Raw genomic sequence first — 40,442 nt, forward strand, 5'->3', positions numbered from 1 at the left:
GCGGCTTTTTCTTCAGGAGATTGCCGGCGAGGAAATCGAGCGGGATTTCGTTGCGGCGGGTCTTGTCGAACAGATAGCGGCTGCCGCGCACCCAGGTCCACATGGCCAGCACGATGGTGAAGGCCACGGCCAGCGAGGCCCAGCCGCCCTCGAAGACCTTGACGATGTTGGAGGCAAAAAAGCCGACATCGATGAAGCCGAACAACGCCGTCATGGCGACCGCGACCCACAGCCGCCATTTCCAGATCCGCGTCATGACCACAAACAAGAGCACTGTGGTCACCAGCATGTTGCCGGTCACCGAGATGCCGTATGCCGACGCCAGCCTGCTGGATTCGCCGAAGCCGACGACCAGCATCATCACCACCAGCGCCAGCAGCAGGTTGACGCGCGGCATGTAGATCTGGCCGGACTGTTTCTCCGAGGTGTGCAGGATTTCAAGGCGCGGCAGCATGTTGAGCTGCACCGCCTGCCTGGTCAGCGAGAAGGCGCCCGAGATCACCGCCTGGCTGGCGATGACCGTCGCGGCGGTCGCCAGCACGACCATCGGGATCAGCGTCCAGCCTTCATTCATTTCGAAGAACGGATGGCCGACGACGCCGTTCTTGGCCAGCACGAAAGCGCCCTGCCCGGCATAATTGAGCAGCAGGCACGGAAACACGACCCACAGCCAGGCGAGCACGATCGGCTTGCGGCCGAAATGACCGAGATCGGCATAGAGTGCTTCCGCGCCGGTGACGGCGAGGAAGATGGCGCCGATGGTCACGAAAGCGACGTCGGGCGAATTGATCAGGAAGGCGACGATGTAGTGCGGGCTCACCGCCCACAGGATTTCCGGATCGGCGATGATGTGGTTGAGGCCGGAAAGGCCGATCGCCAGGAACCACACCGCCGTCACGGGACCGAAGACCAGCCCCACACCCCCCGTGCCGAAACGTTGCACCGCAAACACCATGGCAAGGATGACCAATGTCAGCGGCACGACATAGGGCTGGAAGGTCGGCGTGACGACATTCATGCCCTCAACCGCCGACAGCACCGATATCGCCGGCGTGATGACGGCATCACCGAAGAAAAGCGATGCCCCGACAATGCCGATGCCGAGCATCAGCGCCGAGCGCTTGGGGAAACTGCCGCGCGCCAGCGCCATCAGCGACAGCACGCCGCCCTCGCCGCGGTTGTTCGCCCGCAGCACGAACATGATGTATTTGATGGTGACGATGATCGTCAGCGACCAGATGATCAGCGACAAAACGCCAAGAATATCGCCGCGCTGGGCGACTTGTCCGCCCGACGACGCCACCAGCGCCTCGCGAAAGGCGTAGATCGGGCTGGTGCCGATATCCCCATAGACGACACCGAGCGCGCCCAGCATCAGAACCTTGGTGCTGTGCTGCTCGACTTCCGAATGGCTCGATTGTTCGACGGGTTCTGCCTCACTACCAGTATTGGTAAGGGCCATGGACGACACTCCGATAAGCGCGCGGTGCTCTACGCTTGCTGCAATGCAATATCAAGTGCCGTCGCGTAATGGCTGCCATGCCTGCCACGCGAGGCTGCCATCGCTACCATCCGCAGGCCTTGAGGAACCGACCCACCGTGCCGGCCATGCCATACTCCAACGCGTCGGCTGTCAACCCATGTCCGATCGACACTTCGGCCAATGCCGGAATGCGCTTGGCAAGTGCGGGCAGATTGCTGACCACCAGATCGTGCCCGGCATTGACCTGAAGCCCGGCAGCAAGCGCGGCGTCGGCGGTTTTTCCCAGTCTTTCCAGCTCCTTAGCCGCTTTGGCGAAATCTGTGTGATAGCTGCCATATGGACCCGTATAAAGTTCGATACGGTCGGCGCCGATGTCGCGCGCAGCCGCCACGCCATCGGGGTCCGGATCGGAAAACAGCGACACGCGAAAGCCCCCCTTTTTCAGACGCTTGACGATCGGTGTGAGGAACGCGGTCTGGGTCGCGAAGTTCCAGCCATGGTCCGATGTCGCCTGGGCCGGATCGTCCGGCACCAGCGTCACCTGTTCAGGCTGGTGCTTTTCCACAAGCAACAGGAAATCCTCGGTGGGATAGCCCTCGATGTTGAATTCCGCGCGCGGAAACTCGTCGTCGATCAGCGACCGGATTTCTGGCAGATCGGAGTGTCTTGTGTGCCGCTCGTCGGGGCGTGGATGCACCGTCAGCCCATGCGCGCCGGCCGCCAGCGCAATGCGGCCGAGGCCGGTCACGCTTGGCCACGGCAGGTCGCGCCGGTTGCGCAGCATGGCGATGGCATTGAGGTTGACGGAGAGCTTTGCAGGCATACGGGTGGCCTCGGAAATCATTCAACGCGCCCACCTATAATGCCTTTGACGGGAACAGTAATGCCTTTGGTGGGAACAGACTGGGGGTTTCGCGTGTTCCAAGCCTGATGAGCGAACCCGGGAAAGGACGCACCGATGAATTTTCTCGATGAGGTTCCGGCAATCCGCCGTATCGAGACCAGCCGCGACGACCTTTTCGCCATCGATGTCGTCGGGCACGTTTCCGCGGCCGACGGTGAAAATCTTTTCGGGCTGCTGGAGGCAGCCTATGCCCTGCACCCGCGCATCGATGTGCTGGTGCGCCTCGTCGACCACGATGGCGTCGACTGGGCCGACATCGCGGACGAGACCCTGAAGCAGGGCGCCATTCATGCATTGGAACATGTCGGCCGTTGCGCAACCATCGGCGAACCGGACTGGATAGCGGACGCACAACGCTTTCTGCCGTCCTCACCGCCCATCGAAATCAGGCATTTCAGGGCGGAGGACGAGGCTGCCGCCTGGCAATGGCTTGCCGCACAGCCTATCGGAGCAACAGCATCCGGCGCCCCTACCTGACGATCGTCAGCCGCTCGGCCGCCCGCGTGATGGCGGTGTAGAGCCAGCGCTGGCGGGTTTCCTTGAAGGCCCAGCTTTCATCGAACAGCACAATCTCGTTCCACTGCGAGCCCTGCGCCTTGTGCACGGTCAGCGCGTAGCCATAGTCGAAATCGTCGAAGCGCTTCTTCTGCTGCCAGGGGATATCGGCATCGGGATCCTCGAACGCCGCCTTGAGCAGCTTGATCTTGGCGACGCCACGATCCGGATCGTCCTCTTCCGGCGACACCAGAAGATTGATGCCGGGCTTCACCGTCTCGCGCGACGAGGTCATCACCTTCCACAGCGAGCCGTTGAGCAGGCCCTTGGCCGGATCGTTGCGCAGGCAGACGAGCTTGTCGCCGGCCTGCGGATAATCGGCGTTGAAGCCCTTGAGCTCGCGCAGCCGCTGATTGTAGCGGCGACGCGTGCGGTTGGTGCCGACCAGCACCTGGTCCGCCTTCAGCACCAACTCCTGGGTGACGTCTTCCTTGCCGATCACCTGCGCCGTGCCATAGTCGCCACGCATGAATTCGCGGCCCTCGCGCACGTCGAGCGCCAGCCGCAGGATCGGGTTGTCGCGCGCCTGCCGGTGGATTTCGGTCAGCAAAAAATCCGGCTCGTGGTCGGTGAAGAAGCCGCCGCCCGAGATCGGCGGCAGCTGGCCGGGGTCGCCCAACACCAGGATCGGCGTGCCGAAACTCATCAGGTCGCGCCCGAGCTGCTCGTCGACCATCGAGCATTCGTCGATGACGACCAGTTTCGCCCGCGTAATCGGGCTCTGGCGGTTGAGCGAGAAGGTCGGCGACATCGACGTCTTGCCGGTGACCTCGTCCGATACCGATTCCTCGCCCTTCGGCCGATAGATCAGCGAATGGATGGTGCGCGCATTGACCGCGCCCTTGGAGCGCAGCACCTGCGCCGCCTTGCCGGTAAAGGCGGCGAACTGCACCTGGCCGTCGACATGTTCGGCGAAATACCGCGCCAAGGTCGTCTTGCCGGTGCCGGCATAGCCGAACAGCCGGAACAGCTGCGGCTGGCCGGTCTTCAGCCATTGGGCGACCGCCTTCAGCGCGTCGTCCTGTTGGGGAGAGAATTCCATCAGCGCGAGAGACCGGATTCGCAAGGGAAAGACAAGACAGCCGCCACCATCATCGATGCGCCGGGACGCTTCAATGCCGCCGACGGGTCAGGCTATCAGGCGCAGACAAGAACGTAAAGGGAACATACAAGCTCGCCCCACCCCTTATCGAATCGGCTGGGGATCGTTTTCCAGCAGGATCGGCTTGCCGTGCGGCGTGGCATGCGCGGCACGCTCCCAGGCTTCAGCCATAGCGTCGACATCCGACTTCGCGGCCAGCCCTTTGATGGCAAGCAGGCTTTCCAGCGCCGCCAGCCAATGTTCGTAATAATCATGGCCGTCCGCTGCGGCGCCCGGTCTCTTCACTTTTTCCGACAGTGCTTGCGCCCACTCGCTCCACGAAAACAGGCCCTTGTCGTGCAACGCCACCGTCATGGCGAAAGCCTCGGCCTGCCATGGCTCGGCAAACACCCGCGCATCGACGCCCGGCGGCAGCTCGGGCAGATCCGTATCACGCCGGCTCAAGATAGCTCTCCCAGGCGTCTATCGACACGCTTAGCGTCGGGTCGGCGCCCTCGCCCCAGATTTCCGGCCCTTCGAAAACCACGGTGTAGACCCATTGCGGATTTTCGCCGTGTCCATGCGCGTTGCTGTCGGGGAACACGAAACCGTCGTGCACCGTCTCAATCACCCCCTGCTTGCCGCGTGCGTAGCGCGGCAGCCGCGTGTGGCCGGTCGGGTTGAAGTTCTTGGTCCGTACAGGATCGCCGGCCTTGAACCGCGCCGGCTGTGCCACCGGCCGGTCGCAAGGCCCGCCCTTGGCCAGCACGGCAGGCACGTTTTCCGCCTTCAGCACCCTTTTCGGTGTCGCAGCCGGATCAATCGCTCGGCCCTCAGCCAAGTCGCGCTCGCTGACAAACCCATGGCGCTTGAGCAGCACCTCCAGCGCCTTGATCCAGATCTGGTAGTAGCTGGAGGCATAATAGTCGGCCGGATGCAGTGATTCCCGCGCATGCCGGCTCTCGTCGATGTTCCAGGCTCCCATGGCGCCGGCAGTCAGCGTCACGCCGAGCGCCCGCCTCTCCCATGCGGCATGAAAATACGGCTCGTCCTGTTCGGGCGCGACGGGACCGAACCCCATCTGCCCGCCGAGATCCTGCGGCCCGTTCATGCCGGCTGCCCCTCTATTTCAGGTCTTTGGGCCAAGCCGGTCCCGATCATCGCATCACGGCTGACCAGCTCCGCCAGCCGCTCCTCGCTCCAGCCTTCGGTATTTTCGGGCCGCATCGGCACGACGAGGTAGCGCAGCTCGGCAGTCGAATCCCAGACGCGGATTTTCTTGTCCGCCGGCAGCGTCAGCCCGAACTCCTCCAGCACGCCGCGCGGATCGATCACCGCGCGCGAACGATAGGGCGGCGCCTTGTACCAGACCGGCGGCAGGCCGAGCACCGACCACGGATAGCAGGAGCACAGCGTGCAGACGACGAGATTGTGCGTCTCCTCGGTGTTGAACACCGCCTGCATGTGCTCGCCCTGACGGCCGGTATAGCTCAGCGATTCAATCGCCGCCGTCGCATCGCGTTTCAGCCATTCGGCATAGGCGGGATCGCTCCAGGCTTTGGCCACCACCCTGGCGCCGTTGCGCGGGCCGATTTTCGTCTCGTAGGTATCGACGATGACGTCGATCGCCGCCGGATCGATCAGCCCCTTTTGGGTGAGGATGGTTTCCAGCGCGCGGACGCGGGCGGTAAACGGATCGAGTTCGTTGTCGTGGCCATGATCGTGTGACATGGCCGCAAACTACGTTTCCAGCGATGCCGCCGCAAGCGCAACGGCTTGGGCCAACGGCACATGGCGCTGGCCCTGTCACATCATTCGGCCGCCGCCCGCTGCGGTTCGGGCAGCATGTCTTCCCTGGCCTCGAATAGCGACGGCTGATCCCCCGCTTCGACCGGGCCTGGCTCGCCCTTGCGCTTCGACCAAAGCCCGACCAGCCAGCCAGAGAAATTCTCCATGTAGACATAGATCACCGGCGTCACGAACAGGGTCAGCGCCTGCGAGGCAAGCAGACCACCGACAACGGCAACGCCCAGCGGCTGGCGCAATTCGGCGCTGGCCCCGGTGCCGAGCGCAATCGGGAACGTGCCCATCAGTGCCGCCAGCGTCGTCATCATGATCGGCCTGAACCGCATCAGGCAGGCCTTGTGGATCGACTCGGTCGCCGACATGCCGTCTCGTCGCAGTTCAAGCGCGACGTCGACCATCATGATGCCGTTCTTCTTGACGATGCCGATCAGCATCAGGATGCCGATCACCGCGATGACAGACAGATCCATGCCGGCGAAGCGCAGCGCAACGACCGCTCCTAACACGGCCGACGGCAGGCCGGTGAGGATCGTCAGCGGGTGGATGAAGCTCTCGTAGAGGATGCCGAGCACGATGTAGATGGTCAGGATTGCGCCGCCGACCAGAAAACCCTGGTTGGCAAGAGAATCCTGGAAGGTCTTGGCCGTGCCGGCGAAGGTGGTCGAGATTACCGTCGGCATGCCGATCTGCTCCTTCAGCGCATTGATGCGCGTCACGCTGTCGCCCAGCGCCACGCCCTGCGGCAGATTGTAGGAGATGGTCACGGCTGGAAGCTGGCCGAGCCGGTTGACAGTCAGGGCGCCGGCCGTGCGATCGACCCGGGCGAAGGCGCCGAGCGGAACAAGACTGCCGCTCGCCGTTCTCATCTGGATGGCCAGCATCCGCTCGGGCGACCACTCGATCTTGGGATCGAGCTCGGTGATAACTTCGTAGCTGTCGGCCGAACCGAAGATTGTCGAAACCTGGTCGGTGCCGAACCCGCCATAGAGGGCGGAGCGCAACGTGTCGGTGTCGATACCGAGCTGGGCGGCCTTGTCGCGATCCACCACCAGCGTCGCCTGCAACGCATTGTTCTGCAGGTCGCTGGTGACGTCGGTGAAGTTCGCATGGTCGGCAGCCATCGCGTCGTTCAGTTTCTGCGCCCAAATATCGGTCAGGCCGGTATCAAGGCCCTGAACCACGAGCTGGTAGGCGCTTGCCGACGACCGCGAGCCCAGCCTCAAATTCTGCACCGGCTGCATGTAGGTCTCGATGCCCGCCACGCCGGCCAGTTGCTTGCGCAGATCCGAAAGCACCTTCTCGATATCGGGGCGCTGGTCCTTGCCCTTGAGCTGGACGAAAAGCTGCCCCTGATTGAGCGCATTGTTGCCGCTGCCCGCCGACCACGCCACATGGTCGACATAGGGCGAATGCGAGAAGACACTGGCGACCTGTCCTTGCAGCCTGGACATGGCATCGAAAGAGATGTCCTGACGTGCGATGGTGGTCACCGATATCTGGCCGATGTCCTCCTGCGGGAAGAAACCCTTCGGCGAAGTCTGGATCAGCCACACCGACGCTGCCGCGGTGCCGACGAAGACGAGGAACACCAGGAAGGTGTGGCGCAGGCAGAAGCTCAAGACCCTGTCGTAGCCGCGGGTGACGAGGTCCTGCTTATGACCGGGGCCATGCTTGTCACGGTCGGCTTTGGTCACCGACAGCAGCCGCGAGCACAGCATCGGCGTCAGCGTCAGCGACACGAACATCGACGCCAGGATGGCGACCGTCACCACGACGGCGAACTCGTTGAAGATGCGCCCGATGACGCCACCCATCAGCAGCACGGGGATGAACACCGCCACCAGCGAGATCGAGATCGAGATGATGGTGAAGCCGATTTCGCGCGCGCCCTTCAGCGAGGCGTCGAAGGCCGACAGCCCGTCCTCCTCCATATGGCGGAAGATGTTTTCAAGCATCACGATGGCGTCGTCGACGACGAGGCCGACCGCCAGCGTCAGGCCCATCAGCGATATGTTGTCGATGGAAAAGCCGAACAGGAACATCGCGCCGAGCGTGGCAATCAGCGAGATCGGCACAGCCACGGCCGGAATGATCGTCGCCGTTACCCGGCGCAGGAACACGAAGATCACCATGATCACCAGGGCAATGGTGAGCAACAGCGTGAACTGCACGTCGCTGACCGCCTGCCGGATCGAACTGGAGCGGTCGTTAAGCAGCTTGATGTCGGCGGCGGCCGGCATCTGGTCCTTGAAGGACGGCAGCATCGCCTTGACCTTGTCGACGACGTCGACAGTGTTGGCGTCGGGCTGGCGTTGCACCGCCATGATTATCGCGCGGGTGCCATCGTACCAACTTGCGGTGGTGGTGGTCTGCACCGAATCGACCACGCGGGTCACCTCGCCCAGCCGTACCGGATGGCCGTCCTTGGTGGCGATGATGATGTTGGAGAAACCGGCGGCGTCGGTCAGCTGCGTGTTGGCGGTGATGGTGAGCTGCTGCTTGTCGTTCTGCAGCACGCCCAGCGGCGTGTTGCTGTTGGCCGAGGCGACCGCCGCCTGCAGCTGATCGATCGAGATGCCGCGCGCGGCAAGCGCGGTCGGGTCGATCTGGATGCGCACCGCGTATTTCTGTTGGCCGAAGATCGAGACCTGCGCCACGCCGTCGATGGTCGACAGCGACGGCGAGATGACATTTTCCGCGAAAGCATCGAGATCGGTCAGCGGAACCGTGTCGCTGACCAGCGACATCAAAAGGATCGGCGCGTCGGCCGGATTGACCTTGCGATAGCTCGGCGGCGCCGTCATCTGCGGCGGCAATGATTTCTGCGTGCGCGCGATCGCCGCCTGCACATCGGCCGCCGCCGCATCGATGTCGCGGTTGAGCACGAACTGGATGGCGATCGAGGTCTGGCCAAGCGAGTTCGTGGTCGAGATCGAATCGATGCCGGCGATGGTGGCAAACTGCTTGATCAGCGGCGTCGCCACCGATGTCGCCATGGTTTCCGGCGAGGCGCCGGGCAGCGAAGCCGAGACATTGACCACCGGGAATTCGGCGCTGGGCAGTGCGGCCACCGGGAGGAACTTGTAGGCGAACAGCCCGCCCAGCACGAGGGCGAACGACATCAGAAGGGTGGCGACGGGTCGGCGTATGCAGAATTCGGAGATCATTGGGCCGCCTCGCCGGCGTTGGTCGCCTCGGCCACCTTGGGCGCGGCTGCACTCGCCGTGGCCTTGCCTTCATGCACGGCGGCGCCGTCCTTCAGCCTTGTCTGACCTTCGGTGACAACCTTCTCACCGCTTTTCAGCCCCTGGCTGATGGCGCTGTTGTCGCCTTCGGTCAGCGCCACCTGCACCGGGCGCATCTCGACCGTGTTGTCCGGCTTGACCACATAGACGAACGGCCCCTTCTGGCTTGGCTGCACCGCGACCGTGGGAACCGATGTCATCTGCGGCATGATGCCGGCGTCGAGCACGACATTCACATACTGGCCGGGCCATAGCGAAAGATCGGCATTGGGAATGCTTGCCCGCGTGGCAATCGTGCCCGACGCGGTGTCGACGCTGGAGTCGACGAAATCGAGCGTACCCTTGCCGATCGGCGTCGGGTCGCCATCCTTGGTCAGCGTCACCGCGCCCTGCTGCGGGTTGGCGAGCGCCTTGTGCAGCAGGGCCAGATTGCTCTCGGGAAGATTGAAGTTGACCTGCAGCGGGTCCATCTGGGTGATGGTCACCAGCGGAGTGGCCGTGCTGCTGTTGCCATTGCTGACGGTGACGAGATCGCCGACGGCGACGCTGACAGCGCCCAGCCTGCCGGAAATCGGCGCCGTGATCGTGGCGAAGCCAAGCTGGACATTGTCGGCGTCGATTGTCGCCTTGTCGGCATCGACAGTCGCTGCGGCAGCCTTCTGCGCGGCGACGGCCTGGTCGTAGGTCTGCTGCGTGCCGGCCTGCTTGGCGACCAGATCCTTCGCGCGCTGAAGATCCGACTGCGAGCTGGCGAGCATCGCCTGATCCTTGGCGAGCGCCGCCTGATCCTTGGCAAGCTGCGCCTTCAGCGCCCGGTCATCGAGCGAAAACAGAACGTCGCCGACCCTGACCATCTGCCCGTCCTTGACATCGATGGAGACGATCTGGCTGGACACGCGCGCATTGATGTTGACGACGGCTGGAGAGGAGACGAAGCCGATCGCGTAGCGCCGGATCGGGAAATCGGCTGTCGAGGCGACGGCCGAGAGGATCGAGGCCGAGCGCCCGGCATTGTCGGCCTTCTTGTCCGAAGCCGTGGCCTGTTTGTCCGGCGCGGCAACCTGCTTTGCGCCGATAACCTGCTGGACCCTGCCCAGCGCATCAGGCGAGAGATAAAGCCACCCGGCCGCACCCAGGCAGGCGACGGCCAGCAACGAAAGAACGACTTTTCCACGCATGGTCAAAGGCCCTCTCCACCCGACACGTCGTGGTCCGATGGTTCTATTCCAACGCGGCCCGTTGCCGCGATTTCGCCGAATAGATAGGACACGCCTTTGTCGGAAAAGGGCCAAAAGGCGGCATTACGAAGATTTAATGTGCACTGCACAACGGATGTGCAACACGGGCTCAATCCCGATCTGGGCGGTACGCCCGAGACTCCGGATCCTGTCCCTTAAAGATCAGATGATGCGCCCCGGGCCTACCTCAGCATCGGCCAAAGCGTCGCCGCCAGCAGCACGCCCATGGCGATGTTGAACCATTTCAGCCGCACCGGGTCCGACAGGAAACCGCGCAGTGCGGTGCCGAACCCAGCCCACACCGAGACGCTCGGCAAATTGACGATGGTGAAAGCCACGGCGATCAACACCACCGACAGGAACGGGTGCTCGGCATTGGCATAGACGGCCATGGCGGTGATCGCCATCACCCACGCCTTGGGATTGACCCACTGGAATGCGGCTGCCTCGATGAAGCGCATGGGCCGCGCTTTCGTCTCGCCCTTGCCGGTCAGCGTGCGCGACATGGCGATCTTCCAGGCGAGGTACAAAAGATAGGCGCCGCCGGCGATCTTGAGCGCGGTATGCAGCGCCGGAAACGCCGTCAACACAGCGCCGAGGCCAAGACCGACGGCAAGCAGCAGCACGAGGAAACCCATGCTGATGCCCAGCATGTGCGGAACGGTTCTGACGAGGCCGAAATTCACGCCCGATGCCAGAAGCATGAGATTGTTTGGCCCCGGCGTGATCGACGTCACGAAGGCGTAGACAAGCAGGGCAAGGAATGCGTCGAGCGACATGGATATCTTCCCTGACAAGTCAGCATCTTGTCTCTTCTCGGCGACCCCGCAAAGGTACGGACGGCCTCACCATGGAAACTGGCTGACGCGTTCGACGCCAGCCCCGCCGAAGTCCTACATCGCCTGCGGGCCGCGGTTCAACGCTGCCACGCCGGTGCGGCAGATTTCGACCAGGCCGAGCGGTTTCATGATGGCGATGAACTGGTCGATCTTGGAGCCTTTGCCGGTGATCTCGAAGATGAAATGCTCGGTGTTGGCGTCGATGACGCTGGCGCGGAACGCATCGGCCAGCCGCAACGCCTCGACGCGGGCCTCGCCGGTGCCCGCGACTTTGACCAGCGCCAGTTCGCGCTCCAGCGGCCGCTCCTGGCCGGATTCATGCGAACGCACGGTCAGGTCGACGACGCGGTGAACCGGCACGATGCGCTCGAGCTGGTGCTTGATCTGCTCCAGCACATGCGGCGTGCCGCGCGTCACGATGGTGATGCGCGACAGGTGTTTTTCATGCTCGGTCTCGGAGACGGTCAGGCTCTCGATGTTGTAGCCACGCCCGGAAAACAGGCCGATGACCCTGGCAAGCACGCCCGGCTCGTTGTCGACCAGCACGGAAAGCGTGTGGTTTTCCGGCTTTTCCGTCTCCTTGGCGATGAAATAGGCGGAGCCGGTCGGTTGTAGCTGTGCGTTCATGACATGAATCTCGTTTTTCAAGCTCTTGAGCTAATTCTCTGTTTGCGCGGGGCTTTCTCGCGACAGCCCTGCCTTGGTTCTGCCGGCTACACCAGTTCCCTGCCCTTGGCGTCGATGGCATTGGCCACCGCCTCGTCGGTCGCCTCGTCGGGCAACAGCATCTCATTGTGCGCCTTGCCCGACGGAATCATCGGGAAGCAGTTGGCGAGCGTCGCCACGCGGCAGTCGAACAGCACCGGCTTCCTGACCGAGATCATCTCCTTGATCGCGTCGTCCAGCTCGTCCGGCTTCTCGCAGCGAATGCCGTGGCCGCCATAGGCCTCGGCCAGCTTGACGAAGTCCGGCATCGCCTCGGTGTAGGAATGCGACAGCCGGTTGCCGTGCAGCAACTGCTGCCACTGCCGCACCATGCCCATATACTGGTTGTTCAAGATAAAGATCTTGATCGGCGCGTCGTGCTGCACGGCCGCGCTCATCTCCTGCATCGTCATCTGCACGGAGGCGTCGCCGGCAATGTCGATTACCAGCGCGCCTGGATGCGCGATCTGCACGCCGAGTGCCGCCGGCAGGCCGTAACCCATCGTGCCCAGCCCTCCCGACGTCATCCAGCGGTTCGGCTTCTCGAAATGATAGTGCTGCGCCGCCCACATCTGGTGCTGGCCGACCTCGGTGGTGATGTAGGTGTCCAGACCCTTGGTCAGTTCGTAGAGCCGCTCGATGGCGTATTGCGGCATGATCACGTCGTTGTTCATCTTGTAGGCGAGCGAGTCGCGCGCACGCCATTTGGCGATCTGCTCCCACCAGGGGTAGAGCGCCTTCTTGTCGGCCTTGGCGCTCGCACGCCACAAACGCACCATATCCTCCAGCACCCGGCCGACATCGCCGATGATCGGGACCTCGGTGTGGACGTTCTTGTTGATCGACGACGGATCGATGTCGATGTGGATCTTCTTCGAGTTCGGCGAGAAGGCGGTCAGCCGCCCGGTGATGCGGTCATCGAAACGCGCGCCGATGCAGATCATCACGTCGCAGTCATGCATGGCCATGTTGGCTTCATAGGTGCCGTGCATGCCGAGCATGCCCATCCAGTTCTTGCCCGATGCTGGATAGGCGCCGAGGCCCATCAGCGTCGAGGTGATCGGGAAACCGGTGAGATCGACCAGTTCGCGCAGCAGATGGCTCGCTTCCGGGCCGGAATTGATGACGCCGCCGCCGCTGTAGATGATCGGCTTCTTGGCACCGGCCATCAGCTCGACCGCCGCCTTGATCTTTTCCAGGTCGCCCTGGACCTTTGGCTGGTAGCTGGTGCGCGGCGCGATCTGCGGCGGGACGTAGAATCCCCTGGCGAACTGCACGTCCTTCGGGATATCGACGACGACCGGACCGGGGCGGCCGGTGGTCGCGACATGGAAAGCCTCGTGGATGGTCGCAGCGAGCTCGTTCACGTCCTTCACCAGCCAGTTGTGCTTGGTGCAGGGGCGGGTAATGCCAACCGTATCGCATTCCTGAAAAGCGTCGGAGCCGATCAGCGAGGTCGGCACCTGCCCCGTCAGGCAGACCAGCGGGATCGAATCCATCAGCGCGTCCTGCAGCGGCGTCACGGCATTGGTGGCGCCGGGACCGGAGGTCACCAGCATGACGCCGGCCTTGCCGGTCGAGCGCGCATAGCCTTCGGCTGCATGGCCGGCGCCCTGCTCGTGGCGCACCAGTATGTGCTCGACATCGTCCTGCTGGAAGATCTCGTCATAGATCGGAAGGACAGCGCCGCCGGGATAGCCGAAGACATGCTTGACGCCATTGTCCTTCAGCGCCTGCACCACCATTTCGGCACCTGTCATCTCGCGCCGCTCGTTCTGTCCGTTGCTCATCGGTCTGGTCCCGTACTGTCGCCATTGGGCGTTTGCTGGTCGTTTAGTCGTGTTTCAGGCAATAAAAAAGGCCCCCGAGGGAGCCTGTGTCTTGCGCATGGGGGGTTTTTGCCCGGCGGTTACACCGCCTTGCCCACGCGCTTTCCTACGAGAATGAGTGCCGTTTTCATGGTGGCGGACACTAAGGGCGGGCAAGGCAGCCTGTCAACGGGAAAAATCGCGCCGGCGCGCACAGCGTACAGGCGCGACTGCGGTGTCAGCCCGGCGCCTTGCAGCGGGAAACGCGTGGATCGCATTTGGACGCCTTCCTGGCCTCCATCTTCTCTGGCGGATGGTGGGGTGCCACCCTTGCCGGGCCATGGTGCTGGGGCATGTGCATTGCCAACGCTTGCTGATGCGGCTTTTGTTGCCCGCCACCGAGTGCAAGACGCTGCCCCGAAACCGGCTTGGGCGAAACCGGTTTGGGCGACGATTTGACAACGATGCGTCCGTCGCCCGCGGTCCTGTCGACATGCAGCTTGAGCGCATCGGCCTTCGCGCCGTTGCCGGCGACCATCCGCTTGCTCACGGCGTCGCCAGGGTTCACGACGGCCGGATTGCTGGCAGCCACCGCGCCGGGGGAAATGGCCTTGCCGCCGATCGCAGTCTTGGAGCCCGCCACGATTTGCCCGTTCCCCTTTGTATTGCCGGCAAGTCTCTTGATCTCGGCGCCCCTGGAAGCATCGAGCCGTGCACTGGCAAACACGCCTTTGCGCGGAGGAACCAATTTTGCCGCCTTGATCGACTCGATGACGGGCTTCGGGAGTTGCTGCAGCCGGGGTCCGGCATTGATTGCAACCACCTGATTGCCAAGCCGCACGTGCGGCGCCTTGTTGACCAGGACCGTCTGGTTGATGATCGTCGTGTTGCGCACGATGCCGACGTTCTCAGTGGCAGGCCGTACCACTCTGACCAGATCGACCGCGCCGATCGCCGCCACCGGCACGAAACACCACCAGGAATCGGCGAAGGCGACATCTACGTCGGGTGGTGCCGGCGCCCAGCCGACATCATTGCCGCCCTGGCGCCAGACCACCCAGGCTGGCGCCCATTGATCGCCGGCGATCCACACCCAGCCAAAATCGGGATCATAGGCCCAGCGGCCATAGTGATAGACGACATCGCCAAATGGCTCGGTGGACTGCCAGTACCAGCCATCGTCGGTCCAGACCCACCTGCCTTCGGTGTAGGGTCGCCATTCGGTACGGACCGAGGGAACCCAGACATCGCCGAAGCGGCTGGAGGTTCGCCATCCGCCATAGTTCGAAAGCCTTTCGCGGACGGTAACGGCAATTTCCGCCGCATGCGCCTGCGTTCCGGGCAGCACCAGCGGGCCGGTCAGGGTCGCGCTCAAGGCCATGACCGCGGCCATTGCCGCTGCGCGTCCACGCCGGCCAAGGGAGCGACATGAAGACGCTTGGATAAAAGGTACGATGATCATAACGGGCTCCAGAGTTCCGCATCCAGAAAATCCCGGGAACCGTCCTGTTGCCCGCCACCGCTTCCCGGCTTCTCACCGATCGGTTGTCATCGGCCTCGGTGACCGCATTGCGGCATTTGACCATCAATTTTGCGCGACCGGCGCGGCATTCACAAATGGAACGTTCGTTTCCGGCGCCCGAGCGATTCCGAAACTGTCCGGCGATCTCACTTATAGGATAGACCATTGAAATCGCTGGAAACTATGGTGGGGCGTGACGAGGGCCGCCATCTCTGACGATACTTGATCGTCCGGCGGCGAGCCCGGCGGAGCCACCACCATGACGATCTGGATTTCACGGGAGGAAACCTGATGCTCGACAAGCCCTCTAGCAAGAACACGGCCCCTAGCAAGAAACTGTCCGACCTGCTCGATCGATTCGGCGCCGCGCTTGCCGCCAATGACATCGAGAAAGCGGTCGATTGCTTTCAAGAGGATTGCTACTGGCGCGACCTCGTCACCTTCACCTGGAACATCAAGACCATGGAAGGCCGCGACCAGGTCCGCGACATGCTGAAAAGCCAATTGTCGAAGACCAGGCCGTCACACTTCGCCATCGCCAAGGGCGAGGACGCGACGGAGAGCGACGGGTTGATCGAAGGCTGGATCAGCTTCGAGACGGAGGTGGCACGCGGCTTCGGCCATGTCAGGCTGAAGGACGGCAAGATCTGGACGCTGCTGACCACCATGGCCGAACTGAAAGGCCACGAGGAGCCGGCAGGCTTTGCGCGGCCGATGGGCGCCAGGCACGGCTCGGGCAAGAACCGTCCGACATGGAAAGAAGAACGCGAGAGGGAAACCGCCGAGCTCGGCTTCAAGACGCAGCCCTATACGGTGATCATCGGTGGTGGCCAGGGCGGTATCGCGCTCGGCGCGCGGCTGCGGCAGCTTGGCGTGCCGACCATCATCATCGAGAAGAACGAGCGGGCCGGCGACAGCTGGCGCAAGCGCTACAAGTCGCTCTGCCTGCATGACCCGGTCTGGTACGACCATCTGCCCTATATCGATTTCCCGAAGAACTGGCCGGTTTTCTCGCCCAAGGACAAGATCGGCGACTGGCTGGAAATGTATACCAAGGTGATGGAGCTGAATTACTGGTCCTCGACCGAGGCCAAAAGCGCTTCCTATGACGACAAGAAAAAGGAATGGACCGTTGTCGTCCACCGCGACGGCAAGGACATCACGCTGAAGCCCAAGCAGTTGGTGCTGGCAACCGGACAGTCCGGCAAGGCCAATCTGCCGAAATTCAAGGGCATGGAGACCTTCAAGGGCGACCAGCACCACTCGTCGAAGCATCCGGGTCCCGACGCCTATGCCGGCAAAAAGGCCGTTGTCATCGGATCCAACAATTCCGCCCATGACATCGCAGCGGCACTTTGGGAAGCCGGCGCGGACGTCACCATGGTGCAGCGCTCGAGTACCCATATCTCCAGGTCCGACACGTTGATGGAAATCGGACTGGGTTCGCTCTATTCGGAGCAGGCGCTGCAGAATGGCATCACCACCGCCAAGGCCGATCTCATCTTCGCTTCGCTGCCCTACAAAATCCTGCACGAGTTCCAGATCCCGGCCTATGCCGAAATGAAGAAACGCGACGCGACATTCTACAAGGGGCTGGAGAAGGCCGGTTTCATGCTCGACTGGGGCGACGACGAATCCGGCCTGTTCATGAAGTACCTCAGGCGCGGCTCCGGCTATTACATCGATGTTGGCGCCTCGCAGCTGATCATCAATGGTTCGATCAAGCTGAAGAGCGGCGTCGACGTCGAAGAGATCAAGCAGCACTCGGTTCTGCTCAGCGACGGGTCGGAATTGCCTGCGGACCTCATCGTCTACGCCACCGGCTACGGCTCGATGAACGGCTGGGCCGCCGATCTGATATCCCGTGAAACCGCCGACAACGTTGGCAAATGCTGGGGCCTCGGCTCGAACACCACCAAGGACCCCGGCCCGTGGGAAGGCGAGTTGCGCAACATGTGGAAGCCGACGCAACAGGAGGCGCTATGGTTCCACGGCGGCAATCTGCACCAGTCACGCCACTATTCGCAGTTCCTGTCGCTGCAATTGAAGGCGCGGCATGAAGGCATCGCGACGCCGGTCTACGGCCTGCAGCAGGTGCACCACAAGGGGTAGGCGAGCGCCATTCCGGTGAAGCCGGAAGAAAGGAGGCACGGCTTGCACCCTGCCTCCTTCCCTGGGGAATTTACGCCGGCTTGCCCGCCGCGAACTGCGTCACCACCCGCTGCAGCAGCGGCACGTAATCGCGAAATGTCCGTGTCTTCATGTTGGCGATCTTGCCGCTCTCGTCCCAGATGCGGACCCGGACCGCTTCCTCATGGAAGGGGTTCTTGCGGAACTCGGCGACCTCCTCGGCATTCATCGGCCCGCCCTGCAGCGACAGCGTGTGCACCGAGGCCTGCGAAAGCCTGCCGAAATAGGTCGGGTCGGTGGCGCAGAGATAGCGCTTGGCGGCGACATGCAGCCTGACGCATTCGACGATGACAGGTGGAAAGAACGGCGCCAGCACCTCGCCGCCGGCCTCGTCATGATGCTTGTCCTCGACATCCTCGGGCGAATAGGTGCCGAACTCGCTGGTGTAATGGCCGATGTCGTGCAGCAGCGCCGCCGCCACCAGTTCGTCCGGCGCGCCGTCCTTTTCAGCGAACCAGGCACCCTGCAGCATGTGCTCCGACATGGTGACGGGTTCGCCGAGATAGGATTCGGCGCCCCGGCGCTCGAAGATGTCGGCGATGAACTCGACGATGGTGTCCGCGTTCAAATCCTGGCCGCTCATTCCGCGGCCTCCTTGAACCCGTGCTCGATTGCCGCGAGCGTCGACAGCAGACCGTCCTTGTCTGCGTAGCAACCCTGCAGCCAGCGCTTACCGGTACCGGAAAACGCCTTGCGGGCATGCATGACGCGGGTGTTGTCGACGATGAACGCTTGCCCCGCTTCGAGCTTGAACGTCACCTCGAAGGATGGATCCTCGATCAGTTCCGCAAACCGGCGATAGGCGGCGTAGTACGCTTCCATATCGCTGAACGGCACGTCGACCGTCGGCGCCAGCGAGCGGTTGTTGAAGCGGATGCAAATCAGCTCGCCATCGGGCCCGAGCTCGATCATCGGCCGCTTCGCCTGCAGCCGCACGCCGGAAGAGCCGGCATACTCGAAGCGCGCCGGGCATGAGCTCAGCAGCCGGAAGCCTTCCGGGTTCTCAGCCTGCAGCGCAGCCGCGACTGCAAACCCATCGACGACACTGGACTCGCCGCCCTCAACCGTATTCTCGATGCAGGACAGGATCTGCAGCGTCGGCACAGGGTCGCGATAGGGATTGTCGGTGTGCGCCTGGAGGCCGAGATTCGTGTAGGCGAGATTGTTCGGATTGACCTCGGCGCGCACTTCGAACCAGCGCCCGTAATTGGTTTCCCTGATGTAGCCGAAAAGATCGGACACTTTGCACAGTGCCCCGGATTCGGTCGGCAGATCGTCCATCACCGCGAAGCCACAGGTTTTCACCGCCGACAGCCATTGCCCCAGCACAGCGCGATCGCGGCTGGCCGCAACATAGCCGGCGCGCGGCACCGAATTCTGCATCGAGGCCTTGGTCCATCGCACGGTGGCCTCGCCTGTCCAGCCGGGCTGGCGGCCTGCGTCACGATCATAGGCATTGGCGCTCAGCCATGCCGCGGGAAAGCTGACCGTCTTCTGCTCGGGCACGAAGCTGACTTCCAGGGCGCCGCCTTTGATCGACGCGGCGCCGATCCTGGTGTCGGCGGGAATGTCGAGAATGGTGATGAGCCGTTGACCATTGCCGGCGCTGCGCGTCTTGTCGTCCAGCGCATTGTCGCGCAGCCACATGGCGTGAAAACGGCTGCGCGACCCGTCCTGCCAGCCAAGGTCGATTGTTCTGCCTTCGTCGCCGATCCGCGCCTGGGTGAGCATGGAGATCCGTTCCTGTCCATTGCGTCCCCCGCAGCCTGATCCGCAGGGTTTCGATTGCATGTTGATCGCGCGACAGACATAACTCAAATTATCATTTTTTAGCCAATGACCGCAGAATACTAATGGCTCGTACAAATACACCGGTGCCGCCTCTGGACTGGCTGCGCAGTTTCGAGGCGGCGGCGCGGCTGTCGAATTTCACCGCGGCGGCAGCCGAGCTCGGCCTTACCCAGGCCGCCGTCAGCCAGCACATCCGGCTTCTCGAGGAATGGCTGAAGACGCGCCTGTTTTCGCGGCTGGCGCGCGGCGTCGCGCTGTCGCCAGAGGGTGCGGCTTACCTGCCCCACATCCAGTCGGCCTTCGCCACCATCGGCAACAGCACCGCGGAACTGTTCGAGCCGCGCGCCATCCAGACCGTCTCGATCCGCGCGCCAATCTCCTTTGCCTTGCTGATGCTCGCCCCGGCGCTGCCCGATCTGGCGAAGGCGCTGCCGCGCATCCAGCTCGATCTGGTGACGATCCATCGCCCTGCTGACTACGACCTGCCGGGCTCGGTGCTCGACATCCGTTTTGGCAACGGATCCTTTCCCGGCCGTGAAGCCGACAGGCTGACCGCAGAGCGGCTCGTGCCGGTGGCGGCGCCAGTGCTCGCCGGCAACCCCGACTGGACCTCCCTGCCGCTGCTTCTGGTCGCCGGCGCGCGCGAAATGTGGGCGGAATGGTTCGCCGCCGCTGGACTGGCTGGCCATCCCAGACGATCGCACCGCTTCGACAGTTTCGTCACCGCCATGGAGGCGGCGAGCGCCGGCGCCGGCGTGCTTTTGGGCTCGCGGCCGCTGGTCGATGCGGCGCTCGACAGCAAGACGCTGGTCAGGCTTTCCGACTATGAACTTTCCAGCACATCGGGGCATTTCCTGACCAAGGCGTCGACAGCACGCCTGACCGGTGCCGAACAGGATTTTCGCCAGTGGCTGCTGTCACGCCTCTCCGCGCCGGCATGACCGGTTACGAGATTGGCCCGATCCGCTTCCAGTAAATCAGCGTGCCGGTCAGCCCGCCATGCGGCTTCAGGGCATAGTCCGGTATCTCACCGGCCAGCGTGAAGCCCAGCCGCTCATAGAGGCCTGAGGCGCCCTCCTCGGTCGCCGTGTCCAGAACCAGCAGCGTGCGGCCCCTCTCGATGGCAAGGCTCTCGGCGGCCCGCATCAGGCGCGTTCCCACACCCCTGCCCCGGTAATCGACTGATGTCATCAGCTTGGCGATCTCGGCCCGGTGCGGCTGGTTGGGCGGGCAGTCGAGCAGCAAGGTCACGGTGCCGACCAGGTTTTTGCCATCCCAGGCGCCAAGCACCGATCTTTCGCCCCTTGCCGCCGCGGCCAGCGATTTTTCCCAGAACGCCCTTGCCGCCTGCGGCGCCAACGGATGCATGAAGCTGACCGAACCGCCGGCCGCCACCGTTGCGACCAGCAATTCGGCCAGCATGTCCTGCGTCTCGGCAGCCGGGTTCAGGGTTGCGATCTCGATCGAGTTCATGTGCAGGATATCCTGTGATTGCGATAGAAGCGGGCGCATTGCTGTCACTCCAGATGGCGCGCGCGGCGTCGCTTACGCGCCGCCTTGATGGCGCTGATGCGGTCGGCGTCTTCGTGCCCGAGATGCCGCCCGCGCTCGAGGATCTCGAGCGTGTACTCCTCATAGGTCAGGCCAAGCCGCTCGGCTCTGTCCATGCGCAGCAGCATCACCTCGTGGCTCGGCGCCTTCCACGCCTTGGCGTACGCTGCCTGCCAGGCAAGAAAGATGTAGGGATCGCCCTTGCCCCATGGCGGGCCGTTGTACTCATCGAGAGGCGGCCCCCCATTATGGGAGCGCTTTGGTCTTCTTGCCATTGTGTCAGCCCCTGACCAGCGCGACGAGATAGTCGGCGCCGGGCTCCAGGGCATGGAAGGTGCAGTCCGACGGCGCCCCAAGCGCCAGGCAGTCGCCTGATACAAGCTTGTGCACTGTCTCACCTTCGATGAATTCGAGCCGCCCGGAGATCAGCCATATCTGCTGCTTGATGAAGGCGTATGAAGCGGCCGGAAAACTGACCTTGGCGCCCGCCGGCAGATGCACCTTGATCAGTTCCAGCGGCATATCGCCAGCCGGCGAAAGATGCCGCCTGACATAGCCGGTGTCGGGATCGCGCCACACCGGCTGGTCGGCTTCGCGCAACAGCCCGCCGCCCTGCAATTCCGCGCGCGCGATCAAGGTCGACAGCGTCATGCCGAAGGCCGACGCGATGCGCACCAGAAGCGCCGCCGTCGGGCTGGTCTTGCCCCGCTCGATCGTGCTGAGCATCGCCTTCGAGACGCCGGAACGCTCCGCGAGTTCGGCCAGGGACCAGTCGCGCACGATCCTTTCGGCGTGTATCCTGCGGCCGATCGTCGAGGAAATGTCGTTCGCTATATCATCCATATGTCTATTATAGCGAAAAATAGACGCCGGAGAAGAGCCGCCTTGCGACAATTTCCACGAGCCCCTTAATGCTCTCTACACCATCCGACCTCATCGGGCCTTAACCCCATTCGGGTAGCATCGATGCTCCAGGGGAAATGGGGATTGGCCTGTCCATGTATGTCGAACGCGAAGCCTCCGTTGGAGAACCGACATCGCAGGAGCGCCGCGACGCAGAGCAGAACGACAAGCGCATCCTCGGCAATGTCGTGCAATGCGATGGCGCGCGCGCCACCATCAGCGCCTACGCGAACGACGCCGACGGCGCGGTGACCGGCCTGTGGACGGTCGGCAAGATGATTTCCATCAATCTCGGATCGACGCGAACCGTCGGCCTGGTCTACGCAATCGGCAAGTCGGACCGCGCGTGGAGCAATGAGGGCCAGAACGCCATCGAGGTCAGCATCGAGCTGATCGGCGAAGTCCGTGACGGAGCAGAGCCCGGCGCCAAACCGGTCTTCGACCGCGGCATCACCACCTATCCGCATATCGGCGCCGTTGCGCATCGCATCCGCACCCGCGACCTGCAGGCGGTCTATGACCTCGCGGGGCGTCATTCGATCACGATCGGCACGCTCGCGCAGGACGAGACGATCGCCGCCAACATCGCCATCGACGATACGCTGGCGCGTCACTTCGCCATTGTCGGCACCACCGGCGTCGGCAAATCCACCGCCGTCTCGCTGCTGCTGCGCAAGTCGATCGCGGCACGGCCGGATCTGCGCATCCTGATCCTCGACCCGCACAACGAGTTCGCTGCATCGCTGCCCGAATACTGCGTCAGGGTCGATTCCAAAACCCTGGATCTTCCGTTCTGGATGTTCACGCTGGAGGAATTCGCCGAGGTGCTGTTCCGGGGCCGCGAGACCGAGCCGGAAGAAATCGACGCCTTGCGCGACCTCATTCCGGCCGCCAAGAATCTCTACCGCAACCCGAATTCGGGCTCCTATATCAGGCGCGGCAGCGATGCGCTGACCGCCGATACTCCGGTGCCTTACCGCATCGCCGACCTGCTCAAGCAGATCGATGAGCGCATGGGCATGCTCGAAAGCAAGACCGATCGCCCGACGCTCAAATCGCTGAAGACGCGCATCGAATCGGCGGCGGCCGATCCACGCTACCGCTTCATGTTCAACTCGCGCCTGATCGAGGACACCATCCACGAGACGATCGGCAACATCTTCCGCGTGCCGCATCATGGCCGCCCGGTAACCTGCTTCGAGATGGCCGGCATGCCGTCGGAAGTGGTCAATTCCGTCTGCTCGGTGCTGGCGCGCCTGGCCTTCGATCTCGCTCTGTGGAGCGAGGGCAAGCTGCAGCTTCTGTTTTTGTGCGAAGAGGCGCACCGCTATATGCCGGCCGACCCGCGTCTCGGCTTCGCGCCGACCAGGCACGCGCTGTCGCGCATCGCCAAGGAAGGCCGCAAATATGGCTGCTATCTCGGCGTCGTCACCCAGCGCCCTGGCGAGCTCGACCCGACCATCCTGTCGCAATGCTCGACTTTTTTCGCCATGCGGCTTGCCAATGAGCAGGACCAGGCGATCATCCGCTCGGCGATTGCCGATTCTTCCGCCTCGACGCTTGCCTTCCTGTCCTCCATGGGCCAGCGCGAAGCCATCGCCTTCGGCGAAGGCGTGGCGACGACCATGCGGCTGAAGTTCGAAAAACTGCCGAGCCACCTGCTTCCTGGCACCGCCAAGCGCGAAGAAGCCGCCTCGTCGAAAGCCGGCGACGATGTCGATCTGGTGGCGATCGTGGAACGACTGCGCAACGTGCCGAAATCAACGCAGCAGGCGATGGCCTTCGCCGAGGTCGTCGATTCAGGCCGCCAGGCCGGCGATCCCGACTACCGCAAGCCACCCGCCGCACGCGCGCCATCGGACGACGATTTCGACATGCGCTACGGCCTAAAGCCCGCAACCTTCGGCCTGCGCCCGCAAAACGATTGAGTTTGGGCGTCACGCACATCGGCGGATGGGTCTGAGCACCCAAGTCAGGGCTTCCGATATCCATTGGAAAAGCCTGGGTAAATCCCGTCAGGGAATTCGTCAGGCTGAGTCGGGTGGTGCTGTTTTCGAGAACCGAAGCGGAGCGGACATTTGAGTCCGTGAGCATCGGAAGCGCAGAAAACGGCGCCAGACGGTCAGCCTCACGAATTCAGTGATGGGATTTAGGCGCAGACGCGGTTGCGGCCTTGCCTCTTCGCTTCGTAAAGCTGGCGGTCGGCGCGGCGATAGAACTCTTCCGCTGTTTCCTTGCGGTCCCAGACGGCGAGCCCGACGCTGGTGGTGATCTTGAGGCGGACATTGCCCGACAGCACCGACATGTTGGCGATCGCCTTGCGGATGCGCTCGGCAAACTTGCCCAGAAGCTCGGCGTCCATGTTGGGCGTGACCACGGCGAACTCCTCGCCGCCCAATCGCGCCACCACATCGTGGTAGCGCGTCATGTCCTTGAGACAGTTCGCGACGGCCTTGAGCACTTCGTCGCCGATGTCATGGCCGTGGGTGTCGTTGACCTGCTTGAAATGGTCGAGATCGAGGATCATCAGCCCGACGGGCTTTTCGATGCGCCGGAACTCCTCAAGATACTCCTTCAGCGCATCATCGAAATAGCGCCGGTTCTGCATGCCGGTCAGGCCGTCGGTCAACGCCGCATGCTCGAGTGTTTCCGAGCGCGCGCTGAGCGAGACCGTCATGGCGCGCAGCTTGCCTTCCTCCGTCGCCTGTTTGCGGATCAGCGGATAGATGAAGAAAATGCCGAAGAACAGCGCGGTGGCCAGGAGCACGCCGGTCGCGAACAAGAGCTTGTTGAGATAGATGACCTTGTCCAGACCCGAAGCCGTATGCAACTCGTCGGCGAAGGACTGCAGAAGTCCGTAAGCATGCAGCGTCACCAGGCCGGCGGCCAGGATCACGAATATAAAGACGAAAAATGCTGATTCCGCCTTGTGGAAACGCATCTGCTCCCCGTTGGAAAAGTGCCCACTGATCTTATGGCATGGGCGGGCTTACGGAGGGTTAATTCAGACAACCACAACGGGAACCTTTCCTTGCAGGTAAACTTTTCAGGTTGCATCGGAAGCAAGCGCTGAGATCGTGGTTTCCAGATCATCACCGGGGCGCAACCTCAGCCATTCCGGCCCCAATTGATGCCTGAACCAGGTGGTTTGCCGCTTGGAATATTGCCTGGTCGCGATCTTGGCGCGTTCGATTGCCTCGGGAAAGCCAATCTCTCCGGCCATCGCTGCCTGCAGTTCGCGAACGCCGATCGCTTTCATCGCCGGCAATTCGGGATCGAGGCCAAGTGCCGCAAGCCGCTTGACCTCGTCCAGCGCGCCCTTGTCCAGCATCTGGTCGAAGCGTTTGTCGATGCGAGCGACCAACGCCGCCCGATCCGGATCGATCACCAGGAAACGCGCGCTTTCCCGGTCGATGAGCGGCTGGCCGCGTTCCGCCTGCCATTCCAGGATCGAACGGCCAGACGCATCGAGAACCTCCAATGCCCGCACGACGCGCTGGCTGTCGGTTGGCTTGAACATCATGGCGGCCGCCGAATCCTCGCGCAGCAGCAGGCTGTGCAGCTTGACGGCGCCCTGCTCCTTCAACTCATAGCGCCAACGGTCGCGGACCCGCTGCGGAATGTCGGGCATTTCCGAAATGCCCTCGGCCAGCGCGCGGAAGTAGAGCCCGGTGCCGCCGACGAAAATCACTGGCCGTTCGAAGAATGTGCCGTCGTCGATCAGCTTCATCACGTCGCGCAGCCAGGCGCCGGTGGAATAGGCGGTGGCCGGTTGGACATGGCCATAAAGATAATGCGGTGCGCGGGCGAGGTCGGCCGCCTCCGGCCGGGCGGTCAGCACGTCGAGCACCGAATAGCCCTGCATGGAATCGGTGTTGACGATCACGCCACCCCTGTGCTCCGCCAGATCGAGCGCAAGCGCCGACTTGCCGCTGGCGGTCGGCCCGGCTATCAGGATCGCGTTCTTCACGCGGCCCTTGCCCGCCTGCCCGCCGGAATGTTCCATGCCGCTCGTCGCCACGCTTGTTTCCCGTCCCACTGAGCGCGCTTTGTCGCTGTCGCTTGCGAATATGGCCTCACGGTCGGTCGGCGCAAGCGCTGTTGTCTGGCTGGCTGAAGCTATTGCCTGCGATCTCGTCCTGCCTGAGGCAGCCGACGCCGCCGTTACGAGTGCCGTCTTGCGCAAGGCACTCGCCGGCGAGGCGGTCGACGTGATCGTCCAAGAGGCAGAAACCCGCCGCAAGAAAATCCTGATCGCCGACATGGATTCGACCATGATCGACCAGGAATGCATCGACGAGCTGGCCGACGAGATCGGCGTCAAGGATCATGTCGCGGCCATCACCGCGCGATCCATGAATGGTGAGATCGCCTTCGAACCGGCTTTGCGCGAGCGGGTGGCGTTGCTCAAGGGCCTCGACGCCGCCGTGGTCGATCGCATCGTCGCCAATCGCCTGACGCTGGCCGCGGGCGGCCGTGTTCTGGTCCGGACCATGCGCGCCAACGGCGCCTGGACGGCACTCGTGTCTGGCGGGTTCGAGGTCTTCACGACGCGCATCGCCGCCATGCTCGGCTTCCAGGAGAACCGTGCCAATCGCCTGCTCGAGCAGGATGGCCGCTTCACCGGCCTTGTCGGCGAGCCGATCCTCGGCCGCGCCGCCAAGGCGGACGCGCTGATCGAAATTTCAGCGCGCCTCGGCCTGACGCCCGCCGACGCCATCGCCGTCGGCGACGGCGCCAATGATCTCGACATGATCCGCCTGGCCGGTACCGGTGTCGCGCTCCACGCCAAGCCGACGGTGGCGGCACAGGCCAAGGTCCGCATCAATCATGGCGACCTGACCGCGCTGCTTTATGTGCAAGGCTACAGGCAGGAGGAGTTTGTGCAATGAAACCAATGCGTACCGAGCGCCTGATCCTGCGCAACTGGGAAGATCGCGACCGCGACCTGTTCCACCGCATCAACTCCGACGAACAGGTGATGGAGTTCTTTCCGTTCCGCCGCGACCGCGCCCAGGCGGATGCCAAGATGGACGAGTTGCGAGGCGTGACCGACCGCGACGGCTATGGCTTTGCCGCCGCCGAGATCATCGCCACCGGTGAATGCATCGGCTTTGTCGGCATCACCGGAACCGAGCATATGCCGTTCCTGCCGGCCGGCACCGTCGAGATCGGCTGGCGGCTGGCGCCTGAATTCTGGGGCAAAGGCTATGTCACTGAAGCCTCGGAAGCCTGGCTGGCCCACGACTTCGAAACCCTCGGCCTTGGCGAGATCGTGTCTTTCGCGGTCTATGACAACCACCGCTCTACGCCGTCATGCAACGCCTCGCCATGACCGCCGATCCGTCCGCCGACTTCGACCACCCCGGCATTCCCGACAGCCATCCCGCGCTCAAGCGACATGTGTTCTACCGGCTGACTGCCAAGAATTGGCGAAAGAAATGTCGCTGATCAATGTCGATCAGGCGGAAGCTCATCGCCAGGTTGCGGAGGTCCGGCAGCAACCCGCTCAAGCAGCTTTCCAAAATCGTCAGCGGACGCATCGCCTGTCCGACGACGCAGGAACTCGGCCGCTGTTTCCATTGCCCCAACTTTCTGCGCCACGGCCGAAGCGATCCACTGATTGAGCGACACGCCATCGGCCTTTGCCAAGCGCATGGCCGCCTCCTTGACCGAAAGCGGGAGTTTCAACGGATAAGTCGCTTTGCTCATGTTCGAAATCCTTCCAGGAACTCAGCCGGGCTTACGACTTGGACATCGAAACGGCCTGCCCCAGCCACAAAATCCCGGCGATTGTGAGTCACCAACGCATCCGCCCGACCGTTGATCGCCGCTTCCAGCACCATCTCATCCTTCGGATCGCTCAATTGCGGACGCCAGAGAAAGTGCAGTTCGACCGGCTCGGCCAAGGCCGCAAAGCCGGCCAACAGTCCATCTAAATCCGTAGTGGACAACCCGTGAATCGCCATTTGCTCGGGTCGGGACAGAACGGTTTCGTATTCAAGAAACAGCGCTGTCGTCACCAATGGGCAAACCCGCCGGTCCGCAACCAGTTGCAAGATAGCGAACGATGCACCATTCCTGCTTCGCAAACCTGCCGTCAGAACGTTTGTGTCCAGTACGATCCGCTTCACAAGGCAAAATAGTACATCCCATAGGATGTTACAATATGCCTGCGGGCTGCTGACTTCAGTCCATCCGGATCGTCACGAACCTGAGCTCACCGGTCTTCGAGGCCAGCATCAAGAGTGCATTCTTGCGCCCCTGTTCCTTCAAGGCGCCGATGCGATCCATGACGTCCTTGGGGGTGGCGACCGATTCCTGTGCGATCTCGGTGATCACCTCGCCGGGCTGGATGCCGCGTTCGGCGGCTGCCGAGTCCTTGGTGACGTCGGTGATGACGACGCCCGAAACATCGGCCGCAATGCTGAACCTCTTGCGTGTCTCGTCGTTCAGTTCGCCGACCGTCATGCCGAGCACCGAAGCAGTGGAAACGGCTGGAGCCTTGTCACCCTTGTCCTGGTCGGTGTTGCTGCCCTCCTCGCCGCTGGCGAGTTTTTCGCCATCCTCGAGCCGGCCGAGCGTTACTTTCACGGTCTGCTCGACACCCTTGCGCACGATGAGCACATCGACCGCCTTGCCAACCGGGCTTTCGGCGACGACGCGCGGCAGATCGCGCATCTCATGGATGTCCTTGCCGTCGAACTTGATGACGACATCGCCCGCCTGGATGGTGCCATTGTCGACCGGGCCGCCCTTGATCACGCCGGCGACCAGCGCGCCCTTGGCGGTCGCCATGCCGAGGCTTTCGGCGATGTCGTCGGTCACCGGCTGGATGCGCACGCCCAGCCAGCCGCGCCGCGTCTCGCCGAACTGGCGCAACTGGTCGACGACGCCGGACGCGAGCTGCGAGGGGATGGAGAAGCCGATGCCGATCGAACCGCCGGAAGGCGAAATGATCGCCGTGTTGATGCCGATGACTTCGCCGGCGCTGTTGAACAGCGGTCCGCCGGAATTGCCACGGTTGATCGCGGCATCGGTCTGGATGAAGTCGTCATAGGGGCCGGAATTGATGTCGCGGTTGCGGGCAGAGACGATGCCGACCGTCACCGTGCCGCCGAGGCCGAACGGATTGCCGATCGCCATTACCCAGTCGCCGACGCGCATCTTGGTGGAATCGCCGAACTTCACCGCCGTCAGCTTGTGGCCTTTCGGATCGACCTTGAGCACGGCGACATCGGTCTTGGTGTCGGTGCCGACCAGCGTCGCCTTCAAGGTGACACCATCGGAGAAATTGACCTCGATGTCATCGGCATCGGCAATGACATGGTTGTTGGTGACGACGATGCCTTGCTCGGCATCGATGACGAAGCCGGAGCCCAGCGACTGCACCTTCTGCGAGCCGTTGTCCTTGTCGCCGCCGCGGTTCTTGAAGAAATCGTCGAAGAAATCCTGGAAGGGCGACCCCTCGGGCAATTGCGGCATCGGCACGGCGCCCGGGCCTTCGGTGCCCTTGACCGTCTGCGAGGTCGATATGTTGACCACCGCGCCGAGCAGGCCTTGCGCCAGATCGGCGACCGAAGCGGGTCCATCGGCGGCAAATGTCGGCGTCACGAAGGACGGGACAGCGACGGCGCTGACAAGAAGTGCCGCCGCGCCGGCGATGAATGTCCGCCGAGCCGCGCACAGAATTGTATTGGATGTCATCGAGAAGCCTCCCGGTATCCTTGAAAAGAAAAGCGCTTCGACGAAAACGCCGCGTCACGCCATGTTGGCAAAAAATACGGCACGTTTGCGGCTATGACTATCGGCAGAGGATAAATCATCGCCGCCGTCATGCGCCCCGCACCAGCCAGACGATGCCGACGCCGATCACGATCGCCGCCAGCCCGGCGATCCGCAGCGCGTTCTCGGGCAGCGACAGCACTTCGGTGGCAAGTTTCCTGGCCAGGCCGGGAAAACCGCCATAGACCAGACCCTCTATGACAAGGACCAGGCCCATGGCGGCAAGAAAATCCTGCACCGGCCGCTACTGGCCGGTGCTGGGCTGTGCCGCCGGCGCGGCGGGTGCCGTCGCCGGAGCGTTTGGCGCAGGCGAAGCCGGCTTTGCCGGCCCCTCGCTGCCGTCGGGATTGCGGAAGAAACGGAAGAACTCCGAGTTCGGCGACAGCACCATCGTCGTTCCGGTGTTGTCCAGCGCCGTGCCATAGGCATTCATCGACCGGTAGAAGTCGAAGAAGGCCGGATCGCGCTGATAGGCTCCCGCGAAGGTGGCGCTGCGCTGGGCTTCGCCCTCGCCGCGCAGGATTTCCGACTCTTTTTGCGCTTCGGCGACAATCTCGACCACTTCGCGATCGGCGCGGGCCGTGATGCGCTGCGCCGCTTCGTTGCCGCGTGCCCTCAGCCGCGCAGCTTCCGCCAGGCGTTCCGCCTTCATGCGGTCGAAGGTCTGCTGCGAGACTTCGGCCGTGAGATCGGTGCGGCGGATACGGACATCCTCGATCTGCAGGCCGAGCGAGGTGGCGTCGGGCCTGAGCTGGTCGCGGACTTCGCGCATCATCACGCCGCGCTCTTCGGAGAGTGCTGCCTCGAAATCACGCAGACCATAGACACGGCGCAAGGCAGCGTCGAGACGCGTCCTGAGCCGGGCCTCGGCCAATTCGATCTGACCGGACACGGCGGAGCGGAAGACCCGCGGATCCGAGATGCGGTAGGCGATGAAGGCATCGACCTCATAGAACTTGCCGCCCGAGACCTGGACGCGGATGTTGTCGAGGTCGAAGCGCAGCACCCGGTTCTCGATCAGCTGCACCGTATCGGCGTCGAAGAACGAGAACGGCGCCTTGAAGTAGATGCCGGGTTCGCTCTTGACGTCGACGATCTCGCCGAACCTGAGCACCAGCGCCTGCTGACGCGCATTGACCACGAAGACCGACGAATAGAGCAGGAACAGGATAACCGCTGCTGCGACGACGATGATGGGAAGACGGTTGGCCATCACTGGTTACCTCCCGTAACGCCACTGGGCGCAGCGGGTGCCGGCGCTTTCGGCTGCAATGCCGGCAGCGGCAGATAGGGAACGACCCCTTGCCCGTTGCCCTGCTCGACGATGACCTTGCTCGAATCCTTCAGAACCTTCTCCATGGTTTCCAGGTAGAGGCGCTTGCGCGTTACATCGGGCGCCTTGGCATATTCGTCATAGACCGAGATGAAGCGCTGCGCCTCACCCTCGGCTTCCTGCACGACCCGGTTCTTGTAGGCGGCCGCGTCTTCGCGGATCTGTGCGGCCTCGCCGCGCGCCTGCCCGAGCTTCTGGTTGGAGTACTGGTTGGCCTGCTCGACGAACTTGTCCTCGTCCTGCTCGGCGCGCTGCACTTCGTCGAACGCATCGGCCACTTCACGTGGCGGTGCCGCATCCTCGATCGAGACGGCGTTGACGTTGAGACCGGCCTTGTAGCCGTCCAGCGTCGTCTGGATGATTTCACGCACCGAGGCGGCAATGCCCTGGCGGTCGTCGCGGAAGATGTCCTGCGCCGGCCGGCGGCCGACGGCTTCACGCATGGCGCTTTCGGCAACCTGCCGCAGCATGCCGTCGGGATCGGACACATCGAAGAGATACGCGCTCGGGTCGGAGACCTGATAGGCGACCGAGAACTGGACGTTGACGATGTTCTGGTCGCCGGTAAGCATCAGCCCGGACGTGTTGCCACTCGTCGCGCCGCCGCCGCCGATATCGACGAGCTGCTCGGAAATCTTGGCCGTCTCGACGGTTTCGAGCGGCCACCAATGGAAATGCAGGCCAGGCTGCGACAGTTCGGTCTTCGGCTTGCCGAAGCGCAATTCGACCGCGACCTCGTCGGGCTGCACGGTATAAACCGCCTTGAACGCCCACAGCACCACAAGTGCAGCCGCGATCAGGGCGAAGATAGCCGGGCTTGCGCCGCCGCCACCCGGCAGAGCGCGCCGCAGCCGGTCCTGGCCGCGGCGGATGATGTCTTCGAGATCGGGAGGCGAGCCCTGTGGGCCGCTGGGTCCCTTTGGACCCTGCCCCCAGGGTCCCTGATTGTTGCCGCCGCCACCCCATGGGCCGCCGCCACCGCCGCTTTTGTCGTTCCAGGGCATGAATGTCCTTTCGCTTGGAATTCCCTCAAGCGCCGGTATTACGGCGCAAAATCCAGTATTGTTCTTCTATAGGGACGCCACGAGGCGCTTTCAACGCGATGCGCTGCCGACTTCGTCCGATTTGTCCGGTCGCGACCCTTTGTCTTCCTTCAATGCCCCCTTCAATGCCCCTTTTTTCAGTCAATGTCTCTCTCGACGCCGCTCGTAAACCGAATAGCGCGTCGGGTGGCTGTCCTTTTCCCCGGCCGGGACGTCGTGCGAGCTGACAATACGCCAGGAATCAGGATCGATCGGCGGGAAATGTGCGTCGCCGTCGACCGCTGCCAGCACATGGGTGACATACAGCCGATCGGCCAGAAGCATGGCCTGGGCATAGATTTCGCCGCCGCCGATGACGCACACCTCGTCCACACCGACCATGCGGCGCCCGCGCACCGTCGCCAGTTGGACCGCGGCTTCGAGCGAATGTGCCACCTCCACGCCCTCGGCGCGCCAGGTCTTGTCGCGGGTGACGACGATGTTCAACCTGCCCGGCAGCGGCCGGCCGATGCCCTCATAGGTCTTGCGGCCCATGATGATGGGCTTGCCCATCGTATCGGCCTTGAAGCGCTTGAGATCGGTGGAGAGCCGCCACGGGAGCCCGCCGTCCCGCCCGATCACGCCGTTCTCGGCGATGGCAACGTAGATTGCGACATGCATCAATTGTCGTCCGTTGGCTCGAGGATCAGGATGTCGATGTCGCGCTCGGGGTAGAAATTATCCGCCGTCATCTCGAATGTCGTCGGTCCGGTCTTTCTGACATTGTCGCCGCAGAACGAGACCAGGGCTTTCGGATTGCCCTTGTCGATCGTCAGCTTGAACTTTCCGATTGTGCCGGTGGCCCAGTTGCCGCCGGTGGTCAGGATATAGGCGATGCGGTTCTCGACATATTTGGGGTAGCCGTCAGGGTCGTTCTTCGCCGCCTTGCGCACCGCACTCTCGAATGTATCGTCCATGCAATAGCGGGCCTTGTAGGCCGCATACTGACCCTGGAATTTGCCGTCGTAAAAGAAGCTGACTGAAGACGTGCCGCCGACGCTCGGCTTGTAATGGTGGGAAACATGAACGTCCTTGTTGGCTGGAAAGGTCGAGCGCCACCAGTAGGTCGAACGCAATTGCCAGAACGGCGTGTAGACCTTGGTCGTCTCGGTGCCGTCGCTGCCGGTGTCCTCGATGATGATGCCGCGGTTGACCCAGTCATCGACAACCGCTTGCGGCAACTTGGCCAGCGCCGCCTTCGCCGCATCGCCGAATGGATAGAACGGCACGTTTTGCGCCTTCATCTCTGCGCTGATGTCGATGCCTAGCGCCAACACCTTCTGCTCGAGCTGCGGCTTGACGGCGGCACCGTCGATCGTCACCTCGAAGCCGAGGAAATTGTCGCTCTGGTTTTCGGGAATCGCCGGGATTTCTTCGGGATTGCCCGATATTTCGGGCATCGGGAAGGCGACGATGGCCTCGACATCGCGATCGGTGTTGTTGTGGAAGACATAGTCGACAGTGACCTTTTCCGGCGAGATGAAAAGATCCTCGCTTTGCATCGCCACGGCATCGCTGCGCGACAGGATCAGGCCGCCAGTGCCAAGTTCGGCAACCGAATCGTTGGCGAAGGCGGGCGCGGGCGACAGGGCCAGCACGGCGGTCAGAACATATCGCAACATGGAAGCCCCCTCGGCTAGAATGCCTGCAGGACCCTAGCCGTTTCAATGTGGCGTTTCAAAGCCCTTCCGCATCCGCGGACGCGCCAAAAAGGGTCTGGAGCAAGCGGTCTGGACACCCAGCAGCGGTCTGGACACGCGCCAGCGCGGTCTGGACACGCGCCAGCGCGGTCTGGACTAACGGGTTCCGATCGGGCAGGAGTTCGCCCATGCGCAAGCTTCTCGTCATCGGCATCGGCGCCGGCAATCCCGACCACATGACCGTTCAGGCCATATCAGGCCTGAACCAGGCGGATGTGCTGTTCATTCCCGACAAGGGCGCGAAAAAAAATGAACTGGCCGAACTGCGCCGCCGGATATGCGACCGCTTCGTCACCAACCCGAAATCACGCCGTGTCGAATTCGACGTGCCGTTGCGCGACCTGCCAATGGAAGATGGGCCAGTAGAAGATGGGCCGGCCCCCTCCTACCGCTCGACCGTCGATGACTGGCATGAAGCCATCGCCACCATTTACGAAAGCCTGATCCGCGACGAGATCGCAGGGGATGGCTGCGGCGCCTTCCTGATCTGGGGCGACCCTTCGCTCTACGACAGCGCGTTGCGCATCCTCGAGCGCGTGCGCCTGCGGGGCAATGTCGCGTTCGAGCTTGAGGTGATACCCGGCATCACCGCTGTCCAGGCGCTGGCCGCCAGCCACAAGATGGCACTGAACCGCATCGGCGATTCCGTCCTCATCACCACCGGCCGCCGCCTGACTGAGGAAGGCATGCCGGACAATGCCGGAAGCGCGGTCGTCCTGCTCGACGGCAAATGCGCCTTCAACACGCTGGCCGACAAGGATGTCGTCATCCATTGGGGCGCCTATCTCGGAACGGAAGACGAGATCACTCTCTCCGGCAGGATCGGTGACATCGGCGCAAAGATCGAAAAGGTTCGAGAGGAAGCTCGTCGGCAGAAGGGCTGGATCATGGACAGCTATTTGCTGCGCAAGCCCGGTGAAGAGCAATAAGTCCTACTCCCCTACTCCCCTACTCCCTTCCCCCTCACCCAGCATCAATCTCCGCCTGCAATGCCTCCATATGCGTCGCCGCCGCCGCAGCCGCCGCACGCTCGATGGCGCGAAAACGGCTGACCACCGCCAGCCCCACAGCCGTCAGTTGCGCGCCGCCGCCCTTGCGGCCACCGGTCTGTGCCGCCACCAGCGGCTTGCCGAACACCCGGTTCATGTCCTCGACCAGGTCCCAGGCGTGCTTGTAGGACATCTCCATGCCGCGCGCGGCGGCCGAAATGGAGCCGAAGGCGGCGATCTGTTCCAGGAGTTCGATCTTGCCCGGCCCGACGCGCCCGTCGGGGTCGAGATTTATCCGCAAGCTCAGCGACGGCATCATTACTCTCCGCGGTCCAACCTCATACTAGAAGCTCCCTGGCGAAACCGCTATTCCAAAAAGACATAGCGGGATCACCCATCCACCTCGGCGGGCAGGCCGGCGCCGGTGTTCGCCCGATCGAAGCTCACCGTCTTGATCACCGCGAAAACCTTGCCGCCAAGATGGAGCTTCAGCGCCTGCCGCGACTGTTCGGTGATGCGGGCAAGCACGGTTGCACCATTGCAGTCGATACCGACCTCGACCGCAGGCCCTTCGCCGGGGCTCATCGCGGTAATGGTTCCCGGCAGAATGTTGAGCGCGCTGAGACCCCTCGGCTTTTCGGTGGCGATCATCACATCGCGGGCGCGGATACGGATGCGCACCGGCGTACCTGTTTTCATCGCCAGCTGTGGCACCCGGAGCTCGCCCGCGGCCGAGCCGAGCACGGTCATACCGAAAGTCTCGTCGTGACGCAGCACCTTGGTGTCCAGCACGGCGCCCCCCTCGCCGCGCTCCTCCGCCGGCAACAGGTCGAGCCTTTGCATCACCGCCTCGGTCGGCCCGCTGGCAACGACATTGCCCTGCGCCAGCATCACCACGTCGCTGGCCAGCCTCGCCACTTCGGCGACCGAATGACTGACATAGACGATCGGGATTTTCGTCTCGTCGCGCAGCCTTTCGACATAGGGCAGGATTTCGGCCTTGCGCGCTTCGTCGAGCGAGGCCAGCGGTTCGTCCATGAGCAGCAGTCTGGGGCTGGCAAGCAATGCCCGGCCGATCGCCACGCGCTGTTTCTCGCCGCCCGAGAGCTTTGCCGGCCGCCTGTTCATGAGCGGCCCGATGCCGAGCAGGTCGACGACGGCATCGATATCGGCGTAGCGCTCCGCCGGCGGCGTGAACCAGCGGCCGTAGCGCAGATTGCCGGCAACGCTCATATGCGGAAACAGCCGTGCGTCCTGGAACACCATGCCGATGCGGCGCTTGTGCTTCGGCACGAAAATGCCGGCACCGGTATCGACCAGCACACGGCCGTCGACCTCGATGCGTCCCTTGTCGGGCCGGATCAGCCCGGCAATCATGTCGATCAGCGTCGTCTTGCCCGACCCCGACGCTCCGAACAGCGCCGTCAGCCGCCCGGCGCTTTCGAAGCGGGCGTCGATGGCGAAACCGCCGAGCCGATGACTGATGTCGACGAGAACGCTCATTCGATGTCCAGTCGCCGGCCGACACGCCGCGCCAGCACCTCCGAAGCCACCAGCGCGGCCATGGAGATGACGATGGAGATCAGCGTCAGGCGGAGCGCCCCTTCATCGCCCCCCGGCACCTGCGTGAATGTGTAGATCGCCGACGGCAATGTCTGCGTCTCATTGGGAATGTTGGAGACGAAGGTGATGGTGGCGCCGAACTCGCCCATCGCCTTGGCGAAGGCGAGGATGGCGCCGGCGATCAGCCCGGGCAGGATCAGAGGCAGCGTGATGGTGGCAAAAACCCAGAGCGAATTGGCGCCGAGCGTTCCCGCCGCCGCTTCCATCTTGCGGTCCACCGCCTCGATCGACAACCGGATCGCCCGCACCATCAGCGGAAAGCCCATGACGCCGCAGGCCAGCGCCGCGCCTGTCCAGCGGAAGGAGAAGACAATGCCGAAATGCTCTGCCAGGAAGGCGCCGGCCGGGCCGCGCCGGCCGAAGGTGAGCAGCAGCAGGTAGCCGGTCACCACGGGCGGCAGGATCAGCGGCAGATGCACCAGCCCGTTGAGAACGGTCTTGCCCCAGAACTGTCCCCGGGCAAGCAGCAGCGCAATCAAGATGCCTGGCGGCAGGCTGGCGAGCATCGCCACCGTTGCCACCTTGATGGACAGCCGAACCGCATTCCATTCGTCGGGAGTGAGGTCCAGCAGCCAGTTCATAGTGCCCCTTGGAACTCAGTTGCTCGGCGCGAGCACGGTAAATCCCTGATCCTTGAACAGCGCGGCCGCCTTGGCCGACTGCAGGCATTTCAGGAAAGCCGGCGTATCCTTGTCCTTCGAATCGGCGGTCTGGGCAACCGGATAAATGATCGGCGGATGCGAATCCTCCGGGAAGGTGCCGACCACCTTGACGCCCTTTTCGGCATGCGCATCAGTGGCGTAGACGATGCCAAGGGCTGCTTCACCCGTCGAAACCAGCTTCAGCGCCGCGCGCACGTTTTCGGCCTGCGCCACCTTGCCTTCGACCGAAGACCAGACGCCGAGCGATTCAAGTGCGGCCTTGCCGTATTTGCCGGCCGGCACCGCCTTGAAATCGCCCATGGCGAGCTTGCCGTCGCCGATCAGCTTGGCGAGGTCAAAGCCCTTCTCGATCCTGGTGTCGACCGCCGAGTCCTTCGGCGCCACCAGCACGATCTCATTGCCGAGCAGCTTCACTTCGGTGTCCGGCTTGGTCAGCTTCTTGTCGGAGAGATATCTCATCCAGTCGAGATCGGCCGAGATAAAGACGTCGGCAGGCGCCCCGCCCTCGATCTGTTTGGCCAGCGCCGAACTCGCGGCATAGGAGACAGTCGCCGCCTCGCCGACATCGGCCTCGCAGGCTTTGTTCACGGCGTCGAGCGCGTCCTTGAGGCTGGCCGCGGCAAACACCACCACCTTGTCTTCCGCATGTGCTGCCGGCACGACTGCCATCAGCGCCGCAGCGAAGCCACCAATGGCGATCGCCCTCGATCCAAAACCTTTGCGCAGCATGGGAACTCTCCTCGGTTTGAAAGCTAGTCAGCCCTAAGTCTCCGACCGATATATCCGCATGAATATAACAAGGGAAGGCCCGGCGCCCCATGAAAGCGTCCGTACGACACCAATTGTCCTGGAAAGACCGGCAAAGAAACCCTGGAAAGATCAGTGCCCGCAACATCCCCTCCGGGGAACGATCGCCGAGATCGTCAAGGAGCCACCACCTCGCATGTCACGATCGACATCGGTGGCGGCGCCATCGTCACCGCCTCGATCACCAACAAGGCCGTCGCCGATCTCAAGCTCAAAAGGGCAAGCAGGCCTATGCCGTGGTCAAGGCCTCGGACGTGATGGTCGGCATCGACTGAAATTTGCGGCCTTAGACCGCGATCGGCGCTTTGATCGACGCGTCTGCGACGTAGTTTTCCAGCCGGAAATCCTCGAAGCGGAAGGCGAACAGGTCCTTCACCTCGGGGTTGATCCACATCGTCGGCAGCGCCCTCGGCGTGCGCCGCAGCTGTTCGCGCGCCTGCTCGAAATGGTTCGAGTAGAGATGCGCATCGCCAAGTGTGTGGACGAAATCGCCGGGTTTCAGCCCGGTGACCTGCGCCACCATCACGGTCAGCAGGGCATAGGACGCAATGTTGAACGGCACGCCGAGAAAGATATCGGCCGACCGCTGGTAAAGCTGACAGGAGAGCCGCCCTTCCGAAACATAGAACTGGAAAAGGCAGTGGCAGGGTGGCAGCGCCATCGCTTCCACCTCGGCTGGATTCCATGCCGAAACGATCAGCCGCCGCGATTGAGGGTTTTTGCGTATCTCCTTGAGGAGATTCGCGATCTGATCGATCGAGCCGCCATGGCCATCCGGCCAGGAACGCCACTGCTTGCCGTAGACCGGGCCGAGATCGCCATTCTCGTCGGCCCATTCGTCCCAGATCGAAACGCCATGGTCGGTGAGGTATTTGATGTTGGTATCGCCGGCCAGGAACCACAGAAGCTCATGGATGATCGACTTGAGATGCAACTTCTTGGTCGTGGTGACGGGAAAGCCGCGCGCCAGGTCGAAACGCATCTGGTAGCCGAAGACGGAGCGGGTTCCGGTGCCGGTGCGGTCGCCGCGATCGGCGCCGTTGTCCAGCACGTGCTGCAGGAGGTCGAGATACTGGCGCATCGGTTCCGGCTCGATTCGGTTGTCCAGCCATCATAGCTTACGGACAGGCAATCGAACACCACAAAGCAGCGCAAGCCCTGCCCGAAGCCCGCCAGTCCCCAACAACATCAGGGCTGGCGCATGGACCGCGCCAGCCCTGCGAATTGAAGCGCGGTCGTCAGAGGGAGCCGAGCTTGCCCAGGTCCTTCGCGACGAGGTAGTAGAAAGTCACCCGGCTCTTGGTGTTGTCGGCAGCCATTGCCTTGCAAGTCTTCTCGATGGATGCATCGGCCTTCGCTGCATCGCTGATGCCGAGCTTCTTGGCGACCCAGTTGTCCCTGACACGCCCGAGTTCCTTCGGGTCGGTGCAGGATACCAGCGAGGAATCGCGGTTCCTGAGCGCGATGCCTAGGTGCTTGACGATCTTTTCAACCGCATCAGCACTGGCGCCGGCATCGTATTTCTTCACGTCTGCAAGATAGTCGGCCATCAAAATTCCCCTCGTCGGCGCCACGGATCCGATCGATGAGGGCTGTGGCGCGCTGCTGCAACATGTGCGCTAGGTCGGTAACTCCTCACCGGGGCAAAGCTTCGGTTGAGACCGCGCCCAAGTCAACCCTTTGGACTTGCGGTTTTGTCAGGGGGACAAAGTGCCATTGCGGCCTTCCATTTCTTGCGATGGCCCCCTATATTCGGTTTGTCGGCTTGACCGACTATGGCGATAAATGGGCGATGAAATAAGCCGTTCGGACCCGGGGGCGGTACCCGGCGCCTCCACCAAAAGCCGCTGCTGATGACAGAGCGGTTTTTGCTGGGGGCGAAATAGGATCGACGAAGGTGTAAAGATCGTACTTTTGCCCGGCATGGTACCACCGTCATCGGGCTAAACCTGTAGTTGCAAATGACAACTATGCGGAAGCACGTCTCGCCGCGTAAGCGGTGCGATAGCTTCAAATCAAGCCCTAGAGGTTCGCACTTCTAGGCGGGGTTCGGAGGTACCTGGCAACAGAAACCTCCACTTCTCCCCTCCTCCGATATGCAGCATGCGCAGTGGCAGCTTCGCCGCGAAGGCGCCGGCCGCGTGCTCCCTCCATGGACAAAACATGCAAAACGATTCCGATCGCTTCTTCGTGCTGACCGGCGGTCCTGGTTCCGGCAAGACCACCTTGATCGAAGCCCTGCGCCACGCAGGCTTTGCCACCTCGGCGGAAGCCGGGCGCGGCATCATCCGCGACCAGTCCGACATTGGCGGACCCGCTTTGCCCTGGCGTGATCGCGCCCTGTTCGCCGAGTTAATGCTGTCATGGGAGATGCGCTCGTATCAAATTGCGCAAGAACAGACCGGGCGTCCTGTTTTTTTCGATTGTGGCGTTCCGGACACGCTCGGCTATCTCAGGCTGAGCGGCCTGCCGGTATCCGAACACGCCACCGCTGCCGCCGAGCGCTTCCGCTATCATCAGCGCGTCTTCGTCGCCCCGCTTTGGCCGGAGATCTTCGCGCAGGATGAGGAGAGAAAGCAGACGCTTGAGGAGGCCGAGCGTACCTATCATGCGCTGGTCGGCGTCTACACGGAGTTGGGCTATGAAACCGTCCCGCTGCCTTTGGCGACGGTCGAGGAGCGGCTGCGCTTCGTGCTGATCGAGGCAGGATTGGCATGAAAAAGGCCGGGATGAACCCGTAATGCAGTTCACTTAAGTTGGGCTGGATGAGGATCTGGTAAGACCTATCGAACAGGATGGAGATTCGTTTCCATCCTGTTCGTGTTTTGAGATGCCAGGTC

General features: G+C 62.9%; 40 protein-coding genes, 1 other RNA gene and 2 pseudogenes. 10 read left to right on the forward strand and 33 right to left on the reverse strand.

The annotated features are described in order from the left end of the window. Together NKI66_RS31155 and NKI66_RS31160 are read right to left on the reverse strand one after the other, a co-directional pair. Positions 1-1,462 (reverse strand): potassium transporter Kup (locus NKI66_RS31155; protein WP_352753895.1); only part of this gene is annotated, 1,462 nt, incomplete at its 3' end. A gap of 103 nt (positions 1,463-1,565) precedes the next feature. Then, positions 1,566-2,306, reverse strand: a complete 741-nt coding sequence (locus tag NKI66_RS31160; protein ID WP_352632319.1) for a pyridoxine 5'-phosphate synthase — start codon at positions 2,304-2,306, stop codon at positions 1,566-1,568. 135 nt (positions 2,307-2,441) lie between these two features. Between NKI66_RS31160 and NKI66_RS31165 the strand changes: the two genes are divergently transcribed. After that, the gene (locus NKI66_RS31165) at positions 2,442-2,864 is read left to right on the forward strand and encodes a SpoIIAA family protein (protein WP_352442857.1); all 423 of its coding nucleotides are present in this window, start codon (positions 2,442-2,444) and stop codon (positions 2,862-2,864) included. On the opposite strand, the gene NKI66_RS31170 is transcribed toward NKI66_RS31165, so the two are convergent. The 10 genes from NKI66_RS31170 to NKI66_RS31215 form a co-directional block, all read right to left on the reverse strand. Next, a complete protein-coding gene (locus NKI66_RS31170; RefSeq protein WP_027034850.1) occupies positions 2,857-3,984 on the reverse strand; it encodes an ATP-dependent DNA helicase in 1,128 nt (375 codons plus the stop codon). The two genes, NKI66_RS31165 and NKI66_RS31170, sit on opposite strands and share 8 nt — an antisense overlap. Before the next feature lie 144 nt (positions 3,985-4,128). After that, positions 4,129-4,488: a nitrile hydratase accessory protein gene (locus NKI66_RS31175; protein WP_352551890.1), complete on the reverse strand. Its 360-nt coding sequence runs from the start codon at positions 4,486-4,488 to the stop codon at positions 4,129-4,131. Next, positions 4,475-5,134, reverse strand: a complete 660-nt coding sequence (gene nthB, locus NKI66_RS31180) for a nitrile hydratase subunit beta (protein WP_352723331.1) — start codon at positions 5,132-5,134, stop codon at positions 4,475-4,477. The genes NKI66_RS31175 and nthB overlap by 14 nt, the downstream gene beginning before the upstream one ends. Then, on the reverse strand, positions 5,131-5,754 hold the full coding sequence (gene nthA / locus NKI66_RS31185) for a nitrile hydratase subunit alpha (RefSeq protein WP_352442860.1): 624 nt from the start codon (positions 5,752-5,754) through the stop codon (positions 5,131-5,133). Before nthA ends, nthB begins: the two co-directional genes overlap by 4 nt. 80 nt (positions 5,755-5,834) lie before the next feature. After that, on the reverse strand, positions 5,835-8,996 hold the full coding sequence (locus NKI66_RS31190; RefSeq protein ID WP_352753897.1) for an efflux RND transporter permease subunit: 3,162 nt from the start codon (positions 8,994-8,996) through the stop codon (positions 5,835-5,837). Then, positions 8,993-10,252 (reverse strand): efflux RND transporter periplasmic adaptor subunit, encoded by a 1,260-nt coding sequence (locus NKI66_RS31195; RefSeq protein ID WP_352442882.1) that lies wholly within the window; start codon positions 10,250-10,252, stop codon positions 8,993-8,995. The genes NKI66_RS31190 and NKI66_RS31195 overlap by 4 nt, the downstream gene beginning before the upstream one ends. A gap of 242 nt (positions 10,253-10,494) precedes the next feature. Further along, positions 10,495-11,091: a LysE family translocator gene (locus tag NKI66_RS31200; protein ID WP_127293144.1), complete on the reverse strand. Its 597-nt coding sequence runs from the start codon at positions 11,089-11,091 to the stop codon at positions 10,495-10,497. 114 nt (positions 11,092-11,205) lie between these two features. Then, the gene (ilvN, locus tag NKI66_RS31205) at positions 11,206-11,778 is read right to left on the reverse strand and encodes an acetolactate synthase small subunit (RefSeq protein WP_023757090.1); all 573 of its coding nucleotides are present in this window, start codon (positions 11,776-11,778) and stop codon (positions 11,206-11,208) included. Between the two features lie 86 nt (positions 11,779-11,864). Continuing rightward, the gene (locus tag NKI66_RS31210) at positions 11,865-13,646 is read right to left on the reverse strand and encodes an acetolactate synthase 3 large subunit (protein ID WP_081734942.1); all 1,782 of its coding nucleotides are present in this window, start codon (positions 13,644-13,646) and stop codon (positions 11,865-11,867) included. A 256-nt stretch (positions 13,647-13,902) separates the two neighbouring features. After that, positions 13,903-15,045, reverse strand: a complete 1,143-nt coding sequence (locus NKI66_RS31215; protein ID WP_352753900.1) for a DUF6600 domain-containing protein — start codon at positions 15,043-15,045, stop codon at positions 13,903-13,905. A 432-nt stretch (positions 15,046-15,477) separates the two neighbouring features. Here NKI66_RS31215 and NKI66_RS31220 point away from each other — a divergent pair, with 432 nt between their 5' ends. After that, positions 15,478-17,298, forward strand: coding sequence for an NAD(P)/FAD-dependent oxidoreductase (locus NKI66_RS31220; RefSeq protein ID WP_128305787.1), 1,821 nt, complete (start codon positions 15,478-15,480; stop codon positions 17,296-17,298). 70 nt (positions 17,299-17,368) lie between these two features. Here the strand turns inward: NKI66_RS31220 and tmpB are convergent, their stop codons facing one another. Both tmpB and tmpA read right to left on the reverse strand, forming a co-directional pair. After that, positions 17,369-17,959 carry a (R)-1-hydroxy-2-trimethylaminoethylphosphonate oxygenase gene (gene tmpB, locus NKI66_RS31225; protein WP_128305786.1) on the reverse strand — a complete coding sequence of 197 codons (591 nt, stop codon included), beginning with the start codon at positions 17,957-17,959 and terminating at the stop codon, positions 17,369-17,371. Beyond that, positions 17,956-19,107: a 2-trimethylaminoethylphosphonate dioxygenase gene (tmpA, locus tag NKI66_RS31230; RefSeq protein WP_023813060.1), complete on the reverse strand. Its 1,152-nt coding sequence runs from the start codon at positions 19,105-19,107 to the stop codon at positions 17,956-17,958. The genes tmpB and tmpA overlap by 4 nt, the downstream gene beginning before the upstream one ends. A 122-nt stretch (positions 19,108-19,229) precedes the next feature. On the opposite strand from tmpA, the gene NKI66_RS31235 reads away from it, so the two are divergent. Beyond that, on the forward strand, positions 19,230-20,108 hold the full coding sequence (locus NKI66_RS31235; RefSeq protein ID WP_023813061.1) for a LysR family transcriptional regulator: 879 nt from the start codon (positions 19,230-19,232) through the stop codon (positions 20,106-20,108). Positions 20,109-20,112: 4 nt separating this feature from the next. Here NKI66_RS31235 and NKI66_RS31240 read toward each other — a convergent pair whose 3' ends face one another. The 3 genes from NKI66_RS31240 to NKI66_RS31250 are packed head-to-tail and all read right to left on the reverse strand — an operon-like array spanning position 20,113 to position 21,561. Further along, complete coding sequence (locus NKI66_RS31240; protein WP_023813062.1) at positions 20,113-20,640, reverse strand: GNAT family N-acetyltransferase; 528 nt, start codon at positions 20,638-20,640, stop codon at positions 20,113-20,115. A gap of 44 nt (positions 20,641-20,684) precedes the next feature. Continuing rightward, on the reverse strand, positions 20,685-20,993 hold the full coding sequence (locus tag NKI66_RS31245) for a hypothetical protein (protein WP_023813063.1): 309 nt from the start codon (positions 20,991-20,993) through the stop codon (positions 20,685-20,687). Positions 20,994-20,997: 4 nt separating this feature from the next. After that, positions 20,998-21,561, reverse strand: a complete 564-nt coding sequence (locus NKI66_RS31250; protein WP_023813064.1) for a helix-turn-helix domain-containing protein — start codon at positions 21,559-21,561, stop codon at positions 20,998-21,000. Positions 21,562-21,716: 155 nt separating this feature from the next. Between NKI66_RS31250 and NKI66_RS31255 the strand changes: the two genes are divergently transcribed. Continuing rightward, positions 21,717-23,549, forward strand: coding sequence for an ATP-binding protein (locus NKI66_RS31255; RefSeq protein ID WP_023813065.1), 1,833 nt, complete (start codon positions 21,717-21,719; stop codon positions 23,547-23,549). 221 nt (positions 23,550-23,770) lie between these two features. Here NKI66_RS31255 and NKI66_RS31260 read toward each other — a convergent pair whose 3' ends face one another. Further along, the gene (locus NKI66_RS31260) at positions 23,771-24,562 is read right to left on the reverse strand and encodes a GGDEF domain-containing protein (protein WP_023813066.1); all 792 of its coding nucleotides are present in this window, start codon (positions 24,560-24,562) and stop codon (positions 23,771-23,773) included. A 105-nt stretch (positions 24,563-24,667) separates the two neighbouring features. Continuing rightward, positions 24,668-25,627: a tRNA (adenosine(37)-N6)-dimethylallyltransferase MiaA gene (gene miaA / locus NKI66_RS31265; protein WP_031213588.1), complete on the reverse strand. Its 960-nt coding sequence runs from the start codon at positions 25,625-25,627 to the stop codon at positions 24,668-24,670. On the opposite strand from miaA, the gene serB reads away from it, so the two are divergent. Continuing rightward, positions 25,626-26,513 carry a phosphoserine phosphatase SerB gene (gene serB, locus NKI66_RS31270; protein WP_023813068.1) on the forward strand — a complete coding sequence of 296 codons (888 nt, stop codon included), beginning with the start codon at positions 25,626-25,628 and terminating at the stop codon, positions 26,511-26,513. The two genes, miaA and serB, sit on opposite strands and share 2 nt — an antisense overlap. After that, a pseudogene (locus NKI66_RS31275) lies at positions 26,510-27,072 on the forward strand (GNAT family N-acetyltransferase). The gene serB and the pseudogene NKI66_RS31275 overlap by 4 nt, the downstream one beginning before the upstream one ends. Here the strand turns inward: NKI66_RS31275 and NKI66_RS31280 are convergent. The 8 genes from NKI66_RS31280 to NKI66_RS31315 form a co-directional block, all read right to left on the reverse strand. Next, positions 27,073-27,333 carry a hypothetical protein gene (locus NKI66_RS31280; RefSeq protein ID WP_023813069.1) on the reverse strand — a complete coding sequence of 87 codons (261 nt, stop codon included), beginning with the start codon at positions 27,331-27,333 and terminating at the stop codon, positions 27,073-27,075. Next, complete coding sequence (locus tag NKI66_RS31285; RefSeq protein ID WP_023813070.1) at positions 27,330-27,755, reverse strand: putative toxin-antitoxin system toxin component, PIN family; 426 nt, start codon at positions 27,753-27,755, stop codon at positions 27,330-27,332. Before NKI66_RS31285 ends, NKI66_RS31280 begins: the two co-directional genes overlap by 4 nt. A 55-nt stretch (positions 27,756-27,810) precedes the next feature. Continuing rightward, positions 27,811-29,328, reverse strand: a complete 1,518-nt coding sequence (locus NKI66_RS31290; RefSeq protein ID WP_352551872.1) for a DegQ family serine endoprotease — start codon at positions 29,326-29,328, stop codon at positions 27,811-27,813. Between the two features lie 127 nt (positions 29,329-29,455). Beyond that, positions 29,456-29,644 carry a DUF2065 domain-containing protein gene (locus NKI66_RS31295; protein WP_023813072.1) on the reverse strand — a complete coding sequence of 63 codons (189 nt, stop codon included), beginning with the start codon at positions 29,642-29,644 and terminating at the stop codon, positions 29,456-29,458. Positions 29,645-29,650: 6 nt separating this feature from the next. Further along, positions 29,651-30,619 (reverse strand): protease modulator HflC, encoded by a 969-nt coding sequence (gene hflC, locus NKI66_RS31300; protein WP_023813073.1) that lies wholly within the window; start codon positions 30,617-30,619, stop codon positions 29,651-29,653. After that, positions 30,619-31,743 carry an FtsH protease activity modulator HflK gene (gene hflK / locus NKI66_RS31305; protein WP_023813074.1) on the reverse strand — a complete coding sequence of 375 codons (1,125 nt, stop codon included), beginning with the start codon at positions 31,741-31,743 and terminating at the stop codon, positions 30,619-30,621. Before hflK ends, hflC begins: the two co-directional genes overlap by 1 nt. A gap of 180 nt (positions 31,744-31,923) precedes the next feature. Beyond that, positions 31,924-32,442, reverse strand: a complete 519-nt coding sequence (locus tag NKI66_RS31310) for a dihydrofolate reductase (protein WP_352753899.1) — start codon at positions 32,440-32,442, stop codon at positions 31,924-31,926. After that, entirely contained in the window at positions 32,442-33,443 is a 1,002-nt protein-coding gene (locus NKI66_RS31315) for a DUF4424 domain-containing protein (protein WP_128306067.1), read from the reverse strand. Before NKI66_RS31315 ends, NKI66_RS31310 begins: the two co-directional genes overlap by 1 nt. A 206-nt stretch (positions 33,444-33,649) precedes the next feature. Between NKI66_RS31315 and cobF the strand changes: the two genes are divergently transcribed. Beyond that, positions 33,650-34,450, forward strand: a complete 801-nt coding sequence (cobF, locus tag NKI66_RS31320; RefSeq protein WP_128306068.1) for a precorrin-6A synthase (deacetylating) — start codon at positions 33,650-33,652, stop codon at positions 34,448-34,450. Positions 34,451-34,484: 34 nt separating this feature from the next. On the opposite strand, the gene NKI66_RS31325 is transcribed toward cobF, so the two are convergent. From NKI66_RS31325 to modA, 4 genes are all read right to left on the reverse strand, one after another. Further along, the gene (locus NKI66_RS31325) at positions 34,485-34,826 is read right to left on the reverse strand and encodes a winged helix-turn-helix domain-containing protein (protein WP_127293106.1); all 342 of its coding nucleotides are present in this window, start codon (positions 34,824-34,826) and stop codon (positions 34,485-34,487) included. A gap of 74 nt (positions 34,827-34,900) precedes the next feature. Beyond that, positions 34,901-36,013, reverse strand: coding sequence for a molybdenum ABC transporter ATP-binding protein (gene modC, locus NKI66_RS31330; protein WP_128306069.1), 1,113 nt, complete (start codon positions 36,011-36,013; stop codon positions 34,901-34,903). Continuing rightward, complete coding sequence (gene modB / locus NKI66_RS31335) at positions 36,010-36,714, reverse strand: molybdate ABC transporter permease subunit (RefSeq protein WP_024501415.1); 705 nt, start codon at positions 36,712-36,714, stop codon at positions 36,010-36,012. The genes modC and modB overlap by 4 nt, the downstream gene beginning before the upstream one ends. A gap of 15 nt (positions 36,715-36,729) precedes the next feature. Continuing rightward, positions 36,730-37,524: a molybdate ABC transporter substrate-binding protein gene (gene modA, locus NKI66_RS31340; RefSeq protein WP_128306070.1), complete on the reverse strand. Its 795-nt coding sequence runs from the start codon at positions 37,522-37,524 to the stop codon at positions 36,730-36,732. A gap of 113 nt (positions 37,525-37,637) precedes the next feature. On the opposite strand from modA, the pseudogene NKI66_RS31345 reads away from it, so the two are divergent. Next, positions 37,638-37,877: pseudogene (locus NKI66_RS31345) on the forward strand (TOBE domain-containing protein). Positions 37,878-37,888: 11 nt separating this feature from the next. On the opposite strand, the gene NKI66_RS31350 reads toward NKI66_RS31345, so the two are convergent. Continuing rightward, positions 37,889-38,683: a thymidylate synthase gene (locus tag NKI66_RS31350; RefSeq protein ID WP_128306071.1), complete on the reverse strand. Its 795-nt coding sequence runs from the start codon at positions 38,681-38,683 to the stop codon at positions 37,889-37,891. A gap of 157 nt (positions 38,684-38,840) precedes the next feature. Next, entirely contained in the window at positions 38,841-39,152 is a 312-nt protein-coding gene (locus NKI66_RS31355; RefSeq protein ID WP_023813086.1) for a DUF2853 family protein, read from the reverse strand. 170 nt (positions 39,153-39,322) lie between these two features. Between NKI66_RS31355 and ssrA the strand changes: the two genes are divergently transcribed. After that, positions 39,323-39,682: a transfer-messenger RNA gene (ssrA, locus tag NKI66_RS31360) on the forward strand. Positions 39,683-39,765: 83 nt separating this feature from the next. Beyond that, positions 39,766-40,320, forward strand: coding sequence for an AAA family ATPase (locus NKI66_RS31365; RefSeq protein ID WP_352723418.1), 555 nt, complete (start codon positions 39,766-39,768; stop codon positions 40,318-40,320). The last annotated feature ends 122 nt before the right edge of the window (positions 40,321-40,442 follow it).

This window comes from Mesorhizobium sp. M0518 (assembly GCF_040321125.1).
Taxonomy (GTDB): domain Bacteria; phylum Pseudomonadota; class Alphaproteobacteria; order Rhizobiales; family Rhizobiaceae; genus Mesorhizobium.

Excerpts from the sequence above, each read along its gene's own strand:
- NKI66_RS31160 (WP_352632319.1), bottom strand. The coding sequence starts at position 2,306 with ATGCCTGCAAAGCTCTCCGTCAACCTCAATGCCATCGCCATGCTGCGC.
- NKI66_RS31165 (WP_352442857.1), top strand. The coding sequence starts at position 2,442 with ATGAATTTTCTCGATGAGGTTCCGGCAATCCGCCGTATCGAGACCAGC.
- NKI66_RS31170 (WP_027034850.1), bottom strand. The coding sequence starts at position 3,984 with ATGGAATTCTCTCCCCAACAGGACGACGCGCTGAAGGCGGTCGCCCAA.
- nthB (WP_352723331.1), bottom strand. The coding sequence starts at position 5,134 with ATGAACGGGCCGCAGGATCTCGGCGGGCAGATGGGGTTCGGTCCCGTC.
- nthA (WP_352442860.1), bottom strand. The coding sequence starts at position 5,754 with ATGTCACACGATCATGGCCACGACAACGAACTCGATCCGTTTACCGCC.
- NKI66_RS31190 (WP_352753897.1), bottom strand. The coding sequence starts at position 8,996 with ATGATCTCCGAATTCTGCATACGCCGACCCGTCGCCACCCTTCTGATG.
- NKI66_RS31195 (WP_352442882.1), bottom strand. The coding sequence starts at position 10,252 with ATGCGTGGAAAAGTCGTTCTTTCGTTGCTGGCCGTCGCCTGCCTGGGT.
- NKI66_RS31200 (WP_127293144.1), bottom strand. The coding sequence starts at position 11,091 with ATGTCGCTCGACGCATTCCTTGCCCTGCTTGTCTACGCCTTCGTGACG.
- ilvN (WP_023757090.1), bottom strand. The coding sequence starts at position 11,778 with ATGAACGCACAGCTACAACCGACCGGCTCCGCCTATTTCATCGCCAAG.
- NKI66_RS31210 (WP_081734942.1), bottom strand. The coding sequence starts at position 13,646 with ATGAGCAACGGACAGAACGAGCGGCGCGAGATGACAGGTGCCGAAATG.
- NKI66_RS31215 (WP_352753900.1), bottom strand. The coding sequence starts at position 15,045 with ATGGCCTTGAGCGCGACCCTGACCGGCCCGCTGGTGCTGCCCGGAACG.
- NKI66_RS31220 (WP_128305787.1), top strand. The coding sequence starts at position 15,478 with ATGCTCGACAAGCCCTCTAGCAAGAACACGGCCCCTAGCAAGAAACTG.
- tmpB (WP_128305786.1), bottom strand. The coding sequence starts at position 17,959 with ATGAGCGGCCAGGATTTGAACGCGGACACCATCGTCGAGTTCATCGCC.
- tmpA (WP_023813060.1), bottom strand. The coding sequence starts at position 19,107 with ATGCTCACCCAGGCGCGGATCGGCGACGAAGGCAGAACAATCGACCTT.
- NKI66_RS31235 (WP_023813061.1), top strand. The coding sequence starts at position 19,230 with ATGGCTCGTACAAATACACCGGTGCCGCCTCTGGACTGGCTGCGCAGT.
- NKI66_RS31240 (WP_023813062.1), bottom strand. The coding sequence starts at position 20,640 with ATGAACTCGATCGAGATCGCAACCCTGAACCCGGCTGCCGAGACGCAG.
- NKI66_RS31245 (WP_023813063.1), bottom strand. The coding sequence starts at position 20,993 with ATGGCAAGAAGACCAAAGCGCTCCCATAATGGGGGGCCGCCTCTCGAT.
- NKI66_RS31250 (WP_023813064.1), bottom strand. The coding sequence starts at position 21,561 with ATGGATGATATAGCGAACGACATTTCCTCGACGATCGGCCGCAGGATA.
- NKI66_RS31255 (WP_023813065.1), top strand. The coding sequence starts at position 21,717 with ATGTATGTCGAACGCGAAGCCTCCGTTGGAGAACCGACATCGCAGGAG.
- NKI66_RS31260 (WP_023813066.1), bottom strand. The coding sequence starts at position 24,562 with ATGCGTTTCCACAAGGCGGAATCAGCATTTTTCGTCTTTATATTCGTG.
- serB (WP_023813068.1), top strand. The coding sequence starts at position 25,626 with ATGCCGCTCGTCGCCACGCTTGTTTCCCGTCCCACTGAGCGCGCTTTG.
- miaA (WP_031213588.1), bottom strand. The coding sequence starts at position 25,627 with ATGGAACATTCCGGCGGGCAGGCGGGCAAGGGCCGCGTGAAGAACGCG.
- NKI66_RS31280 (WP_023813069.1), bottom strand. The coding sequence starts at position 27,333 with ATGAGCAAAGCGACTTATCCGTTGAAACTCCCGCTTTCGGTCAAGGAG.
- NKI66_RS31290 (WP_352551872.1), bottom strand. The coding sequence starts at position 29,328 with ATGACATCCAATACAATTCTGTGCGCGGCTCGGCGGACATTCATCGCC.
- hflC (WP_023813073.1), bottom strand. The coding sequence starts at position 30,619 with ATGGCCAACCGTCTTCCCATCATCGTCGTCGCAGCAGCGGTTATCCTG.
- hflK (WP_023813074.1), bottom strand. The coding sequence starts at position 31,743 with ATGCCCTGGAACGACAAAAGCGGCGGTGGCGGCGGCCCATGGGGTGGC.
- NKI66_RS31310 (WP_352753899.1), bottom strand. The coding sequence starts at position 32,442 with ATGCATGTCGCAATCTACGTTGCCATCGCCGAGAACGGCGTGATCGGG.
- NKI66_RS31315 (WP_128306067.1), bottom strand. The coding sequence starts at position 33,443 with ATGTTGCGATATGTTCTGACCGCCGTGCTGGCCCTGTCGCCCGCGCCC.
- cobF (WP_128306068.1), top strand. The coding sequence starts at position 33,650 with ATGCGCAAGCTTCTCGTCATCGGCATCGGCGCCGGCAATCCCGACCAC.
- NKI66_RS31325 (WP_127293106.1), bottom strand. The coding sequence starts at position 34,826 with ATGCCGTCGCTGAGCTTGCGGATAAATCTCGACCCCGACGGGCGCGTC.
- modC (WP_128306069.1), bottom strand. The coding sequence starts at position 36,013 with ATGAGCGTTCTCGTCGACATCAGTCATCGGCTCGGCGGTTTCGCCATC.
- modB (WP_024501415.1), bottom strand. The coding sequence starts at position 36,714 with ATGAACTGGCTGCTGGACCTCACTCCCGACGAATGGAATGCGGTTCGG.
- modA (WP_128306070.1), bottom strand. The coding sequence starts at position 37,524 with ATGCTGCGCAAAGGTTTTGGATCGAGGGCGATCGCCATTGGTGGCTTC.
- NKI66_RS31350 (WP_128306071.1), bottom strand. The coding sequence starts at position 38,683 with ATGCGCCAGTATCTCGACCTCCTGCAGCACGTGCTGGACAACGGCGCC.
- NKI66_RS31355 (WP_023813086.1), bottom strand. The coding sequence starts at position 39,152 with ATGGCCGACTATCTTGCAGACGTGAAGAAATACGATGCCGGCGCCAGT.
- NKI66_RS31365 (WP_352723418.1), top strand. The coding sequence starts at position 39,766 with ATGCAAAACGATTCCGATCGCTTCTTCGTGCTGACCGGCGGTCCTGGT.